The following is a 55,426-nucleotide window of genomic DNA, read 5'->3' on the forward strand; positions in this document are numbered from 1 at the left end:
TTCGCCCAGACGTTCTGCACGTCGTCGCTGTCCTCGAGCGCGTCGATGAGCTTGAAGACCTTGCGGGCGCCCTCCTCGTCGAGGGGGACGTTGAGCGTGGGGACGAAGCTCATCTCGGCCGACTCGTAGTCGATGCCCGCGTCCTGCAGCGCCTTGCGCACGGGGATCAGGTCGGAGGCCTCGCAGACCACCTCGAAGTTCTCGCCGAGGTCGTTGACCTCCTCGGCCCCCGCGTCGAGGACGGCCATGAGCACGTCGTCCTCGGTCAGCGACCCCTTGGGGACGATCACGACGCCCTTGCGGTTGAACATGTACGACACCGAGCCGGGGTCGGCGAGCGAACCGCCGTTGCGGGTCAGCGCCACGCGCACCTCGGACGCCGCGCGGTTGCGGTTGTCGGTGAGGCACTCGATGAGGACCGCGACGCCGCCCGGGGCGTAGCCCTCGTACATGATCGTCTGCCAGTCGGCGCCGCCGGCCTCGAGGCCGCCGCCGCGCTTGCGGGCCCGCTCGATGTTGTCGATCGGGACCGAGTTCTTCCTGGCCTTGGTGATGGCGTCGAACAGCGTGGGGTTGCCGTCCGGGTCGGGCCCGCCGGTCCTGGCCGCGACCTCGATGTTCTTGATGAGCTTGGCGAAAAGCTTGCCGCGCTTGGAGTCCAGCGCCGCCTTCTTGTGCTTCGTCGTCGCCCATTTGGAGTGGCCGGACATCGCCTAGAGCTCCCTCACCATTTCGACAAAATACGAGTGCACCCGCGCGTCGCCGGTCAGCTCCGGGTGGAAGGACGTCGCGAGCAACGGTCCCTGTCGGACCGCGACGATCCTATCCCCAGCTTCGGTGCGGCCCAGCACCTCCACGTCGGGCCCCACGGACTCGACCCAGGGGGCGCGGATGAAGACGGCCCTGATCGTTCCGCGCCCGGCGAAGTCGAGATCTCCCTCGAACGAGTCGACCTGGCGGCCGAAGGCGTTGCGCCGGACCACCATGTCGATGCCGCCCAGCGTCTCCTGGCCCTCGATGCCGCCCTCGATACGGTCGGCCAGCATGATCATCCCGGCGCACGAGCCGTAGGCGGGCATGCCCTCCTTGATCCGCAGCCGCAGCGGTTCGAGCAGCTCGAAGGTGGTGGCGAGCTTCCACATCGTGGTCGACTCCCCGCCCGGGACGACCAGCGCGTCCACCGCGGCGAGCTCCTCCTGCCTGCGCACCGGCGTGGCGGTCGCGCCCGACTCCTCCAGGGCGCGGATGTGCTCGCGCACGTCGCCCTGCAGGGCGAGCACGCCGATCTTGGGTGCGGACGTCACGGTTTCCCTTCCTGTGGTGACCCTGTTCAGGGTATGGCCGCGGTCTTGCGCGCCCAAAACGATAAATCAGGAGCGACCCGGGAGTGTCTGACAAAGGCTGCCCGTCGCGAGCGTGGATCCAGGTGGATGCGTCGCAAGGCGGAGGAGGAGGCCATAGCGGAGCTATGGGCGTCTTCCCCGGGCCCCGCGGAAATCCCGAGCCTGCGAGGGATTTTCACGGGTGGGGCGACAACGCAGCGAGGCGCCGCCTGGGCCATGCGCAGCAGGGCCATGATTTGTCAGACACGACCCAGCTTGGCCAGGGCGGGGAGGGCACGGGCGATGGCCGAGCGTTCCTCGGCGGTCAGCTCGTCCAGCCGGCCGGACAGGTAGGCGATCCTGGCCTGCCGTACGGCCCCGAGACGGTCGCGACCCTCGCCGGTCAGCTCGACGGTGCGCACCCGCGCGTCGGAGGCGTCGGTGCCCCGCGCGACGAGACCGGCCTCCTCCAGGCGGTTGACCTGCACGCTCATCGTCGGGAGCTGCACGCCGTGCTCCTCGGCCAGCTCGGTCATCCGGCGCGCGCCGTCCTCCAGGGAGCCGAGCACGGAGTACTGCTGGGCGGTGACCGGCTGCCCCGCCGTCGTACGGCGCAGCAGCATCACGATGTGGCGCAGTTCGCGCGACAGATTCTCGGCGAGCCGCCCGGTGTCGTCGGTCGTCATAGCAGGTCACCCTAGCGGTGGCCGGTCCGCAGCAGTCGAAGCGGGCGGCGCCCCGGAAAGGGGACGCCGCCCGCCGAGGCGCGCCGTCAGGGGCGCTCGGTCTCCTGGCGCACGGTCGCCTCCGCCATGTCCTCGGCCGTCATCTCACGCCGCGCCGCGATCGAGGGGTCGAGCGGGCGCAGGTATGTCTGCTGCACGCCGGGCACCCTGTCCTCGATCACGAACGTCGCCCTGGTGTGCACCTCGGAGCCGGGGGCCGAGACGACGGGCACCACCCTGAAGTCGGCGGTCATCACGTCTCTGTCAATCTTGGTCAGCACGTAGCCGCGCTGGTTGTTGTAGAACTTCAGGTGCGGGTTGATCTGCAGGAACGGGTGCGCCGCCGGGTCGGAGTCGGCCCCGTCGCCGGTGGTGCTGATGGAGCTCGTCACCAGTTCGGATCCGACCGTGGGGCCGGTCGGGTCGTCGTAGTCCAGCTTCAGGTCGCTCGCCCAGTGCGCGTGCACGTCTCCCGTCAGCACGACGGGGTTGCGCACGCCGGCGTCGATCCAGCCCTGGGTGACCCGCTGCCGCGACGCGACGTAGCCGTCCCAGGCGTCCTGGCTGGTGATCTTCGCCGGCCCGGCGTTGTTGTCGCGCTGGGCGAAGAAGACCTGCTGGCCGATGACGTCCCAGCGCGCCCGCGACCGCCGGAACCCGTCGAGCAGCCACGCCTCCTGCTCGAAGCCCATGATCGAGCGGGCCGGGTCGACCGCCGCGGGGCAGTCCTTGTAGCCGTCGCCGCAGCCCTGGTCGTCGCGGAACTGCCGGGTGTCGAGCATGTGGAAGTTCGCCATCGCCCCCCACCTGACCCGCCGGTAGAGCTGCATGTCGATGCCGCGCGGCACCGAGGTGCGGCGCAGCGGCATGTTCTCGTAGTAGGCGCGGAAGGCGGCGGCCCGGCGTTCGAGGAAGGCAGCCTGCTCCTCCGGGTGCTCCGGCATCTCGTCGGCCCAGTTGTTGTCCAGCTCGTGGTCGTCGAAGACGACCAGCCACGGCGCGCCGGCGTGCGCGGCCTGCAGGTCCGGGTCGGTCTTGTACTGCGCGTGCCGCTGGCGGTAGTTCGCGAGCGTCACCGTCTCCGGCCCCTCGTGGTCGCGCACGTTGCCACCGGGGGCGACGTAGGTGTTCTTGGTGTACTCGTACTGGTAGTCGCCCAGGTGGAGGACCAGGTCCGGGTGGTCCTCGGCCAGGCGCCGATAGGAGGTGAAGTAGCCGTGCTCGTACTGCGCGCAGGACACGAAGGCCATCGTCAGCGGGCCGCCGAACGACAGCGGGTGCGGCGCGGTCAGGGCCCTGCCCACCGGTGAGACGTACGGCCCGACGCGAAAGCGGTACCAGTACTCACTGCCGGGCTCGAGGTGGTCCACCTCGACGTGGACGCTGTGCCCCCATTCCGGGCTCGCCTCGGTCACGCCCGCCCGCACCACGCGGCGGCAGCGCTCGTCGGCGTAGACCTGCCACTGCACGGCGAACGTCCGCTGCGGCATGCCGCCGAGCCCGTCCTCGGCCAGCGGCTGCGGGGCGAGGCGGGTCCAGATCACGAAGCCGGCGTGGTCGGGGTCGCCCGAGGCCACGCCGAGCGTGAACGGGTCGGAACGCAGGCCGCGGGAGGCCGGTCCGCCCGCCGCCTCGGGCGAGGGCGTGGGTGCCGCCGAGGCGGCGGCGGGGATCGCGGCGACGGCGCCCGCGGCGATTCCGGTGACGAGGAAGGAACGACGATCGAGGCCGGGCAATTGGGCTCCCTGTGACGATCAGAGGCGGGACGCCCGCAGCCTGACGATCGATCGTGACAGAAGAGTAAAGATCGGCGGAACGATACCGGTCCCCCGAAAGGCGACATCCGCGCTCTGTCATCTCAGTTCCGGCCCTATGCCGAAAATGAGATCCCCAGGATGCCGTCGTGCACGCGAAGACGCTCGGCTGGATTTCCCAGCCGAGCGTATCGACTCACTTCCGGCCCCCGCGACCGACACGCCGTCGTCGGCGGCCTTCGTGGATGCTCCCGGAGACGCGCCTACCAGCCGCGCTCGGCGAGGCGGTGCGGCACGGGGATGTCGTCGACGTTGATGCCGACCATCGCCTCGCCCAGGCCGCGCGAGACCTTGGCGATCACGTCGGGGTCGTCGTAGAACGTGGTGGCCTTGACGATGGCGGCGGCGCGCTTGGCCGGGTCGCCGGACTTGAAGATGCCCGAGCCGACGAACACGCCCTCGGCGCCGAGCTGCATCATCATCGCGGCGTCGGCCGGCGTGGCGATGCCGCCCGCGGTGAACAGCACCACCGGCAGCTTGCCGAGCTTGGCGACCTCGGCCACCAGCTCGTACGGCGCCTGCAGTTCCTTGGCGGCGACGTACAGCTCGTCCTCGGGCAGCGAGGTGAGGCGCTTGATCTCGCCCCGGATCTTGCGCATGTGGGTGGTGGCGTTGGAGACGTCGCCGGTCCCGGCTTCGCCCTTGGAGCGGATCATCGCCGCGCCCTCGGTGATGCGGCGCAGCGCCTCGCCGAGGTTGGTGGCCCCGCACACGAAGGGGACGGTGAACTGCCACTTGTCGATGTGGTTGGCGAAGTCGGCCGGGGTGAGGACCTCGGACTCGTCGATGTAGTCGACACCGAGCGCCTGGAGCACCTGGGCCTCGACGAAGTGGCCGATCCTGGCCTTGGCCATCACCGGGATGGAGACGGCGTTGATGATGCCCTCGATCATGTCGGGGTCGCTCATCCGGGAAACCCCGCCCTGGGCGCGGATGTCGGCGGGGACGCGCTCCAGCGCCATGACGGCGACGGCTCCGGCGTCCTCGGCGATCTTGGCCTGCTCCGGGGTGACGACGTCCATGATGACACCGCCCTTGAGCATCTCGGCCATGCCGCGCTTCACGCGGGCGGTGCCGACGGCGGTGGTCTCGTTGACTTCGGGGGTGCTGCTGGACACGGTGCTACCTCACGACGGCGGGCCTACGGAATCCCCTCCATGGTAGGCGCTGGCCGATCCCGCCCCCGACGCGCCCATATGTCAGAGTCGATCAAACCTTTTGTCCATCACGGCGCGACGGGCTTGCGCGAGGCGAGCACGACCCAGACCTGGCCGCGAGCGAACGGCATGGGCGTGCCGTCGGCCATGGTGTAGGTGGTGCCCTCCTTCTCCGAGGCGCGCGACCACTTCACCCGGTAGGCCTGGCCGTCCCTGAGCACGACGCCGGTGCCCTTGCCCACGGTGTGCACGAGCGGGGTGTAGCTGCCGGTGAAGTCGTGGAACTCCGAGCGGTCGGTCTTCACCCACTGGATGACGATCGTCGGGGCCCCCTGCTGGCCGCCCTCGGCCGCCATGTCCTTCTCGCCGTCCTGCGTCACCAGCCAGCGCTTCTGCGCGGCCGACCAGGCGAACGTGAAGCGGGCCGCCGGGTAGCGGACGGAGACGCTCTTCTGCGGCGTGCCCCCGGCCGGCGGTTCGTCGGAGAAGACGAAGCCGATGTCGTCGGCCTTGCTCGCCTGCGGCGCCTTGGCGAGCAGCTTCCTGGGGCTGCCGATCAGGTTGTACGGCGCGACCCGGCCCTGCGCACGGGTGTACGCGCCGGGCACCCGGCTGTCGGACACGTCGAACAGCGAGGCCTTCTGGACGTAGGGGATCATCTTCGTCTGCACCCCGGAGTAGGCCAGGGCGGGCTTGCCGAACATCGGGAGGATGTGCAGGTCGGAGATGCGGGCACTGCGGACCGGCCCCACCTGCGCGGGCAGCTTCGAGGAGAAGATCGCCATGAGCCGGGTGAGCCCGCCCTCGACCTGCTCGACGAAGACGATGTCGGCGCTGCGCAGGCCCATCTGCGGCTTGCCGGCGTGGGTGTTCTCGATCTTCACCGCGAGGACCGGCTTGCGGGCGGCGACGGGGCGGCCGGTGAACGGGTGCTCGGGAGGCGGCGTCGGCGACGGGGACGCCAACGGGCTCGCCTCCTGGGACTGGGCGGCGGGCTTGTCGTCGCCGGAACACGCGGTTCCGGTCAGGATGACCGCCATGGCCAGCGTGAAGCCGATCCCTGCCCGCACCGTACCCGCTCCTCCCGGTGGAGAGCCCCGCCACCAGGCACGACGGACCTGGCCCACGCGGACCCGTTGACCAGCATGGCAATGAAACGGCATGAGCTTACCGGGATTGACCCGAAATGCCCGACAAAAAGTGACTATCCAGTAGCGAGGGCTTCGGGCGGTTCGTCGTCGATGTCGAAGAAGCGGGGCGGATCGGTGTGCCCGGCCAGGCGCAGCGTGCGTGCCAGCCAGCGCCGCTGCGCCGTACGGGTGACGCCGGCGGCGTTGTTGTAGAACCGGCGCGAGTAGACGACCTTGGCGACCGCCGTGTCCAGTTCCTCCAGCAGCGCCGCCCCCGCGGGGTGCTCGGCCAGCTTCTCGCGGAACCGCTCCTGGTCGACCACCGCCCGCAGGGTCCTCGACAGGTCGCTCTCGGCGTGCTCGCGCTCGTCCGGCCCCGCCGTACGGGCCTCGTGGGCGGCCGCGGCGAGCACCAGGGAGGTGGCGGGGTCGAGGATGCGCGAGCCGGCGAGTTCCAGGCAGACCGCGGCGCGGCGCAGCAGCGCGGCGTCGAGCGCGGCCTGCGCGGTCTCCAGGCGGATGTGGAGACGGTCGAGCCGCCCGGCCCGCCACGAGACGTAGACGGCGAACAGCACGACGACCACGGCCGCCACGAGGATCAGGGTCGTGGTCACGGCAGCGCGTCCTCCACCACACCCGTGCTGGAGTTGGTCACCGTCTCGTAGACGCGCACGACCTCTCGCGCGACCGTCGACCAGTCGTACTTCCACACGGCCTGGCGGGCCTCGTCGGACAGTTTGGCGCGGCGTTCCGGGTCGTCGAGCAGCCGGGCGGCCTCCCTGGCCAGGGCGGCGGGGTCCCCGGTGGCGAACAGCGCCCCCGCCTGCCCCTCGCCGAGCACGCGCCGGAAGGCGGGAATGTCGCTGGCGAGGATCGGCGCCCCGGCCGACATGGCCTCGGTGAGCACGATCCCGAAGCTCTCCCCGCCGAGGTTGGGCGCGCAGAAGACGTCCACGGAGTGGTAGGCGCGCACCTTGTCGGCCTCGCTCACCATGCCGAGCAGTCCGACCCTGTCCCGGTACTGCTTGGGCACCCGCCCGAGCACGTCGTCGGGGTCGCCCGGACCGGCGATGAGCAGCCGCAGCGCGGGCCGCTCGGGGGCCAGCAGGGCGAACGCCTCCAGCAGCACGGCCAGGCCCTTGCGCGGCTCGTCCATCCGCCCGAGGAAGCCGATCACGTTGCCGTCGGGGCCCCAGCCCGGCAGCGGCTCGCCCTCGGCGTACCTGCGCACCGTGACGCCGTTCGGGATCAGCACCGCGTCGCCGCCGAGGTGCTCCACCAGCGTCTTGCGGGCGGCGTCGGAGACCGCGATCCTGCCCGTGATCTTCTCCAGCGCGCTCTGCAGCATCGGCGCGGCCACCGACATCGCCCGCGACCGCTCGTAGGAAGCGTGGAAAGTCGCCACGATGGGCCCGCGTGCGACCCAGCAGGCGAGCACGCCGAGAGACGGCACGGCGGGCTCGTGCACGTGCAGCACGTCGAACCCACCCTCCCTGATCCACTTGCGCACGCGGTTGGCGGACAGGAACCCGAACGCCAGGCGGGCGACCGACCCGTTGTACGGCACGGGCACGGCGCGGCCCGCCGGGGTCACGTACGCCTCCAGTTCGGCGTCGTCGGCCGCGGGGGCGATGACGGACACCTTGTGTCCATCCTCGATGAGCGCCTCGGCGAGGTCCCTGATGTGCGCCTGCACGCCCCCGGGGACCTCCCAGGTGTACGGGCAGACGATGCCGACGTTCACGACCCGGCCCCGGGGCGGGGCTCCAGGTCGTCGAGCCACAGGCGCTGGAGCATGTGCCAGTCCTCCGGATGCTCGGCGATGCCCTTCTCGAACACCGCCGCCACGGCCTGGGTCATCACCCCGACCTTCTCCTCCCGCGTCCCCTCGGTCGGAACGGGAATCTCCTCGTAGATCCGGATGCCCCAGCCGTCCCCGTCGAACCACAGCACGGCGGGCAGCAGCGCGGCGCCCGTCTGGATCGCCAGCACGGCCGGGCCGGCGACCATGCGCGTCCTGGCGCCGAAGAACTCGACCTCGACGCCGGAGGCGGTCAGGTCGCGCTCGGCGGGCAGGCAGACCGGCCTGCCCTCGCGCAGCCGCTTGGCGAGCGTGCCGAACGCCATCGCGCTGCCGCCGCCTTTGGCGGTCAGCGGCAGCACCTCCATGCCGAGCTGCTCGCGGTAGGCCACGAAGCGCTCGAACAGCGACTCCGGCTTCAGCCGCTCGGCGACGGTGGTGAAGCGGTGGCCCATGTGGACCAGCCAGGCCCCGGCGAGGTCGTAGTTGCCCATGTGGGGCAGCGCGACCACCACTCCCCTGCCCCGGGCGAGGTTGTCGAAGATGTGCTCGCCCCCGGTGGCCCGGGTGCCGTCGAGGATGCGCTCGCGGGTGTAGGCCGTGAAGCGGAACGACTCCATCCAGTAGCGGAAGTAGGAGCGCATGCCGGCCCGGCTCAGGTCGCGTACGGCGTGGTCGCCGGGGTCGCCGCCGACGACGCGGGCCAGGTTGGACTCCAGGCGGAGCACGGACTTGCCCCGCCTGCGCCACAGCCAGTCGGCGAGGACCCGGAAGAACCAGGCGGCCAGCCGTTCCGGCACGTAGCGGACCACGGCCCAGCCGACGATGTACGCCGCCGCGACCAGCCGGTCGGCGAGCGGCGCCGCGCCGGGTCTCGGGGGCCGCCCGGAGGGTGGGCCGGCCGTGCCCTTCATCTGACCACCGCCTGTCTGTAGACGTGCACCATCCGCTGGACCACCGTGACGGCGCTGGCGGCGGCGAGCAGCCAGAGCCCGGCCGCCAGGACGTACGGCACGCCGAGTCCGGACAGTCCGGCCGCGACGAGCACGACCACGAGACGCTCCCCCCGTTCGGCGATGCCGACGTTCGCGGTCATGCCGAGACCCTCGGCCCTGGCCTTGGCGTAGGAGACCAATGCTCCCGCGACGAGACAGAAGAGCGCGACTGTCGCGAGGACGATCTCGGGCTCGTCCTTGAGGACGAAGTAGAGGATCAGCCCCGAGAAGATCGAGGCGTCGCCGAGACGGTCGAGCGTGGAGTCCAGGAATGCGCCCCACGTGCTCCCCTTGCCCGTCATCCGGGCCAGCACGCCGTCCAGGAGGTCGGCGAGCACGAAGAACGTGATGACGAGCGTTCCCGCGAACAGATGCCCGAGCGGGTAGAAGGCGAGGGCAGAGGCCACCACTCCGAGCGTGCCGATCGTGGTGATCACGTCGGGCGAGATCCCCCAGCGGGCGAGGGCTCGTCCCAGCGGGGTCATGACTCGGGTGACGGCGGGGCGCAGGATGTTCAACATCGCCGTCCGATCGTAGGCCATCCAGCGCCGCCGCATCTCGCAAGCACATTCCGCCGAAAAGTCTTGTGATATGCGCCACATGGGTAAAGGGTGAAGAGCACGCGCCCGCAGGGCCGCGCGGAGATGACACGGAGGTGAACCCGCCGTGCCGGCCGCCGCACGGTCCTGAGAGGGCGAGGCCCCCGGGCGCGGAACAGCGACGGCATGAGCGGCCGGCGCGGGGTGCGTGCCACGTGCCCATCCCGACCGCTCGGAGATTCGGGAGGCGACGTGGCCGAAAGATCAACCGGCGCGACAACAGGGGCCGCGGGCAGGGCACCCGCGGCCGATCGGCCGGACATGGTGCGCAATGTCGTGCTGGTCGGCCATTCCGGGGCCGGGAAGACCACGCTGGTCGAGGCGCTCCTCGCGGAGACGGGCACCATCCAGCGTCCCGGCCGGGTCGAGGACGGCACCACAGTCAGCGACTTCGACGAGGTGGAGGTGCGCCAGCAGCGTTCCGTCAACCTGTCGGTCGCCCCCGTCGTCCACAACGGCATCAAGATCAATTTTCTGGACACCCCGGGATACGCGGACTTCGTCGGCGACCTGCGGGCCGGGCTGCGCGCGGCCGACGCGGCGCTGTTCGTCGTCTCGGCGGCCGAGGGCGTGGACGGGCTCACCCGCATGCTCTGGGAGGAGTGCGCGGTCGTCGGGATGCCCCGCGCCGTGGTCATCACCAAGATCGACCATCAACGCGCCAACTTCGACGAGGTCCTCGCCACCTGCCAGGACGCGTTCGGCGACGGCGTGGCGCCGCTCTACCTGCCGGTGGACGGCACCGGGCTGCTCGGACTGCTGTCGCAGCGGCTGTTCGACTACGGCGGCGGGCGCCGGACCGAGCGGGAGCCGGACGCCGACCAGCTGACGCTCATCGAACAGTACCGCGGCGACCTCATCGAGGGGATCATCCAGGAGAGCGAGGACGAGTCCCTGATGGACCGCTACCTCTCCGGTGAGACGATCGACACCAAGGTGCTCATCGACGACCTGGAGAAGGCGGTCGCGCGGGCCGGCTTCTACCCGGTCCTCGCCACGGCGCCCGGCGTCGGCATGCTGGAGCTGCTGGAGATCGTCACGCAGGGCTTCCCTTCGCCTTTGGAGCACCCGCTGCCGAAGATCACCTCGATCGACGGCAAGCCGTGCAGGGAGATCACCGCCGACCCGGACGGCCCGCTCGTGGCCGAGGTCGTGAAGACCACGAGCGACCCGTACGTCGGGCGGATCAGCCTGGTCCGGGTCTTCTCGGGCACGCTGCGGCCGGACATGACGGTGCACGTCTCCGGCCACGGCCTGGCGGAACGGGGGCACGAGGACCACGACGTCGACGAGCGGGTGGGCGCGCTGTCGTCACCGCTCGGCAAGTCGCAGCGGACCGTGGGCAAGTGCGTCGCCGGGGACATCTGCGCGGTCGCGAAGCTGTCGCGGACCGAGACGGGCGACACGCTGTCGGACAAGGACGACCCGCTGCTGGTCGAGGCGTGGACCATGCCGGAACCGCTGCTGCCGGTCGCAATCAGGGCGAGGTCGAAGGCCGACGAGGACAAGCTCAGCCAGGCTCTGGCCCGCCTGGTCGCGGAGGACCCGACCCTGCGGCTGGAGAACAACGCCGAGACCCGCCAGCTCGTGCTGTGGTGCATGGGCGAGGCGCACTCCGACGTCCTGCTCGACCGCCTGGCCAAGCGGCACGGGGTCGAGGTCGAGAAGATCGACCTGCGCGTGCCGCTGCGGGAGACCTTCGCCGGCAAGGCGCAGGGCATGGGGCGCAACGTCAAGCAGACCGGCGGCCACGGGCAGTACGCGATCTGCCACATCGAGGTCGAGCCGCTGCCCTCGGGCGGCGGGTTCGAGTTCGTCGACAAGATCGTGGGCGGCGTGGTGCCGAGGCAGTTCATTCCGTCCGTGGAGAAGGGCGTGCGGGCGCAGATGGAACGCGGGGTCGTCGCCGGCTATCCGATGGTCGACGTGCGCGTCACGCTCTACGACGGCAAGGCCCACTCGGTCGACTCCTCCGACATGGCCTTCCAGATCGCCGGTCAGCTGGCGCTGAAGGACGCCGCGTCCAAGGTGGCGACGCACCTGCTCGAACCGGTGGACGAGGTGTCGGTGCTCGTGTCGGACGAGTACGTCGGAGCCGTGATGTCCGACCTGTCCTCTCGCCGTGGCAGGGTGCTCGGCACCGAGCCGGTCGGCACCGGCCGCACGCTGGTGCGCGCCGAGGTGCCGCAACTGGAGGTCACGCGGTACGCGATCGACCTGCGCTCGCTGTCCCACGGGGCGGGCACGTTCAGCCGTTCCTTCCTGCGGTACGAGCCCCTGCCCGCGCACCTGGCCGACAAGGTGGCCGCGGCGGGCGAGCAGTAGCCCGATCGGAGACCCCGGCGGCCCGCCTCCCGGCCGCCGGGGGTTTTCGCAGCTCACCCGCGCCGTCGCCAGGAGCCGGGTTTCATTTGCGTGAGGCAAGGGCAGCCCCAGGAGGTGCCCCGCGTCACATCCGCATCACAAGTTCATTTCGTTTTTCTGGCTAAACCGCTCTTTTGCCGATGTAAGACTTATGGCCGGACTTACTGGCAAATCGGAGGGGTAGCCACGTGACCGAGCGGGGACAGGTCATCCGCCCGTTGATCGCGACCACCGTGATCGCCGCCGTCGCCGTCGGAGCCGCCTACACGCTCGGCCCCGACGCCCAGGCCGAAAAGGTCGGCGCCGAGAAGGACGGGCGTACGGCGGCGGCGAAGGCGACGCGGCAGCAGGTCGAGGCGGAGACGCTCACGGCGGCGGACACCTGCGCCACCAGCGTGAAATACCCCAAGCGCCAGCTTCGCGGCGTCTGGATCGCCACCGTGCACAATCTCGACTGGCCGTCGAAGTCGGGGCTGTCACCCGACCGACAGAAGGCCGAATATGTGAAAATCCTCGACAACGCGGTCAAGCGTCACCTGAATGCGGTGTTCTTCCAGGTGCGGCCCGCCTCGGACGCGATCTACCGCTCGTCGCTGGAGCCGTGGTCCCAGTGGCTCACCGGCACGGCGGGCGAGGACCCGGGCTGGGACCCGCTGCCGTTCCTGGTGGACGAGGCCCACAAGCGCGGCCTGCAGTTCCACGCGTGGTTCAACCCCTACCGGGCGGCCGACTCGGCCTCCTCCACGCTGCCCGCCGGGCACCCGGCGCGCCTGCATCCCGACTGGGCCGTCAAGCACGAGGGCAAGCTCTACTACAACCCCGGCCTGCCGCAGGTGCGCGACTGGGTGACCAAGGTGGTGACGGACGTCGTCAAGCGCTACGACGTCGACGGCGTCCACTTCGACGACTACTTCTACCCCTACCCCAGCCAGGGCACGCGGTTCGCCGACCAGGCCGCGTACAAGAAGTACGGCAAGGGCCTGACGCTGGCCGACTGGCGGCGGCGCAACGTGAACCAGCTGGTCGCCCAGGTCTCGCGGGCGGTGCACACGGCCAGGCCGTACGCCGTCTTCGGGATCAGCCCGTTCGGCATCTGGCGCAACACGAGCGACGACCCGGCGGGCTCGGCCACCAAGGGCATGTCGGCCTACGACTCGATCTACGCGGACGCCAGGGCGTGGATCAAGGCGGGCTCGGTCGACTACGTGATGCCCCAGCTCTACTGGCCCCGGGGCTTCGCCGCGGCCGACTACTCCGTGCTCGCCAAGTGGTGGGCCGACGCGGTGAAGGGCACCGACGTCGACCTCTACATCGGGCAGGCGCTCTACCGGGTGGGCGCTGCCGACACCCCGGCCTGGACGAAGGCGGGCGAGCTGCCGGCCCACCTCACGCTGAACCGCAAATATCCGGAGATCTCGGGCGACGTCTACTTCAGCGCCGCGCAACTGGTGAAGAACCCGCTGGGCGTGCTCGACCGGATCGTGAAGAGCCACTACGCCCGCCCGGCGCTGCCGCCGGTGCTCAGACAGGGTTCCGCCCCCGCCGCCCCGCGCGGGGTGAAGGCCGCCGGCGGGACGCTGACGTGGCAGGCCCAGCCGGGCGCCCAGGCGTACGGGATCTACCGGGTGACGGGCAAGGACGCCTCCTGCGCCACGGCGGACGCGCGCAACCTGGTGGCCGTCGTGCCGGCTTCGCAGGCTCCGTCGTACGCCGCCGGCGCCCCCGGCGCCTACTACGTCACCGCCGTCGACCGCGTCGGCAACGAGAGCCCCGCGACCCGGGCGGCCTGACCCCGCCCCGAGGCGCCATCCCCGCCCGCGACTCCCCGCCGATCTGCTGCGCGGGCGTCGACAGGTCCGGTAGCGTGGTCGCGAGTTTTTTCAAGATCAAGTACGGGGGCTGGGGGTCGCCGGTGAGTGGCACGTGGGTGAAGCGCGCGGTCGTCGCCATCGTGTTCGGCGTGTCGGCCGCGGCCTCCGCTCCCGCGGCGGCCGCGTCCGCCGCCTTCGCGGCCGGGCCGGCGCCGGCGGCCGGTGAACGGGTCGTCCTCGTCGGAATCCCCGGCCTGATGTGGAGCGACGTCACCCCGGCCGACACCCCGAACCTCTGGCGGCTCGCCGGCGAGTCCGCCCTCGGCTCCCTGTCGGTGCGGGCCGTACGCAAGGACACCTGCCCGTACGACGCCTGGCTCACGGTCTCGGCCGGGGTGCGGTCGGCGGTGGGGGGAGCGTGCGGCATGGCCCCCACGCCCGAGGCCGCCGGCGAGGGGGCGGTGGTCCCCGACTTCTCCTGGCTGTGGGAGGTGCGGGAGCAGCGCGACGCGGGTGCGCTGGGGCAGGCCCTGCACGCGGCCGGGCGGACGACGATGGCCGTCGGCCCGGGAGCGGCGCTCGCGCTGGCCGACCGCGAGGGCCGGGTGGACGTCTACGCCCCCTCCCCCGCCGAGGTCACGCAGTGGTCGCGCGGCGACGTGGTCGCCGTGGAGATCCCCGACCTCGTCGCGCCCTACGTCTCCGGCGACCGTCTGAGCGACGTGCCCGAGCGCCTGTCCGCCGACGCGCGGCGGGCCGCGGCGCGCGCGGCCGACACGAAGCTGGGCTCGTTCCTGCCGCGGCTCGGATCGGCGACGGTGCTGGTCGCCGGGCTCTCCGACCACGGCTCGGTCCCTCATCTCAGGGCCGCCATGCTGCACAGCCCTGACAGCGGACCCGGCAGCGGAACGGGAGGCGGACCGGCGCGGACGCTCGGCGCCCGGTCCACGCACCGGGACGACATGATCATCGTTCCGGATCTCACCGCCACGATCCTGGCCAGGACCGGGGTGGCCGCTCCCCCGGCCGTCGTCGGCGTGCCGGTCGAGACCCATGCGACGGGCGGAAGCCTGGACGAGCGCGTGGCGGCCCTGCGCACCGCCGACGTCGCCGGGCAGACGATCCGTGACATGACCGGCGTCTTCTTCACCACGCTCGCCGTGCTCCAGGTGGTCTTCTACGTCACCGCGTTCCTGCTGCTGCGCCGCCGCGGCGGCGGGCTGCCCGCCGTACGGGCCGCCGCCGTGGCGCTCGCCTCGATCCCCGTCTCGACCTACCTCGTCAACCTCACCCCGTGGGCCCGTACGGCGCAGCCCGCGGTCACGCTCTTCGCCACGATCGCGGCGATCGCCGCGGCGCTGACCGTGGCGGCCCTCGCGGGCCCGTGGCGGCGCGGTGTGCTCGGGCCGCTGACCGTGATCGCGGCGGCGACCGCGGCCGTGCTGCTCGGCGACCTGCTGACCGGCACGCCCCTGCAGCTCAACAGCCTGATGGGCTACACGGGGGTGGTCGGCGCCCGCTACTACGGCCTGGGGAACATCCCGTTCGCGTTGCTCGCCACCGCCGTGCTGCTCGTCACCACGGCCGCCGCCGACCGGCTGGTCAGAGCGGGCCGCAAGGCCGTCGCGGTGGCCCTGGTCGCCGCGCTCGGGGCCTTCGCCATGCTGCTCGACGGCTGGCCGGGCGTGGGCAGCGACTTCGGCGGCGTCATCGCCTTCGTGCCGGGCATCGCCGTCACCGCGCTGATCGTGGCGGGCAGGCGGGTGTCGATCGTCAAGCTGGGCGCCTTCTGCGCCGCGGGCGGCGTGCTGGTGATGGCGATCGCCTACCTCGATTACCTGCGTCCCCCGGCCAGCCAGACGCACCTCGGCCGCTTCGTGGGGCAGGTGGCCGACGGCACGTTCCTGCCGGTGATCTCCCGCAAGCTCGGGGCGATGCTCTCCACGCTGCTCAGCCCCAACCTGATGCCCGTGGTGCTCGCCGCGTTCGCGTTCCTCGTCTTCGCGCTGCTGCGGCCGGGGGCGGCGAGCGCCGGCGTCCTGCCGATCGCGTTCGAACGGGCGCCCATGCTCAGGGCGGGCCTGCTCGGCGCGCTCGTGAGCGGCCTGGTCGGCATGCTCGTCAACGACTCGGGGGCCGCGGTGCTGTCCATGGCCCTGGCTCTGGCCGTGCCGCTCGTCCTCAGCGCGGGCATCCGCGCCCTGCAGCATGGCGAGCCGGTCCCGGCCGCCGGGTCGCCGGGCCCGCCTGCGAGCCCCGCCGCAGCCTGACACCGTTTCCGGCTCCTGGCCGAGGAACGGTCAGGAGGCGGCGGGCCAGGCGTCGGCGAGCAGGTCGCGGGTGTCGCGCAGCAGCTGCGGCAGCACCTTGGTGCGCCCGACCACCGGCATGAAGTTGGTGTCGCCGCCCCACCTGGGCACGACGTGCTGGTGGAGGTGGGCGGCGATGCCCGCGCCCGCCACGCCGCCCAGGTTCATGCCGACGTTGAAGCCCTGCGCCCCGCTCGCCTTGCGCAGCGCCTGCGTCGCGCGCTTGGTGAACTCGGCCAGCTCCGCGGTCTCGGGCCCGTCGAGGTCGGCGTAGTCGGACACGTGCCGGTAGGGGCAGACCATCAGGTGCCCGGAGTTGTACGGGTAGAGGTTGAGCACGGCGAACACGGCCGATCCCCGGGCCACGATCAGCCCGTCCTCGTCGGAGAGCTTGGGAATCTCACAGAACGGGCAGCCGTCATCCGCGCCGGACCCGCTGGGCTTGTTCTCGCCCTTGATGTAGGCCATCCGGTGAGGGGTCCACAGGCGCTGGAAGCTGTCGGGAATCCCGGCGCCTTCCTGCTCGATCGGCTCTGAATCCACGTCCGCGATCTCCTCCGCTCCCGTTGTCCCTGTGCACTGTTGCCTTTGGTACTGGGCACTGGCAGCAGCATATGACCTCGCGGATCTCCTCTCACCGGCCGGGTTGCGCCAGTCACCGGCAGGGTGGTCACGACCGGCGGTCCACCGATATCCGCGGACACCGGACGGCCTGCTTGATCATCGGGCACAATGCACCTGCCGGACGCCCCCACCCCCGAGGAGCCGTCACATGAGCGAGGTCGCCGCCGTCGAGGAGCGCGTGGAAGAGCAGACCGACGCGTACGCCGAGAGGAGCCTCGACGACCCTGCGGGCGCGGAGCCGCCCGAGCCGGCGGAGACCCCCAGGCCCGAGGCGCCGACCGCGAACGTCCTCAAAGGCCGGATCAAGGTCGCCGACGAGGTGGTGGAGAAGGTGGCCGCGCTGGCCGCCCTGGAGATCCCCGGCGTCGCCGACCTGGGCGGCGACCTCGAGCGCGCCTTCGAATCCGTACGCGACCGCATCGGTGTGGGGAGCAAGCGGGCGACCCAGGGCGTGCAGGCCAGGATCCAGGACCAGCAGGTCTCGGTCGACGTGACCATCGTCATCGTGTACGGCCACGTGGTGATGGACGTCGCCACCGAGGTCAAGGTCAACGTCGCCCGGTCGGTGAGCCGGATGCTCGGCATGCGCGTGGTCGAGGTCAACGTGACCGTCGACGACGTCCGCCTCCCCGGTCAGGACTCCCCCGCCGAGGCCACCCCGGCCGCCTGAGCCGGGCCGGTCCGCCCCGGGAGCTCCTTGGCCGTACCACTCTGCCGGGAGAAGCGAGAACGCGGGAGCGCCGGGTGGGGCGCCCGCGTTCGGCGTGGTGGACCGTCAGACCTGGATGCGGCGGCGGACGGCGTCGACGATCTCGTTGATCGCCTCCTCGATCGGGACGCCGTTCTTCTGTTCGCCGTTGCGGTAGCGGAAGGAGACCGCGTCCGCCGCGATGTCGTCGTCGCCCGCGAGGAGCATGTACGGCACCTTGGCCTTCTGGGCGTTGCGGATCTTCTTCTGCATGCGGTCGTCGCTCTCGTCGACCTCCACCCGGATGCCGTGCTCACGCAGCCGCTTGGCGACGTCCTGCAGGTAGGGCACGTGGGCGTCGGCGATCGGGATGCCGACGACCTGCACCGGCGCGAGCCACGCCGGGAAGGCGCCCGCGTAGTGCTCGACCAGCACGCCGAAGAACCGCTCGATCGACCCGAACAGCGCCCGGTGGATCATGACCGGCCGCTGCCGGGTGCCGTCGGGAGCCTGATACTCCAGCCCGAAGCGCTCGGGCAGGTTGAAGTCGAGCTGGATCGTCGACATCTGCCAGGACCGGCCGATGGCGTCCCGGGCCTGCACCGAGATCTTGGGGCCGTAGAAGGCGGCGCCGCCCGGGTCGAGGACCAGCTCCAGCTTCTCGGACTCGGCCACCTCGCGCAGGGTCTGGGTGGCCTCCTCCCAGGTCTCGTCGGAGCCGACGTACTTCTCCGGGTCCTTGGTGGACAGCTCCAGGTAGAAGTCCTCCAGGCCGTAGTCGCGCAGCAGGTCGAGCACGAACCGCAGCAGCGAGGTGAGCTCGTCGCGCATCTGCTCACGGGTGCAGTAGATGTGCGCGTCGTCCTGGGTCAGGCCGCGTACCCGGGTGAGTCCGTGCACCACGCCCGACTTCTCGTAGCGGTAGACCGTGCCGAACTCGAACAGCCGCAGCGGCAGCTCGCGGTAGGACCGCCCGCGCGCCCCGAAGATCAGGTTGTGCATGGGGCAGTTCATCGGCTTGAGGTAGTAGCGCGCGCCCTCCAGCTCCATCGGAGGGAACATGCCGTCGGCGTACCAGTCGAGGTGGCCGGAGATCTTGTACAGATTCTCCTTGGTGATGTGCGGGGTGTTGACGAAGGAGTAGCCCGCCTCCTCGTGCCGGCGGCGCGAGTAGTCCTCCATGACCCGGCGGATGATGCCGCCCTTCGGGTGGAACACCGGCAGACCCGAGCCGAGCTCGTCGGGGAAGGAGAACAGGTCGAGCTCGGCGCCGAGCTTGCGGTGATCGCGCTTCTCGGCCTCCTCCAGGAACTTGAGGTACTCGTCCTGCTTCTCGCGCGACTCCCAGGCGGTGCCGTAGATGCGCTGGAGCTGCGGGTTCTTCTCGCTGCCCCGCCAGTAGGCGCCGCCGGATCGCATGAGCTTGAAGGCCGGGATGACCCGGGTGCTCGGCAGGTGCGGCCCCCGGCACAGGTCCTTCCAGCACAGCTCGCCCGTCTTCGGGTCGAGGTTGTCGTAGATGGTGAGCTGGCCGCCGCCGACCTCGACGCTCGCGCCCTCGGTGGACTCGGCGGCGCCGCCCTTGAGCCCGATGAGCTCCAGCTTGTACGGCTCGGCGGCGAGCTCCTCGCGGGCCTCGTCGTCGCCGACCGGACGGCGCCGGAAGGTCTGCCCCTGCTTGACGATCTCGCGCATGCGCTTCTCGATGCGCTTGAGGTCGTCGGGGGTGAACGGCTCACGGACGTCGAAGTCGTAGTAGAAGCCGTTCTCGACCGGCGGGCCGATGCCGAGCCTGGCCTCGGGGAAGATCTCCTGGACGGCCTGGGCCATGACGTGCGCGGTGGAGTGGCGCAGGATGGCCCGGCCGTCGGGGCTGTCGATCGCGACCGGCTCGACCACGTCGTCCTCGGCGACCTCGGCGGCCAGGTCACGCAGCTCGCCGTTGATCCGGGCGGCGATCACCGACCTGCCGTCGGCGCCGAGCGCCTCTCCGGCCGTCGTACCCGCCGCCACCACGCGCTCGGCTCCGGCGAGGGTGATGCGTATCTCAAGGGCGGCGGACACGGTGGCTCCTTAGGACAGGTTCGATGCGTGGATCTCGGTGGCCGCGCGCACGCGAGGCGGCGGCTCCGGTCGCATCCGATGCTACCGGTGCCGCCGCCCCCGAATGGCGGTGATCCGCCGCGCCCGCCGCCGGACTCGCCCCGGAATCGGCAGGGCCCGGGATCCGGCAGGGCCGGGGATTCAGTAGGGCCACGTCCAGTCGCGGATCTCGGCCGGGTCCTCGCCGAACTCGCGGGTGTGGGCGCGGGCGCGCAGCCGGGCGTCGGCCATGCGCTGGCGCAGGTGTGCCGCCCTGCTGCCCAGCCCCGGCACCCGGTCGATGACGTCCATCACCAGGTGGAAGCGGTCGATGTCGTTGAGCATCGCCATGTCGAACGGCGTGGTGGTGGTGCCCTCCTCCTTGTAGCCGCGCACGTGCAGGTTGTCGTGGCCGGTACGCCGGTAGGTCAGGCGGTGGATCAGCCAGGGGTAGCCGTGGAAGTTGAAGATGATCGGCCGGTCGGTGGTGAACAGCGCGTCGAACTCGGCGTCGCGCAGGCCGTGAGGGTGCTCGGAGGCCGGCTGGAGCCGCATGAGGTCGACGACGTTGATCACCCGGATCCGCAGCTCGGGCAGGTGCTCGCGGAGCAGCGCGGCGGCGGCCAGGGTCTCCATTGTGGGCACGTCACCGGCGCAGGCGAGCACGACGTCGGGGTCGGTGCCCTGGTCGGTGGAGGCCCAGTCGAGGATGCCCAGCCCGCGGGTGCAGTGGACGATCGCCTCGTCCATGCTCATCAGGTCGAGCACGGGCTGCTTGCCCGCCACGACGACGTTGACGTAGTCGCGCGAGCGCAGGCAGTGGTCGGCGACCGACAGCAGGGTGTTGGCGTCCGGCGGCAGGTAGACGCGGACGACCTCGGCCTTCTTGTTGACGACGACGTCGAGGAAGCCTGGGTCCTGGTGGCTGAAGCCGTTGTGGTCCTGACGCCACACGTGCGAGGACAGCAGGTAGTTCAGCGAGGCGACCGGCCGCCGCCAGGGGATCTTGCGGGAGGACTCCAGCCACTTGGCGTGCTGGTTGAACATCGCGTCCACGATGTGGATGAACGCCTCGTAGCAGTTGAACAGCCCGTGGCGGCCGGTCAGCAGGTAGCCCTCCAGCCAGCCCTGGCACTGGTGCTCGCTGAGCACCTCCATGACCCTGCCCCGGGGACCGATGTTCTCGTCGGTCGGCAGCAGGGCGGCCTCCCACTCCTTGTCCGTCGCCTCGAAGACGGCCGACAGGCGGTTGGAGGCGGTCTCGTCCGGGCCGAGCAGCCGGAAGTTCGCCGGGTTCGCCGCGATCACGTCGCGCAGGAACGCCCCGAGGACCCGGGTCGGCTCGCTGGAGGCCGCCGCCGGGGCCTTGACCTCGACCGCGTAGTCGCGGAAGTCGGGCAGCACGAGCGGGCGCAGCAACTCCCCGCCGTTGGCGTGCGGGCTGGCGCTCATCCGCAGCGGCCCGTCCGGGACCGTCCGCGTGATCGTCTCGACCGGCCGCCCGTCGGCGTCGAACAGCTCTTCCGGCCGGTAGGAGCGCATCCACTCCTCCAGGGCCTCCAGCCGGTCGGGCCGGTTCCGTACGTCGGTCAGCGGCACCTGGTGCGCGCGCCAGGTGCCCTCGACCGGGAGCCCGTCGACCTCGCGCGGCCCGGTCCAGCCCTTCGGCGTACGCATGATGATCATCGGCAGCGGGCCGCCGTCGGCCATCTGGTCGAAGACGGTGTCGAGGGTCGCGGCCATGAGCTCGTGCATCTCCACCGGCTCCTGGCCGGAGACCATGTGCGGGCGGTAGCCGTACCCCTCGAAGAGCTTGATCAGCTCGCCCTCCGGGATCCTGGCCAGCACGGTGGGGTTGGCGATCTTGTAGCCGTTCAGGTGCAGGATCGGCAGGACCACCCCGTCGGTGTCCCGGTTGAGGAACTTGTTGGAATGCCAGCCGGTGGCGAGCGGGCCGGTCTCGGCCTCGCCGTCGCCGACGACGCAGGCCACCACCAGGCCGGGGTTGTCGAAGGCCGCGCCGTACGCGTGGGACAGGGCGTAGCCGAGCTCGCCGCCCTCGTGGATGGAGCCCGGGGTCTCGGGGGCGACGTGACTGGGGATGCCTCCGGGGAAGGAGAACTGGCGGAAGAGCCTGCGCATGCCCTCGGCGTCCTGCGTGACGTGGGGGTAGCGCTCGGTGTAGGTGCCTTCGAGCCACGCGTGGGCGACCGCCGCCGGGCCGCCGTGACCGGGGCCGGCGATGTAGATCATGTCCTGGCCGCGCTCCCGGATGATCCGGTTGAGGTGGGCGAAGCAGAAGTTGAGCCCGGGCGTCGTGCCCCAGTGGCCGAGCAACCGCGGCTTGATGTGCTCGGGGCTGAGCGGCTCGGTCAGCAGCGGGTTGTCCATCAGGTAGATCTGGCCGACGGACAGATAGTTCGCGGCCCGCCAGTAGGCGTCGATGTTCCCGTATGCGTCCATGCCCCTGACACTTTCCCTGTAGTGCCGGCCGAACCAGGGTCTTTCGCCCACAAATCAGCGTGCCCATCGACCGGTAGTCTTGGCGCCATGTCCGGCACGCGATGGCTCGACCAGGAGGAGCAGCGCACCTGGCGCGCCTACCTGCGGACGAGCCAGCTCCTACAGGAGGCTCTCGAACGGCAGTTGCAGCGCGACTCGGGCATGCCGCACGCCTACTACATGATCCTGGTGGTCCTCTCCGAGTCGCCCGGGCGGACCATGACGATGACGGAGCTGTCCGCCATCCTGCAGTACTCGGTCAGCCGCCTGTCCCACGCCGTCTCCCGGCTGGAGGAGAAGGGCTGGGTGCGACGGCTCAAGCGGCCGGATGACCGGCGCACGACCGTCGCCGAACTCACCGACGAGGGCTTCGCCGCCCTCGTGGAGGCGGCGCCGGGCCACGTCGAGGAGGTCCGCCGGGTGCTGTTCGACCCCCTCACCCCCGGCCAGGTGCGGCAGTTCGGCGAGATCCTCGACACGATCCTGTCGGCCTTCGAGTACCAGAGGGCCGCGGAGGCCGAGCGTTCCCGCGAACTCGACGCCGCCGCCCAGTGAACGGCCGCTGCCGAGGGCTGCCGCTGATTCCTGTACGGATCCCCTCGGAGGCCTACGAGGAACCGCGGACGCGCGACGGCACGCCGACGGGCGGCTTCGGCGCGCTGTCCGTCGCCTGACGGCCTACGCCTGCTCGGGCGACAGGGCGAAGTGGACACGGATGCTCGTCCCCCGCGGGTGCCGGTGGATGCGGACCAGGTCCGCGAACTCGTGGGCGACGAGCAGGCCGCGTCCGTGGGTGGCGTGGTCGGGGGGCGGCACCCGCCCCGCGAGCGGGTCGGCGATCCGGCCGCCGTCGTCGATCTGGCACACCAGCGTCCCGTGCTCGGTCCAGACCGTCACCGTGCCGGTCCCTTCGGTGTACTCCCCGGTGTTGGTCGCCAGCTCGTTCACGGCGATGAGCATCTCGGTCAGGCGCCGCCCCCCGAGCCCGGCCGCGAGGGCCTCGCGGGACAGGAACGCGCGCAGCGCCGGCAGAGCGCGCAGGCCCTCGAAGCGGTAGGCCGCCGCGGACGGCGGAGTGGCGGGCAGCGGGACGTCGAACGCGGCGGCGGTCTCGATCGGGTCGGTGTAGGCCGGGCTGTCCCAGACGCCGGTCGTGTCCTGCATGACGGGATGGGTCCGGTGCGCGTCGGCGACCGCCTCCGGGGTCAGCCGCGCCACGTCGTACGGGCACAGGATCGCGGCCTCCTCCGCGGCGAAGACCGCGTTGATGAGGGCCTCGTGCTGGGCGCAGGCGGGATACTCGATCTCGCTGCGCCCATCCCAGATGGGCTCGCCGATGATCCAGACGCGCCGGCCCGCGTGCTCGCGCAGGAAGGCGAGCAGGACCGACGGGATGATCCGCCCCGGATTCCGGCCCGCGACGCTCATGTCCCGGAAGACGACCCGATGGGCGTCGCTCCCGAGGCGGGCCCGGATCAGCTCGCCGTTGCCGCCCGGCACGGCGACCATCGCGGGCTCCTCGGCGGCCAGAGCCTGCCGGAGGAAGGCGGCGCATCCCGCGGCGTACTCGTCCTCGTCCCGGTACAGCAGCCCGATGTGGTCGAACCCAGTCATGCCGTCACCTCCGCGCGGTCGACGGCTCCAAGGATCTCCTCGCCGCCCGACACCCGTAACAGCCGGGCGACCTGAGGTGGGCACCCGACCACTCTGATCCCTCCGGGAAGGGCACGGTGGCCCTCGATCAGCAGCCGTGCGACCGCCGCGTCGGCGAAGCGCAGCTCCGACAGGTCGACGGTCAGCGGTCCGCGCGCGTCCGGCAGGTCCTCCCGCAGTCCGGCGAGCGTCGCGGCGAGCGCCTCCCGGTTGGACGCGTCGACCTCGCCGGCGAGCGCGAGGCCGGGTGGAACGGCCGTCCGCCACATGCGCAACAGCGGAACCCAGCTCTCGTCCGGCCCGGGGCCGAGCCGGGAGGGGTGGGCGGCGGAGATCCGGTCGAGCGCCTCCGGCGGCATCGTCCGCCGGTCGTACAGGCACAGCGCGAGGGCCTGGCCGCCGGAGAAGACCCGGTTGGCCTCGGCCTCGTACCAGTGGAGGCGCTCGACGCCGGGGATCTCCGAGGCCGCCCAGGCCATGTCGCCCAGCGCCCACAGGCCGGTGTAGCCCGCGTCGAGAGCCTCGGCGAGCGCCCGCCGCCAGCCGTCGACCGCCGCCTCCGGATCGAAGGAGCCCGACGCCAGGTACGTGTTCCCCGCGGCGTACACCTGCAGTGCGCCGGTTTCGCACAGCGCCCGGGCGTCCACACCCTGGGTCACGAGCTCGTCCACGACCTGCTCCGGGGAGCCGACCGAGAAGTGGACGACCCTGTTGCCGCCGCCGACGCCGGCGCGGACGAAACGGGCGATGGTGGTGAGCCGCTGCTCCTCGTCGTCGTAGACGTTGCACACGTGATCGCCGGCGACCAGCCGGTCGAACAGGGACGGGACCATGGCGTCCACCTCTTAACACGCCGCCTGGGGAATGCGGGCACCCCAAGGCTATAGGCGTCCCCGCACCGGCCGCCGATCCCCCGGGCCCTCCTGGTGGACGTGGCCCCGCGCGGGCCCCGTGACGAGGCCGGCGGGCTCAGGTGCCGGGCGGGTCGGGGTGGAGCATGAGCAGCACGGCCCGGTTGCGCTCGTCGTGGCCTCGGTAGACGTGGGGCCGGGAGGCCTCGAACCGCAGCGAGTCGCCCTCCGACAGGTCCACCGGCGCGTCTGCGGGCCCGGCCGTGATCCGCCCGCCCGTGAGGACCAGGCACTCCTCGACTCCGGGCAGGTGGGCCTGCGACTCCTGCCCGTTCGCGGCCACCTCGATCGCGTAGACCTCCACGGTGCCGCGCAGCCGGATGCGGTGCAGCAGGCGGGCGCCCACGGCGTCACCGGTCGCGGCGGGCCGCTCGTCGCCCGCGCGCACGACCTCCACGACGGGAGCCGGCGCTTCGATCAGCTCCCCCAGTGAGACCTTGAGCGCGGTGGCGAGGGCCCACAGCGTGCCGAGGGTGGGGTTGCCCGCGCCCTGCTCGATGCCGTGCAGGGTGGTCTTGCTGATCCCGCCGGCCGCCGCGAGGTCCGCCAGGGAGATGCCGGCCGCGTTCCGCAGCCGGTGGACGTTGTCGCCGACCACTTGCGCCATGTTCACGTGTATCAGCATAGTGGTACAGAGATACCAATTGAGCGAACGGAGTTGCCATGACCGTGTCCCGGCTCCGCGACATCCCCGGCATCGGGGTCGACGTCGTCGGCGACGCCGCCGACGCGGCGGACGATCCGGAGTTGCTGCGGCTGGAGAACCTGGACACCGATCTCCGGCCGCCCGCCGTCGCGATCGAGGCGACCCGGGCCGCCCTCGACGACGACGCGGCCAACAGCTATCTGCCGTTCCAGGGCCGCCGCTCCCTGCGTACGGCCGCCGCCGCCCACGTGGGCCGGATGGCCGGGCGTTCGTACGATCCCGGCACCGAGTGCGTGAGCGTCGCGGGCGGGCTCAACGGCGTGCTGAACACGCTGCTCGCCACCGTCGAGCCGGGCCAGGAGGTCGTGCTGTGCGACCCCGTGTACGCGGGGCTGGTCAACCGGGTGCGGCTGGCGGGCGGCGTCCCCCGCTTCGTGCCCGCCAGGGCCACGGCCGAGGGGTGGACGCTCGACCCGGAGGAGCTGGCCGCGGCGGTCACCGGGCGGACCGCCGCGGTGCTGATGATGAGCCCGCTCATGCCGACCGGGCTCGTGCTCGACGACCGGCACTGGGCGGCGCTCGCCGCCGCCTGCGAGCGGCACGACGCCTGGTTGATCTACGACGCCGCGATGGAGCGCATCCGCTTCGACGGCCGGGCTCCGAGCCATCCCGCCGCCCGCGACGACCTGGCGGGCCGCACGATCACCGTCGGCTCGGCGTCGAAGGAGCTGCGGCTCATCGGCTGGCGGGTCGGCTGGGTGGTGGGCCCGGCCGCCATCCTCGCCGACATCCGCCTGGTCGGCCTCACCAACGTCGTCTGCCAGGTGGGGATCGGCCAGGAGGCGGTGGCGGCCGCCCTGGACGCGCCGGACGCCGAGGCGGACGTGGCGGCGGCCACCGCGGTGTGGGCGCGCCGCCGCGACGCCGTCCTCCGCGAACTGGCCGGCTATCCGGTCGTCCCGCCGCACGGCGGCTGGTCCGCCCTGGTCGACACCCGCCCGCTCGGGCTGACGCCCGCCGAGCTGTCCCGGCTGCTGTTCGACCGGGGGAAGGTCGCCGCCACGCCCATGGACGGCTGGGGCCCTTCGGGGGCCCACTACCTGCGGCTCGTGTTCGCCAACGAACCGGTCGAACGGCTGGCGGGGCTCGGCGAGCGCTTCCGCCGCGCGATCGGCTGACCTCAGGCCTTCGGGTTGTGCTGCGCTTTCGGGTTGTGCAGCGCTTTCGGGTTGTGCAGCGCTTTCGGGTTGTGCAGCGCTTTCGGGTTGTGCCGCGCGATGGCGGCGTTGAGGGCGGTGGCGAAGACCGTCCATCCGGCGTACGGCAGCAGCAGGAGTCCGGCCGTGCGGTCCCGGCGGAGGAGGCGGCGGGTCAGCAGCGCGTTCGACACGTTGAGCGCGAGGATCTCCGCGAGCGCGAGGCGGGGATTGCGGGCCTTGAAGAACAGCGGCGGGCCAGGCCGCGTTGAGCGCCAGGTTCGCGGCGAGCGCCCGCCGCAGGGCCGGCCGGGAGCGGTCGTCCCCATGCGACAGCGCCCGGGCGGAGGCGTAGGCGATCGTCGCGTAGAGCGGCGTCCAGACCAGGCCGAACGCCTGCGGCGGCGGCCGCCAGGAGGGCTTGCGCAGCCGGGCGTACCAGCCGGAACGGGCGTCGGTGGACAGGCCGCCGACCGCGGCGGTGGCCGTCACGGCGAGGGCCGCGCGCAGCAGCGTCTTCTTCGATGTGCGTCTCATGCGTCTTCTTCCTTCCCGCCGGCCCGCGCTCATGCGGGGATGTGGTTGCGCAGGCGCAGCGCGTCGGGATACGGGGACAGGTAGGTCTGGTCGCGGACGTACCGCGCCTGGACGTCCTGGGCGTGGACGTCCTGGGCGTGGACGTCCTGGGCCCCCGCGCCCCTCGCGTGGTGCCGGAGCAGGGCGAGCGGCACCGCGAGGGCGACCTCGCGGGCCCGGTACGACGCGATCACCTCGGCCAGGTCGGCCCGGCGGACCGGGTCGAGCTCCCGGCCGATCATGCCGAGGCAGTGCTGCAGGACGTTGACGTGGCGCCCGACCGTGGCCCTGGTGGCGAGGGCCGCCAGGAACGCCCGGCGGTACTCCCGGGCCAGTGCCTCCCGTGGACGCTCGCCCGCCGCGGCCACGAGCCGCCCGATCTCCCGGTACGCCGCCGGCGCGTGGGCGAGGATCTGCATCTTGTGCCGGGCGTGGAAGGCGACCAGATCGCGTGGGCGCCAGTCGCCGGCCAGCAGGGCACGCAGGCGGGCCGAGGCGAAGATCCGCTCGACGAACGCCTCCCGGAGCACGGCGTCGTGCAGCCGGCCCTCGTCCTCGACGGCCAGTTCGGGGCGGGCGGCGGTGACCGCGCCGGCGAAGACTCCCCTGCCTCGCCGGTCGGCCGCGGCGCCGGACTCGGCGTACACGGGGATTCCGTGCAGCCCGCAGCTCGGGCTTCTCGACTTGAACACGTATCCGTCGACGTCCGCCAGACCGGCGGCACGGTCGGCCGCGAGCGCGGTCATCGGGGCGGTCAGGTCCTCGCGCGTCCGGCGCGTGACGAGCCGGGGCCCGTCCGGGGAGCGCTGCAGGCGGAGCGTCTCGCGCGGGGCGCCGAGGCCGATCTCGATCTCGGGGCAGACCGGCACCCAGTCCACGTGCTCCGCGAGCTCCGCGGCCAGGAACCGGTCACGGCTGTGGCCACCGTTGAACCGTACGGGAGCGCCGAGCAGGCAGCTCGACACGGCGACCCTGGGCCTCGTCCCTTCCGCAGGCTCCATGATCAGGCCGCCGGCCGCAGCAGCGTGGACAGGCGGTGCAGGCCGCGTGCCGTACGCGCCTTGACCGTGCCGAGCGGGACCCGCAGGTGCTCGGCGATCTCCCGCTGGGTCAGGTCCCCGTAGTAGGCCAGCTCGATCGCCTGGCGCTGCACCTGCGGCAGCGAGGCCAGCGCGCGCCTGATCCGGTCGCGGTCGGCGAACTCCTCGCCGTCCAGCCGGCCGTCGTGCCCCGCCGGGTCGGGGACCGCCTCCAGCGGGACCGTCGCCGGCGTACGCGCCCGCAGGTGGTCCACCGCACGGTTGCGGGCGATGCCGAACAGCCAGGCCGACAGGCTGCGGCCCGGGTCGAAGCGGCGCCGGAAGCGCCACACCTCGGTGAAGACGACCTGCAGGACGTCCTCCACGTCCTGGGGCGGCACGAGTTTGCGCAGGTAGGAGCGTACGGCCGGCGAGTGAACCCGGTAGCACTCCCCCAGCGCTCCCGTGTCCCCTGCGGCGAGGCGGAACTCCAGGGTCTCCTCCATCGGCCCCCCTAAGGAAGAAGACTGGGCAGAGAACTTATTCAAAACCTATTCATAGCTGCCCGCGTTCGAGGCGGGCAACCATGGGGGCCGAACACTGGATCAAAAATCCGTCAAAGAGACCGAATCACCGCAGAGTGGTCATTACCGCCGAGACGGCGTCACGAAACGTGTTCACCCGGACGACGTGCGTAGGCAGGTCGTCCCACCAGCCGGGGCCGCCGACCACGACGCGGCAGGCGGGGCGGAGCCTCGGCAGACCGGCCAGCGGGGCGGGGTCACCCGTCTCCCTGATCTGCGACCACACGAACACGGCCGCGGGGCCGAGGCGGCGCATGGCGTCCGCCAGCGCGGCGTACGGCGTGCGGGCGCCGAGCACGCGGGCCTCCACTCCGAGCATGCCGAGCGCGGCGGCCAGCGCGTGGATCGGCAGCGCGTGCTGCTCCTCCTCCGCACCGGCCAGCAGGACAGGACGGGGATGCACGGGCGAGGGCGCACGCGCGGAGAACCGTGTCAGCGCGGACTGGAGCCGGTCGGAGAACAGGTGCTCGACGTCGATCCCGGCGCCGGTGTCCTGCTGCCTGCGGGTGACGGCCGCGAACACCGGCAGCACGAGCCGCTCCCACGTCCACACCACGCCGTGCGCGGCCAGCGCCGCGTCCAGTCCCGCGCTCACGGTCGCGGCGTCCAGCGCCGCCGCCGCGCGAGCCAGCATGGCCGCCGACAGCAGTCCGAGGTCCGCGGCCGGCCGTACGGCGGGGGCGGGCGGCACCGCGGATTCCAGCGGCCTGGGGTACTCCGACGGCCTGGGGTACTCCGGCGGCCGGGGAGACTCGAACGCCCTGGGGAACTCGAACGACGCGGCGGACTCCGGTCGCCCGGGCGGCTCCGGCGGCGTGGCGGCGCCCTCCCCGGCCGGGGACGCCGCCCGCTCCCCGGCCGCGGGCCGCGCCCGCAGCGCCTGCCTGGCGGCGTCGGCCGGCGGCATCCCGGCCCGGATCAGCCGGTTCATCTCCTCCAGGCGGCGCAGGTCCGCGTCGTCGTAACGGCGGTGCCCGCCGGGGCTGCGCCTGCTCGGGCCGATGCCGTACCTGAGGTTCCACGTGCGCAGCGTGGACGCGGGCACGCCGAGCCGCCGGGAGACGGCCCCGATGCCGTAGCCCGGCTCCTCCTCGGCGGCCGCGTTCTCGCCGGCCCCCGACCCGCCCTCGCGCGTCACGTGCTCACCCCGTGCCTGTCCGTCCGGTCGTCGCGGCCGCTCGCCGTCCTCCGGCCACCCGTATGCCTCCGTGTGGCGCCTCCGTGTGGCCGGCCCGCGCGCCGCACGGCGGGCCTGCCGAACAGCGCGCACGGCACTCCTGGCCGCCCTGACCTTGTTTCGGCTCGGGGGCCCGGCACGGATGCAACCGCCGGAGCGGGCGGGCGCGAAAACTCTACTGACGGCGCCGCCGATCACCGTAACGATCGAAGGAGCAGTGCGCATGCTGACGTTGACCCGCGAGACCGGCAGCGTTCGGGACGAGACGCGGGAGCCGTTCGATCGCCACCTTTCCGACCTGTTCGACCGCACCCTGGAGGAGCTGCTCCGGCGCGAGATGAGCCGGTTGTCCTTCCTCGGCGCCGACGACCGGGAGGTGCTGCGGCGTCACCTCGCCGACTTTGTCGCGCGCGGCGGCAGGCGGCTGCGGCCGGCGTTCGTGTACTGGGGCCACCGGGCCTCCGGCGGCTCGCCCGACGACCTCGGGGCGGTGCTGGCGGCGGGCTGCTCGATCGAACTCCTCCACGCGTGCGCGCTGATCCTCGACGACGTGATGGACGAATCGCCCCTCCGGCGCGGCCGGACGACCGCCCACCTGGCGCTCGCCGAGCGCCATCGGGAGCTCGGCTGGACCGGGTCGTCGCGGCGGTTCGGGGAGTCGGCCGCCATCCTGCTCGGCGTGCTCGCATTCAGCTGGGCCGACGCGGCGCTGCTGGCCGACCGCCGCAGGCTGGCCGACGCCCTGGAGGTCTTCACCCAGCTGCGCGTCGAACTGGTCGCCGGGCAGTACCTCGACCTGACCTGCGCCGCCCGGGGCGGCGGCGGCCGCCGGGAGGCCCTGCTGATCTCGACGTACAAGTCGGGCAAATACACGGTGGAGCGGCCCCTGCACCTCGGCCACGCCATCGCCGGAGGCGAGCCCGGGCTGCGCCGGGTCCTCAGCGCGTACGCGCTCCCGCTGGGCGAGGCGTTCCAGCTCCGCGACGACGTCCTCGGCGTCTTCGGCGACCCGGCGCGGACCGGCAAACCCGCCGGGGCCGACCTTCTGCAGGGCAAGCGGACCTACCTGCTGACGCTGGCGCGCGAACGCGCGGACGGCCCGGGAGCGGGACTGCTGGACGCGTTGCCGGGGACGGGCGAGGCGCGGCCGGACCGCCTGGCGGCGGCCCGGGAGGTGATCGTCGCGACCGGCGCGCTGGAGGCGGTCGAGCGGCGCATCCGCGGCCTCACCGAGTCCGCGGGCGAGGCGCTGTCCGGGGCGGACATCCCCGCCGACGCCCGGGCGGCCCTGCTCGGCCTCGCCCGCCGCCTCGGCCAGCCCGGCCCCGCCCCCCAGCCCTGTCCCGCCCCCCAGCCCGTTCCCGATTCTCTGCTCGGCGCCGCCGGGCATGCTGCCGGCGGGGCGGGCTGATGACCGCGGGCGGGCCCGTGGTGGTGATCGGCGCCGGGCTCGGCGGCCTGTCGGCCGCGATGCGCCTGGCCGGGGCGGGCCGTGAGGTGACGGTCGTGGAGGCCGCCGACGTGCCGGGCGGCTGCTGCGGCACGGCGACCCTGGGATCCCACCGCTTCGACACCGGTCCCTCGGTGCTGACCATGCCGGGAGTGCTGGCCGACACCTTCGCCGCCGCCGGGCAGGATCTGGAGCGCCGGCTGCCGCTGCGGCGGCTCGATCCGTACTACCGGCTGACCTTCCACGACGGGTCGCGGCTCGACGTGGTGGCGGGAGCCGACGCGATGGCCGAGCAGGTGCGGGCGCTGTGCGGGCCCGCGGAAGCCGGGCGCTACCGGCGGTTCCGGCGGTTGCTGGGAGAGATGTTCGAGGCCGAGTGGAACACGTTCATCGACCGGGACGTGACCCGGCTGCGCGCGCTGGCGCGGCCGTACGCGCTGGCGCGGCTGGCCGCGCTCGGCGGCTTCCGCCGGCTGGACGGGCTCGTGCGGCGCCACCTCACCGACGAACGGCTGATCAGGGCGCACACCTTCCAGGCGCTGTACGTCGGCATGTCGCCGCGCCGCGCCCTCGGCGTGTACGCGGTGATCGCCCACATGGACACGGTCGGCGGGGTCTACTTCCCGCGGGAGGGCGGCATGCACGCCGTCCCCCGGGCGATGGCCGCCGCCGCGGAGAAGGCCGGGGCGGTCTTCCGGTACGGCGTGCGGGCCACGCGGATCGAGACCGACGGGGCGGGGGTCGTCGCCGTCCGCCTCGACACCGGCGAACGGCTCGCCGCCCGGCACGCCGTGGTGGCCTGCGACCTGATCCGGGCGCACGGCCGGCGGGGCGGCGACGGCCTGCTGCCGGAGGAGGCGGCCGACTGGCGGCTGCGGCGGCCCCGTTTCTCCCCCTCCTGCCTGGTGGCGCACTTCGCGCTCGACCGGCGCCCGGAAGGGCAGGCGCATCACACTCTGCACTTCGGGCGGGAGTGGGAGGCGACGTTCGCGGCGCTGGAGGCGGGCAGGCCGCAGCCGGACCCGAGCCTGCTGGTGACCTGTCCGCATGACCACGGGCCGGCCGGCGGCGGACCTGCCGTACTCAGCGTGCTGGAGCCCACCGCGAACATGCGGAGCGGCGCCGACTGGACCACCCTCACCCCCCGCCTCGTGGACCGCATGGTGGGGCGGCTCGCCGGCCTCGGGTACGGCGATCTGTCCGGCACGCCCCGGCTGGTGCTCGATCCCCCCGCCTGGCGGCGGCGCGGCCACTCGGCCGGCACGCCCTTCGCGCTCGACGCCCGATTCACCCAGACCGCCTGGTTCCGCCCGTCCGGCGCGGCCCGGCGGGTCCCCGGCCTCCACTTCGCGGGCATGTACACGGCTCCCGGGGTCGGGGTGCCGCCCGTACTGATCTCCGGCCGTCTGGCCGCGGAACGCATCCTGGAGAGCGCCCTATGAGCACGCCGAGCACGCCGAGCACGCCGTCCCGGGCGCCGGCCGCGACGCTGACGGCCGGCTACGAGCGGTGCCGCAGGCTGCACGCGAGCTACGGCCGCTCGTACTACCTGGCCACCCGCCTGCTGCCCGCCTGGAAACGGCCGCACGTCCACGCGTTGTACGGTTTCGCCCGCTACGCCGACGAGATCGTCGACTCGCTCGCCCTGACCGGCGACCGGGCCGCGGCGCTGGAGCGCCTGTCCTCCCGGCTCGCCGCCGCGCTCGACGGCGACCGCGTCCGCGATCCGGTGCTCCCCGCGTTCACGCACACGGTGCGGGCCTTCGGAATCGACCACGCCGACGTGCGGGCGTTCCTCGCGTCCATGCGCGCCGACCTCACCGTGGACCGGTACGCGACCTACGACGATCTGCTGGGCTACATGGAGGGCTCGGCGGCGGTCATCGGGACGATGATGCTGCCGGTGCTGGAGGCCCTGCCGGGCGAGGAGGGGCGGGCCCGCGAGCCCGCCCGCCAGCTCGGGCTGGCCTTCCAGCTCACGAACTTCATCCGCGACGTGCGCGAGGACCTGGCGCGGGGCCGCGTCTACCTGCCGCTGTCCGACCTCGACAAGTTCGGCGTGACCGAGGCCGACCTGGCCGCGCCGTACGCCACGCCGGCCGTGCGGGAGCTGGTGGCCTACGAGTGCGACCGCGCCCGCGACCACTACCGGCGCGCCCACGGCGGGATCGCGCTGCTCGCGCCGTCGTCCCGGCCGTGCATCAGGGCCGCGTACGAGCTGTACGGCGGCATTCTGGACGAGGTCGAGGCGGCCGGGCACGACGTGCTGGCACGGCGGGCCAGGGTCCCCCGGCGGCGCAGGCTCGCGATCTTCGCCAGGCACCTGCTCGCCGCGCGTGCCGCCGCGCAGGCCGAGCGCCGTGTGGAGGTGGCCTGACGTGGATCCCGGACAGGACCCCGCGCCGGGTGCCGGTCCGGTCCCCGGGCCGAGGATTCCCGCCCGCGAGCGGGGCGTGACGGCCCGGCCTGTCGTGGTGGACGCCATGGGCGGGGACCACGGGCCCGTGGAGATCGTGCGGGGCGCGGTCGAGGCGTGGCGGGAGCACGGCGTGCCGATCGTTCTCGTCGGCCAGGCCGGGGTCGTCCGCGGGGAACTGGCCCGGCTCGGGGCGGCGGGCGAGATCGGCGTCGCGCACGCCGCCGACGTCGTGCCGATGACCGAGCGGGGCGCGGGTGCGGTCCGCATGGTCTACTCCAGCCTGGCCGTCGGCTTCGATCTCGTGCGGGACGGAGCGGGCGCGGGCTTCGTGTCGGCGGGGTCCACCGGGGCCGTGGTCGCCTGCGCGGTCGACCGGCTGGGCACCGCGCCCGCCGTGCTGCGCCCCGCGCTGGCCGTGGCGCTGCCGACGACGGCGGGAGGGGCCACCGTGCTGATCGACGCCGGCGCGACCGTGGACCCGACGCCCGAGATGCTCGCCCAGTTCGCGCTGCTCGGAGCGTCGTACGCGCAGCTCGTGCTGGGCGTGGCCGACCCCCGCGTCGGACTGCTGTCGATCGGCGCGGAGCCCGGCAAGGGGAACCGGCTGACCCGCAGGGCCGAGACCCTGCTGCGCGGCATGCCGCTGCGTTTCCACGGCAACATCGAGGGCGGCGACGTGCTCACCGGGGCCGTCGACGTGATCGTCACCGACGGCTTCACCGGCAACGTCGTGCTGAAGAACGTGGAGGGGACCGTGCGCGCCACGCTCGCCCTCGCGGCGCGGGAGGGCGTGGCCGGGTCCGCCGGCCTCGGCCGGGTGGCGCGACGCTACGACCCCGAGACGCACGGCGGCGCGGCCCTGCTCGGGCTCACCCGCACCGTCGTCGTGGCGCACGGCTCCTCCCGTGCCGGGACCATCGCCAGGGCCTGCGTGGTGGCGTGCGACCTGGCCGAGGGCGAGGTCGCGGCCCGTCTCGGCGACCGCCTCGCCATCCGTCCCGGGCGGTGATCTCCCACGCGGCCGGGCCCGGTTCCGGCTCACGAGGCTCACGAGGCTCACGGGACGGCTCGGGGACCGGCGAGGGGGTCGGTGCCGTCCCAGGTGCCCGCGCTCGCGTACGGGATGAACCGGGCGAACAGCTCTTCCGAGTACCAGTCGTGAGCACGGACCCGCTCGACGACCTCGCGGTGCGCCCGCCCGGCGTAGGCGAACGCGCGTACGGCGGCGGCGTCGCGCCACAGGGAGAAGGTGGCCTGTCTGGCCAGCGGCCACTCCCCCAGCCCGACGGAGGCGAGGCAGCCCTCCTGGGCGCGCAGCGACCGCTCGACGGCGGGCACGGACCGGTAGAACGCCGGCAGCCGCGACGGCCTGATCGACGCCCGGGTCAGCACCGCCACCGGACCGCTGTGCGGTTCGCCATCAGGGCCGCCCGTCACGGAGGCGAACGGCTCGACGCCGTTCCAGCGTCCGCGCGAGGCGGTCGGTGTGAGCCGTACGTGCCAGGTCTCGGTCGCCTCGCGCCGCCACCTGGCGGGGATCGGCGAGCGCGCCAGGAACTCCTCCAGCGCCCGCTCGTCCCGCCAGACGGCGAGCAGCGCCCAGCGGCGCAGGTCGGCGCCGAGGGTCGTCGACGGCCCCCGGCCCGTGCCGAGCAGCCGCCAGAACAGCAGCCCGCCGGTGCGGCGCAGCACCGGGCGGTCGAAGGCCATATGACGCATCGCCCCCCGGCCGGCGTATCTCTGGAGGTGGAAGGTGACGACGCTCCCGCCGCTCGTCCCCCTGCTGGTGGCGCTCATCGGCGGCTACCTTCTCGGCTCGATCCCGGTGGCGGTGCTGGTCGCGGGGCGGCGGGGAGTCGATCCCCGGGCGGTGGGCGACCGCAACCCCGGCTTCTGGAACGTGCGCGAACGGCTCGGCCGCCGGGCGGCCGCGCCGGTGTTCGCCGGGGACATGGCCAAGGGCGTGCTCGCCGGGCTGCTCGGGTCGCTGGCCGGGGGCGCGTACACGACCGGACTGGGAGTGGTCACCGGCCCGAGCGCCCCGGCGGCGTACCTGGCGGTGGGGGCCGCGATGATCGGGCACGCCTGGCCGGTCTTCGCCGGGTTCCGCGGCGGGCGGTCGGTGCTGACCTTCGCCGGGGGCATGGCGGTGCTCTGCCCGCCCGCGTTCGTGCTCGCGCTCGCGCTTGTGGCGGTGACGTTCCTGCTCACGCGGTCGTTCGCGATCGGGGCCAGGGCCGGGGTCTTCGCGATCCCGCTGCTGCAACTGCCGTTCGCGCCGATCGGCCACGTCGCCGCGACCGGCGCGCTGATGTGCCTCATCGGGCTGCGTTTCGGGCAGGCGGCGCTGGCCGGGCGTCGCACGTGACGGCGTCGGCGCAGGCCGCGGGGACGGCGCGGCAGGCTCGGCCAGTACGGTAGGCACGGCTCCGCCAGGTCGTGACGGGCCGCAGCGTCGCCTGCGTCAGCCGTACGGCCGTGGCGGGGTCGAGCAGGAACGACAGTGTCACACCCGCGCCCGGACGGGTGTAGCTGCGCCGCAGCGCGGCGGTGAGCAGCACCCGTACGGCGAGCAGCGCGAGGTCGAGCCGGGTCGGCCGCCCGGCGGCCAGGCGGAGCGCCGGCAACGCGGCGGCGAGCCAGACGACGGCGAGATCGGCCGCCTGCCAGGCGGGGCGGGTGACGTCGCGCAGCGGCAGCGAACGCCCCCACTCCCGCCACACCTCGGCCGCCGACTCGTGCATGTCGACCTCCAGCAGGCCTCCCGCGTCGAGGAAGCCGACCCTCCAGCCGTCGGCGGCCAAGGCCCTGGCGAGGGCGACGTCGTCGGTCATGTGGCCGCGCACCCGGGCGAAGCCGTCCGCCCGCCGCATCGCCTCCCGCCGGAAGGCCAGGCACTGGCCGTTGGCCACCACCCGGTGGGGCGGCGGCGGGGCCGGGGGCCCGATGGGGCCGAACCGGTAGACCAGCGTGGCGAGGAACGACGCGTGCAGCGCCTGCTCGGCGAGGCCGTCGCAGACGAACCGCGGGCCCGCGCTGACCAGGTCGTGGTCCTCGAGGGCGGCGACGAGCGCGCCGGACAGGCCGGGACGCGGCCGGGTGTCGGCGTCCAGGGTGACCACGATCTCGCCGCGCGCCTCCCGCAGCCCCTGGTGCAGCGCCCACTGCTTGCCCACCCAGCCGTCCGGCAGCGGGCGTCCGCGCACCACCGTCGCCCCGTACGCGGCGGCGAGCTTCGCGGTGCCGTCCGAGGACTCGTCGTCCACCACGATCACCTCGGCTATGGCGGGGTCGGCCAGCACCGCCCGCAGGCAGGGGCCGAGCCGCCGCTCCTCGTCCCTGGCCGGGATGACCACCGAGATTTCCTGACTTCCACCCCTAGGGGTTCCGCCGCGGCCGATCCACGCCGCCGAGCCGCTTCCGTGAGACGTGTCCGGCACCGGCGCGGCGAGCGGGGGGAGGCGCCGGCGGCCGCGGGCGAGCCGCACGAGCACGACGACGGCGGCGACGGCCTGGGCGGCGGCGAGCACTCGTGCGGCGGCCCCGGCCCGCGGGCGCCCGGCCGCCCTCGTCCTGGCCGTCACCGTCCCGCCTCCCCCGGCCGCCGCGCGGAAGGGGGGAAGTCCCGGCGCACCAGCGCGGCCACGATCCGCCCGCCCATCGCCACCAGTGGCAGCCCGCCTCCCGGATGTGCGGACCCGCCGACGAGGTAGAGGCCGCGCCGGGGCCCCCGGTTGCCGGGACGGCGGAAGGGGGCGAACGGGCCGCCGTACGCGCCGCCGTAGATCGCCCCGCCCCACGCGCCGTACCGGTCGCGCAGGTCGGCCGGGGTCAGCAGGTCGAGGAAGCGCAGCCGTCCGGACAGGTCGTACCCCCGGCTCGCCAGCCGGTCGAGGACGAGCTCCCCGTACGCCTCGGGCGGCGCCGGCCAGCGCGCGGGGTCGCCGGCGGGGACGTTCACCAGCATGCTCCAGCTCTCCGCGCCCGCAGGAGCCTGCGTGGCGTCGGCCACCGCCGGGCAGCCGATGTAGACCGTGGGGTCCTCCGGCGGGCGCCGCCGGTCGAAGATGTCGCCGAACTCGCGCCGGTAGTCGGCGGAGAACACGACCGTGTGGTGCGGCAGGCCCTCGGTCCGCCCCTCCACGGCGGCGAGCATCAGGAAGGCGGACGACGACAGGCCGAGCCTGGCGATCCGGCGCAGCCGAGCCCGATCCGGCAGGAGCCGCCCGTAGAGGGAGGCCGCATCGGCGTTGACGATCACGATGTCGGCCCTGACCGTCTCGCCGAGGGCCGTGCGGACGCCGCCGACCCGCTCCGCGTCGGCGACGACCTCGGTGATCTCGGTCTCCAGACGGATCTCGACGCCCGCCTTGTCGAGCGACGCGGCCAGCGCGTCGGCGAGGCGGGGCAGCCCGCCCCGCACGTACCACCCGCCGTCACCGTGCTCGATGGCCGGGACGCAGCCCAGGGCGGCGGGCGCCCGGTAGGGGTTCGACCCGGCGTAGGTGGCGTAGCGGTCGACGTACTGGCGCAGGCGGGCGTCCCGGAAGAAGCGGCCCGCCAGACCATGCAGGGTGCGGCCCGGCGCGACCGCGAGCAGGTCACCCAGCCGGGGGCTCGGGAGAGGCCCGCTCGGCTGCCCGCCCGCCGGTCCGCCCGGCCGATCACCGGGCCGATCACCGGGCCGATCTCCGGGCCGATCACCGGGCCGCCGGCCCGCCGGCAGGAACGGCGGCTCGACGATGGGCCCGGACGGCGGGCCCGCGAAGAACGTGCGCGCGGAGGCGGCCAGGCAGCGCTCGGCCCAGCGATGGAAGGCCCGCCAGTTGCGGCCCTCGCCCGGCGCGAGCCGGTCCACCGCCTCTGCCGTACGCTCCGGGTCGCGGTAGGTGGACAGCGTCGAGCCGTCCGCGAAGCGATGGCGGCACAGCTCGTCGAGTTCGAGCAGGTCGAGCGGCACGCCGAGGTCCAGGAAGAGGCCGGGCAGCGTGAGCAGCGAGGGGCCGATGGAGAAGGTGAATCCGTCCCGCCTGTGCTCGGCCAGCTTGCCGCCGAGCCGGGGCAGCCGCTCGTAGATCCGCACGTCGTGCCCGTCCCGTGCGAGCAGCAGGGCGGCCACCATGCCGCCGACGCCGCCCCCGGCCACGATCACCTCCGCCATGCGCGCCCCCAGGCGAGCAGGACGAAGGCGCCCATCGCGAGCCCTCCGGCGGCGGCCACGAACGGATCGGGCGGCCGGAAGACCACGGCGAAGCCGACGGTCTCCATCACCGCCATGACCGTGTAGAGGACGACGAGGCCGGTCGTCCCCGCCACTCGTCCGCCCCGGCCGCCCGGCGCCGGCCGGTCAGCGGCGGCACGGCCGGTGAGGCGGTCGAGAACCGCCATGACCAGGACAGAGACCAGCAGCCAGCCGGCGAAGTTGGTGAGTGGCACACCGCGGTAGGGCCCCGGCTCCGCCCAGACCCACAGTCCGAGCCTGAGCATCTGCGGGTCGAGGAACAGGTCCCACGCGGCGAGCGCCAGGGCTCCGGCGAGGATCGGCGCCGGCCGGCCGCGCGGCGCCACCCGGCGGGCGACGGCGTGGGCGGCCAGGCCCATGCCGCCCCAGGCGAGGGCGACGATCAGCGGGACGCCGCCGGGCTGCGGCCACAGCGCGTCGGTGTAGCGATAGTCGCCGAAGGGCAGGCCCGTCCTCGTGCCGATCCACTCGGCGGCGTAACCGGCCGCCACCGCCGCCGCGAACGCGCCCGCCGCCCGGCGCGGGGTGTAGGCCGCCGCCGCGAAGGCGAGTGCGCTCACCGCGAGCAGGACCACGACCGCGGTGGTGAGACGCAGGTCCTGGGGCCGCAGTCCCGTCGCGATCTGGGCGGCCACCATCGCGGCCAGCGCGACCGCACCGGCCGCGTTCAGCCGCGAGCCGCCCGGCAGGTCACGCGGCCACCCTCCAGGCAGCCGATCCCCGAGCAGCCGATCCCCGAGCAGCCACGCCCTGCTCAGGCCCGACCGGCCGGGGCGCGGCCCGTCCGGGCGTGATCCGCGCCGCCCGTGACGCGCGCCGTCAGCCTCGGCCGCCCTCCTCTGTGTGGTCTCCCACGTCTCCACGTAGGGTCATTCGAGCGGATCCCCCTGATCGGATGCGCTCCACCCCACGCGGGCGCGGCCGGTGGAGATCGTCTACGTCCGTGTCGCCGGGGGTGCCGGCCGGGGCGTCACCAGCGGTGGTGGACCTGCGGGCGGATCAGGTCGTCGTAGACCTCGCGGACCGTGTCGTGGGTCTCGGCCGGCAGAGGCGGGAACTGCGCCGCCGCCGCGTTGGCCTCGGCCTGCACGGGGTTGCGCGCGCCGGGGATCACGACGCTGACCCCGGGCTGGTCGATGATCCAGCGCAGCGCGAACTGCGCCATCGTCATGCCCTCCGGCACGAGGCCGCGCAGCCGCTCGACCGCCTGGAGGCCCACGCCGTACTCGACGCCGGAGAAGGTCTCGCCGACGTCGAACGCCTCACCCTGGCGGTTGAAGTTGCGGTGGTCGTCCTCGGCGAAGACCGTCTGCGGGCCGTACTTGCCCGACAGCAGGCCGCTCGCCAGCGGGACCCGGGCGATGATGCCGACCCCGGCCTTCTCCGCGGCGGGCAGGACCTCGTCCAGCGGCTTCAGCCGGAAGGCGTTGAGGATGATCTGCACGGTGGCCACGCCGGGGCGCGCGATCGCGGTCAGCGCCTCGGCCACCGTCTCCACGCTCACGCCGTACGCGGCGATGCCGCCCTCGGCGACCAGCGTGTCGAGCGCGTCGAAGACCTCGTCGGTCTCGAAGACGGCGCTCGGCGGGCAGTGGAGCTGCACCAGGTCGAGCGTGTCGACGCCCAGGTTGGCGCGGGAGCGGTCGGTCCAGGCGCGGAAGTTGTCCAGCGTGTAGACGTCGGGCGTCTGCTGCACCCTGCGGCCCATCTTCGTGGCCACGGTCAGACCGGGCCGCTCCTTGAGCAGCTTCCCGATGATCTTCTCGCTGCGGCCGTCGCCGTACACGTCGGCCGTGTCGATGAAGGTGGTGCCGGCGTCGACCGCGGCGTTGAGCGTGGCCAACGCGTCGGCCTCGCTCACCTCGCCCCAGTCGGCCCCGAGCTGCCACGCCCCCAGCCCGACGACGCCGACCTGCCTGCCCGTCCTGCCCAACACGCGCTGTTCCATGAGGTCAGATCGTAGCGGGGCAGCTCACGCGGGGGCCGCTCCACCCGCCAGGTGGTGCAGGAACCAGTCGCGGGCGAGCCGCGCGACCGTCTCCAGCGCGCCCGGCTCCTCGAACAGATGCGTGGCGCGGGGCACGATCTCCAGCCGTACGGGCGCGGAGATCGCGCGCATCGCCTCCCGGTTGAGGTCGAGGACGACGGAGTCGCGCTCCCCCACGATCAGCAGCGTCGGCTGGCGCACCGAGCGGAGCGCGCCCGCGGCGAGGTCGGGCCTGCCACCTCTGGACACCACCGCCCCCACACCGCCGGGCCGCGCCGCCGCGGCGACGAGCGCGGCGGCGGCGCCCGTGCTCGCGCCGAACAGGCCGACGGACAGACCGCCGACCACTTCGTCCTCAGGCAGCCGGTCGGCCAGCGCGCCCACCCGGTCGGCGAGCAGGCCGATGTCGAAGCGCAGGTGGCCGGTGACGGCGTCGACGCGCTCCTCCTCCGCCGTGAGCAGATCGGCCAGCACCGTGGCCAGTCCGGCCCGCTGCAGTTCCCTGGCGACGTACCGGTTGCGCGGGCTGTGCCGGCCGCTGCCGCTGCCGTGGGCGAACAGCACCGCTCCCCGAGCCTCCCGGGGAACCGCCACGTCGGCGTCGAGCACGACCTCGCCGATCGGGATCCGCACGCTGAGTTCGACATCGCTCATGACGCCCGCCCTCCCCGGCCGCGCCCGGCTGAAGTCCGCTAACCGCGTACCCCGGGCCGGTCGAGGCAAACCGGGGACGGCCCGGCCTCCGCGTGGGGAAGGGGCGGCGTCAGGGGCGGCGTGAGAACGGCGATGTCAGGAGCGACGTGAGCGCATCGCCTTGAGCACCCGAATGCCGCCGTCCTCGCCGGCCTGCGCGCCGTGGGACGCGCCCTCCACCAGGCGCCGGTATTCCTCCGACTCCATGGGGCACAGCGCGATCCGGCCGTCCCGGTCGAACAGCAGCCCCCAGCCGTACCTCTTCGCCAGTGGGGACGACCTCAGGCACGCCTGGGGACGGGAGAAGAACTCCTTCCTGAGCTCCGCTCGCCGTTCGCCGGGCAGGTCCGCCGGCAGGTCCTGGCGGCGCAGCCAGGTCTCGAACAGCACGTCCTCCTGTGTCAGGCCGTACGGCGCGCCGGAGATCAGCTCGTACTGGAGGACGGCGACGGTGGGCTTGCCGCCCCGGGCCCTGGGCACCTCCGCGGCGGCCACCGGGCAGTCGTCGGCGACCGCGATGAGCGTCGAGTAGTAGTTCAGGTCCTCGGCCATGGCTCCACTATGCCCGACTCGATCCGCCCTCGCCCCGCTCCGGCCGCCACCCCCGTGGAAGGCCCAGGTTGCTCAGGGGGAACAGGGCCGGACGCCGGCGCTCGCCGGGGGGCGAGCCTCCGCGATGAGGCGCACCTCCTCGGGCAGGCCGCTCACGTACACATCCCCGCTGTCCTCCCGAGCCTCCAGATCGACCCGGGCACCCGCGAGCGGAAATCCGGAGATGCGCAGCTCCCCGAACCCCTTGGGCAGCACCGGCGCGATCCACACCTTGCCGTACGGCACCCACGGATCGACGCGCAGCAGGAGCCGCAGGAGCTGGATCGGGGTCGCCGAGGCCCACGCCTGTGGCGAGCACGAGGTCGGGTAGGGCACCGGCACGTCGAACTCCGTCCTGTCGAACCCGCAGAAGAGCTCGGGGAGCCGGTCGCCGAAGGCCTGGGCGGCGTCGAGCAGGCCGGTGGCGACGCGCTGGGCCTCCTCCACGAATCCGTAGCGCATGAGCCCGGACGCCACGAGCGCGCTGTCGTGCGGCCAGACCGACCCGTTGTGATAGCTCATCGGGTTGTAGGCCCCCATGTCGGAGGCGAGGGTGCGGATGCCGAAGCCGGTGAACATCCGGGGCGACATCAGGTGCTCGGCCACGGCCGCGGCCTTGTCGCGGTCGACGATCCCCGACCACAGGCAGTGGCCCATGTTGGAGGCGAGCGCGTCGATCGGGCGGCCCTCGTGGTCGAGCCCGACCGCGAAGTAGCCGCGGTGGGGCAGCCAGAACCGTTCGTTGAACCGGGCGCGCAGCTCGGCGGCCCGTTCCCGGTAGCGCCGCTCGGTCTCGGTGTCGCCCGCCTCCTGCGCGAAGTAGTGGCGGGCGATGCAGGCCGCGTAGACGTACCCCTGCACCTCGGCCAGGGCGATGGGCGGCCGCGCGATCGTGCCGTCGGCGAAGTTGATGCCGTCGAAGGAGTCCTTCCAGCCCTGGTTGAACAGGCCCTGGTCGGTCTTCCGCTGATACCACAGGAACCCGTCACGCATGCCGTACCGCTCCATCCACTCCAGTGCGGCGTCCGCGTGCGGGAGCAGCCGCTTCACCGCCGCCCGGTGCAGGCCCCAGCGGCGCAGCTCGCCGAGGAGGATGACGAACAGCGGGCTGGAGTCGACCGAGCCGTAGTAGGCGTGCCCGCCGGCCGACGTGTCGTCCTGCCGGGCGCCGTAGCGCAGCTCGTGCATGATCTTCCCGGGCTCCTCCTCGGTCAACGGATCGATCTTGGTGCCCTGCAGGGCGGCCAGCCGGCCGAGCGTGCCGTGCGCCAGTTCGGGGTCGAGCGGCAGGGCCATCCACGAGGTGAGCAGCGAGTCGCGGCCGAACAGCGTCATGAACCAGGGGGCCCCGGCCGCGACGGTGGGCGGCAGCTCGGGATGCTCGGGATCGAACAACCGCAGCGCGCCGAGGTCGTTGTGGGACTGGCGCAGGATTCCCGCCAGAGCGATGTTGGTCGTCATCACCTTGGGCAGGCGTTTGTCCCACTCGAACAGCTGTCCCGCCCGCCGGGCCAGCGCGGGCGACAGCCGCTTCTCGGAATACCACGGCGCGGTCTCGACCCCGTCGATGATCGGGTTGGCCTGCAGGCAGGCCGTCCACTCGCCGCGCGGCGGCACCACCACGCGGAAGACGAGCAGGCGCGGGTTGACCACCGGTAGCACCGGGGTGCCGTCGGCCTTGGCGGCCACCCGCACCCCCCTGCCCTTGCTGACCGAGAACATCCGCAGCGATCGCTCCTCCGCCGCGGTCGTCACGTCGGCCACCCAGTGCACCCGGTGGGTCTTCACCTCGAACAGGTCGCACACGTCGGAGCCGATGTGCAGGGTCACCATGCAGCCGGCCGGCTCGTGGGACATGTTGCGGATGGTGAGGTCCTCCGACAGCCCGCCGCCGACGTACCGGTCGCGCACGACCAGCAGCGTGCTCTCCGCCTGCCCCGGCCGCGGCGCGGCCCGGCCGACGAAGGTCGCGTGGTACGGCTCGCCGGCCACGACCTGGAGCTCCTCGATCGGGCCGTCGTCGACGCGCAGTTCCCAGTGGGACAGCAACCGGGTGTCGGCGTAGTAGATCCCATGCGCCGACCCGGGCAGGATGTCGCCGTTGCGGGCCGACACGCAGAACGATCCCCCGGCCACGAGCGTCATGGCGCCTCCGCCGATGGCGCTGGGCTGCCCCTCGAACGTCCACCCGCTCGTCATGCCGATCACCCCGGCCCCGGTCCCTCGGTCCCGACGGTTGCCCTCATACCCGGAGATAGAGCCGGTTTTCGCCAAATTTGCAGTCTTATGTCCGTGTTGACCGGTCCCCAGGCTCGCCTCTCATCCCGTTTACCCGCCCATGACCTGGCGTTTCCTACTCTTCCCGCATGCACAGGTGGGTGAGCTCCGAGGGGCACGAGGTGGACCCGGTCGTCATCGAGGGCCGCCTGCTGCTGCGCGTACGGCACCTCGGCTACCACGTCGGCTACTGCGCCTCCGTCGCGGAGGTGGCGGCCCACGTCGATCTCGCCGACCTGGTGGAGGTCGTCGACCTGGGCTGCGCCGCCAGGGCCCGCGGACAAGGATGAGGGGTGAGCCGGCCAGGCTCACCCCTCCGTCGTGTGCCACCGCGTCACCTCACCGCGGCGCGTGCGCTCAGTCCCAGCCCGGCATGTTCCAGAAGTCGCCGGCGGCGGCCGCCTTGGGCTGCGCCTTGGCCTTGGCCTTGGCCTTGGGCTTGGCCTTGACGGCGGGCTTCGCCTTGCCGGCCTTCGGCATCCCCCACCCCTGGAGCGGCCGCGCCCAGGCGCCGGCGTCCTCGTCGTCGGCCTGCTTGCTCGGCGGCTTGCCCGCGAAGTCGTTGCCGGACAGCTTGGTGTACGTCGGCTGGTTGGACGTCGGGTTGAGGAAGATGTCCTGCGGCGAGCGCTGGCTGTTGTTCTTGCCGGTGGCGGGCATCGTGAACATGGAGCCCGGCTGCGAGCCGTCCGCCTGGTTCCCGTTCATCGGGCCACCGGCGGGCCTGCCGCCCACGACCGGGACGCCGGCCAGCGGGCTGCCCCCGGCGGGACCTCCGGCCGACTGCGTGCCGGCCGGCCGGCTGTTGGCCGTGCCGCCGCCGGGCGCCTGCCTGCCGGTCGTCGGACCCTGGGCGCTCTGGCCGTTCGCCATCGGACCGTTCGCCCGGTTGTCGGACTCGTCCGCCGGGAACGGGCCGACCTTCGCGCCCTTGTCCAGGATGTCCAGGGCCTTGGACGCGACGAAGTCGGGCTCCTCCGGGTGGTTCATCGCCATCGCGGCGATCTGCTTGCCGGGCGACATCGGCTCCTTGGCGGACAGCGGAGCCGGGTCCGCCGGTGCGGGGCCCGACAGGAGAGCCGCGGCGAGTACGGCAGTACATAGAGGCATGAGAATTTCCCCCGAAATCTGATGGACGCTACGAGAACGAAGGTAAGCGCACGTTGCCGGGCCATCACGGACCCGACGCTCAGTGTCCGGTCAAATAAGAGGATCAGCCGCTTCAGGACATAGGCCCCAGGCCACGCCTGCGCGCCGAGTGCGGAAACACCATCGTGCGGACTCAAGGGCGAATGCCTATAAAAGCCCGATATAGGCCGAGAGAGGGCGTACATGCTTCTCGCTGAAGCGCCGGAACCGGGCGACGGGCGCATCCTCGCGGCGAACAGAACGGGGGTGAGCCGCGAGCGGCTCACCCCCGTGAAGGCTGTCTCAGGACGACGGCCGGTTACCTCGGCATGAGGACCTTGTCGACCTGGTAGACAGTGGCGTTGCTCGTCGCGATGTTCCCGCAGGTCACAGTGGCGTCGTTGACCTTGAGGCTGGAGTCTGACCCCGAGACGGTGAGTTTGCGGCCCTCGAGGGAGGTCAGCTCGCCGTGCATGTCCGCCGGCGCCTTGCGTCCCTTGACCACGTGGTAGGCCAGCAGTCCCCTGAGCGACTTGCGGTTCGACATCAGCTGGTCGAGCTGGCTCTTCGGAATCTTGTTGAACGCGTCGTTCGTGGGCGCGAACACCGTGATGTCCTGCGCGGAGTTGAGCGTCTCGGCCAGCCCGGCCTTCTTCACCACGCGCGCCAGCGTGGACAGGGACGGGATGTCGGACAGCGCGGTGCCGACCGGCACCTTGGCCAGCTCGGCGGGGCTGCCCTTGCCCGAGGCCGGGAGCGTGGAGCAACCCGCCCCGACGGGCGAACCGGAGACCGACGGTGACGGGGTCGCGGAGGGGCTCTCGCTCGCCTCGGCGCTGGGGGTCTCGCTGGTCATGTCCGTGGCGGTCTCGTTGGCCGCGACCGGAGCCGCGGGGTTGCCGCCGCCCTGGCTACCGCAGGCCGCGGACATCGAGAGCGCCGCGGTCAGGGCGGCAAGGGCGAGCAGACGGGTATTCATGATCGTGCTTCCTTAGTCGTGGAAAGGTCGTTGCTGGGTGGCGGGTCAGGTGCGTGATGAGACACGGAACGGACGCACCGATCGGTCCTGGGACCGGACGCGGTGCCGGGCGTGCCACCCGCACGACCACCCGCGCCTTTTCGACCCCTGAGGACGGCGACACCGGAAGAGCCCGCCACACCGGCTCAGGACCGGTGTGGCGGGCCGTTCAGACGGGCCGGTCACACGGGCCTCTTCCATCAGGCCGTCTGGGGCGGGCTCATCAGTCGCGCGGCCGCTGATGCTGGCGGGGCCGGGCGATCGTCTTCTGGCGGGTCGTCTTCTGCGGCGCCGTCTTCTGCTCCCCCCTTGACTGCGGGTAGGACCTGGTTGACTGGACCCCCTGCACCGGGCGGAAGGTGAACGGCTGCGGCGCCTGCCCGGATTCGCCGGAAGCGGAGACGGGCTGGAAGAAGACGTCGCGTGTCTTGGGATCGATCACCGGAACGAACCTGGTCTCGGTCTCCGCCCCGGCCGGCCTGTCGCCCGCTCTGTCGCTCGCCGTCGCGGCGGGCCGTCCGGTGTCCGTGCCCGGCCTGGTGGACGCGCCGGAGGCTCCCGGCCCGCTCGCCCCGGCCGGCGATTCGGGAGCGGCGGCGCTGTCGTCGCGCCTGCCGTCCGTCCCGCTGGGAGCCATCCATGGCGGCGCCTGGGGGAAGGCGAACGGAAACTCCCCGGCCTGCGGCGCCATCCCGGGCAGCGACGCGAGTTGCGGCCGGCCCGTGGACGACGGCGCGGCATTGTTGCTGTTCGTGGCGGCCCTCGTCCCGGGCGGGGCCGGGTCCGGCGGCACGGCGGCCGGCCCGGAGAGCAGGGCGGCGGCCAGTACGGCTGTACAGAGAGGCATGAGACTCCCCCGAGGTCATGGATGGTACGAGCACGACGGTAAGCGCCGCGCCGGGGAGTGATCACGCATCCGACGACCAATGTCCGGTCAAGCATGATGATCGGGAGCTTCACCCGCAAAGATCCCATCGCGCGCCCGCAAGCGGCCTCCGTGCGCCGCCGGAGGACGCCCTCGCGCTCGCTCTTGTCCGTCGACGACGCCGTGCCGTACCGGCTGGGGGCCACCGCCGAGGAGCGGGACGGGCTCAGTCCGGCAGCCTGACCTCGATCGGCACCACGATCGGCGGGTGCGCGGGCGGGTGCGGCACGGGCCGACGCTCGAAGTAGTGCTCCAGGGCACTCCGCAGCCGGTCGAGCGCCTCGTCGACCGAGTGCCCCTCGCAGGCCACCTCGACCTGGACGCACCGTGCGCAGTACAGGCCACCGTCCTCGGGAGTGACGGTCGCGGTCAGCCGCACGGTCCGTCCCATGCTCTCACCGTGCGCGGCAGCGGACCGGGGTAATCCCGGCGCGCGGGCAACAGTGCGGAGATTCCCCACTCGGCCGCCTCCGTCTCGCACGCGCTTCGTGCCGGAATTTTGCCTGAAGGGAGGCATGCCCGCGTCCCGCGGGGAGGACGGCGCGTTTCCCCGGGTAGGGCCGTGCGCATGGGAGAGAAAGACAAGAAGGAAGAGCCGTCGGTGGGCGACGAGGTCACCTGGAAGAGCCACGGCGGCGAGGCGGTCGGCAAGGTCGAAAAGAAGATCACCGAGCGCACGGAGGAGGCGGGCCGCACCGTGGCCGCCTCACCCGAGGACCCGCAGTTCCTCGTGCGCAGCGAGAAGAGCGGCGGGACGGCGGTGCACAAGCCGTCGGCCCTGCACCCGAAGGAGTGACGCGACCGCCGGCACCGCCCAGGGGCGACTCCGGATCGCCGGAGCCGCCCCGGGCGAGGCGTATTTCGCACGGATGCTTCAGAGGATCGCGCGCCGCGGCTACATCCCTGCTAATCCCCGGGCATCACGGTGAAGGTGAACCCGGCGCTCGTCGGACGGCGTAGCGGAATGTCGCACTTGATCCGGCGCAGCACCTCGTTCCTGCTGAGGCCGAGCCCCTGCGCGATGAGCCGCTCCGGGCGCACCGGCACCGGATCCTCGAAGACGACCTCCATCTGGACCGGCCACGCCTCGTCGAGCCATGCCGACGGGGTGTCCAGCCGCCAGGCCCCCGTCCAGTCCAGAGTGAAGCGGTTGCGCCGGGCGAGCAGCGGATCCAACAGCCTGGACGCCACCAGCTCCGGATCGTTGGCGTGGTAGCCGTCGAGCTCGGCCAGATCGAAGGATCCGGCCGGCGCTCGCTCGTGCACGGTGAGCTTGCTCGTCCGGCCGCAGGACACGCAGCGGACCAGCAGCCACACGTCCAGCAGCTTGCCGTTGGCGTTGACGCGGAACCTGCCCTCGCCGGTGGTGGCCGACTCCGACCGACAGTCCACGCAGCGCAGCGACAGCAGAGGCAGCCTGGTCCGGCGGACGACCCAGGGCAGCACAGTATGAGGTTGTGAAGACATGATCTCTCTAGGCCTGACACGAGGCCGATCGCGCGCGGCCTCAAACGCTGTATGACCGGGCGCACACGGGCAGCCCGGCAGAGCCGACGGCAGGGTCGGCTTGAAGGTGAGCGGAAGAAGGTGTCAGGTCTAAAGAGCAGGCGGGGTCACGCGCTTTTGTCCTCTGTCCTCACTGCGACGGGGCCGCAGGCACCATACGGGAACCGGGAGGAAGGCTCAAACGGTTTTCCACCGGCGCGCCACCGGTTATCGGACGACCGGCCAAGCCTCCCTCGACCTCAGCGCCGGATAATTCCGCGCCGGAGTTCTGCCGTATTCCGGCCACCCCCAACTGGGGAGCCACGACCCGCTGGAGTAGGGCCCTCCGCGCAGGGGCGGCAGCGCGGGCGCGCGCCGGGGGTCGCGCCCGCCGTGCCTGGCGCTAGTTCAGCGTCTTCCTCCAGTGGAAGCCGCCGGGCAGGTTCACGGTGAGGGTGCGCCGGCCGTCCGCCGTCTTGGTGACGCGGAAGGCGCGTCCGCCGAAGCTGTGCCCGACGCCGCCGCGCGAGAGGTTGAGCCTGAACGGTCCCATCTTGATCGATTTTCGGTAGCTCCAGCCCATGGTCCCTCCATGATTTTCCGTGCCCCTGCGACTACCCAGGAAGACGATCAGCACACCGGCCGGCCGGATCATCGCTGTTTACGACCGTGCCGCTGGGTATGGCCCGAGAGGCGATGGGCTTTTCGGCTGTCAGGAAAGCGATCCGATCGCCCTCCGGGCGCCGGGGCTCACGGACCCGACCACATCGGCGGAGTCTCCGCCTCCTCACGGAGACGTCCGCACGAGACCGGAAGGAGCGATGCCATGGGACACGCCGGAGTGATGCTGGAGACCTATCCCGCCGACCTCGGCGGCGTGGACAGGCAGGTGCTCGCCAACTGCATCGAGGCCTGCTTCGACTGCGCGCAGACCTGTACGGCCTGCGCGGACGCCTGCCTGAGCGAGCACGCGGTGGCGGAACTCGTCCGCTGCATCCGCACCAACCTCGACTGCGCCGACGTCTGCGCGACAACGGGCCGGGTGCTGTCGCGGCACACGGGCTACGATGCCAACCTGACACGGGCCCAGCTTGAGGCGTGCGCGCAGGCGTGCCGCAGTTGCGGTGACGAGTGCGGCCTGCACGCCCACGTGCACGAGCACTGCCGGGTCTGCGCCGAGGCGTGCCGGCGCTGCGCCCAGGCCTGCAACGAGTTGCTGGCCGCGCTCGGCTGAGCGTGGCCGCCCCCGCGGCGCGGCCTCGCCCGCATCGGCAGTACGCATGATTGCCGGTGCGATGACATGGCCGCGAGAGGGACCGTGTAAAAACGGTGCCTATGGCAAAGGAAGCGGACGAGGAGCCGACCGGCGACGACCTGGAGGCCGTCACCACCGCCGTGCTCACCGCCTCGCGCGTGCTCGTCTCGATATCGGCGCGGTCCCTCGCCGCCGCGGAGGACAGGGTGACCCTGCCGCAGTTCCGCATGTTGCTGGTGGTCGGACAGGGCGAGACCAAGCTGGTGACGCTGGCGGACAAGCTCGGCGTGAATCCGTCGACCGCCATGCGCATGGCCGGCCGCCTCGCCGTCGCCGGACTGGTGAAGCGTGAGGTGAATCCCCAGAACCGGCGGGAGACGCTGCTGCGACTGACCGACAACGGACGGCGGATCGTGGACGAGGTCACCGCCCGGCGCAAGGAGGAGATCGCCGCGATCCTCACGCGCATGCCGGCGTCGCAGCGGCAGGCCCTCATCATCGCCATGCGGGAGTTCAACGACGCGGCGGGCGAACCGCCCGCCCGCATCGCCTTTCCGCTCGGCTGGCCCGGCCCGTCCTCCTGATCCCTGCGTCACCCGGCTTCTCACCGCGCACACAGCGGCCGAGGCGACGGCGCTGTCGGGCCGCCACGTCGACGGCCTGCCCCGGGAGATGGGCGGGCCTCGCCTCGCGTCCGCGTGCGGGGCCCGCGCGCCCTCGTGGGACCACCGCGGGCCGGCGGGCGGTGAGGATTCGGCAGCGGATTCAGCAGCCGGAGGCGGCGCAGGCCCCGGGGATGAGCCCGGGGGCTCCGTCGGCGCCCGACGGCACCTCGCCCTGGTCCTGGCCGCCACCGCCCTTCGAGGCGCCGCCCGTCTTGCCCGACGAGCCGGTTCCGGCCCGGTCCACGCCGGCGTTCTTTCCACCGGAGGAGGAGCCGCCGCCCGAGGAGCCGGAGGCGGTGTCCGCGCCGCCCCCGCCGGGGGCCTGTGCTCCGCCGGAGCCGTCCCCGCCGGACCCGATCGCGCCCCGATCCCCTGAGCCCTGATCCGCCGCGCCCTCCGCGTCCTGTCCGCCCTCCGCGGCGGAACCGGCGGCGTCGTCCTGGGCGGGGGCCGCCGACTGCCGCGCGCCGCCCGCGGCGGGCGGGTCCGCGGGGCCCGAGCCGCCGCGGAGCGCGAAGCCCGCTCCCCCGGCGGCCAGCACGGCCACCAGGGCCGCGGCGGCGATGACGACCGGCTTCCTGTTCTTCGTCGTGCGGGGCGGCTCCTCCTGGCTGGAGAGGATCTCCTGCGGGAACCGATCATCCTGGCTCGTCTGTGACGGGACGCGCCCTTGCATGTGAGACAACTCCCAGCGGTCGTTTCGGGGGAAACCTCCACGGCTTCCGCGGGTGGCTAGCCACCCTAACCCCACTAGTGACCAAATTTCACATTGACGGCTAAACAATCATGAATCTCCACAGCGCCCCGACCTGCAGTCCCGCGACAAGTCCCCCGAGCGTGCTCATTCTTGAGCAAACAAGGAGTAAAGACCCTCGGTAGCATCCCACTGCCACTCCGGCTTCCCGCCCAGATCAGCGCGTGGGAGACCGAGACCCCGTCCGGCCGGTCACCCGTCAAGCTGAGCGCCGTACAGCGAAGGAAGAACCGATGACGGACGCCCGCCTTGCCTTTCCCGTGACGGAACGGGCCTGCCCGTTCGATCCGCCGCGGGAGTACGCCAGGCTCCGGCTCGAACGGCCGGTCAGCCGGGTCGACCTGCCCAGCGGCCAGTGGGCGTGGCTGCTCACCCGGCACCAGGACGTGCGGGCAGTGCTCGACGATCCCCGCTTCAGCTCGGACATGAGCCGGCCCGGGTTTCCCAACCTCTACGCCAAGCCCGTGGAGCCCGTGCTCAAGGGCACGTTCATCCGCATGGACGGCGAGGAGCACGCCCACTACCGGCGCATGCTGACCGGGGAGTTCTCGGTGAAGCGGGTGGAGGCCATGCGCCCGGCCGTCGAGGCGGTCGTGGACGGCTGTCTCGACCGCATCGAGGCGGCCGGCTCCCCGGCCGAGCTGGTGCGCGATCTGGCGCTGCCGGTGCCCTCCCGGGTCATCTGCGGGATGCTCGGCGTCCCTCACGACGACCACGCCACCTTCGGCGGATACCTGCAGACGCTGTTCGACGCCAAGAGCGACCGCGAGCAGATCGGCGCCGCGAAGACCGGCCTCGCGGCCTACCTCGACCGGCTCGTGGCCGACAAGGAGCGCGAGCCCGGCGACGACCTGATCAGCCGCCTCGTGACCGAGCAGGTCCTCCCCGGACGGCTGAGCAGGCAGGAGCTGATCACGATCTCCTGGATGCTGCTCGCCGCGGGCCACGAGACGACCGCCCACATGATCGGCCTGGGGGTGCTGACCCTCCTGGAGCATCCGGAGCAGCTCGCGGCGGCCACGGCCGACCCGAAGCTGATGGCGGGCGCCGTGGAGGAGCTGCTGCGGCACCAGACCGTCATGCAGCTCGGCATGACCCGGGTGGCCGTGGCCGACGCCGAGGTCGGCGGGCAGCTCATCCGGGCCGGCGAGGGCGTCATCGCCCTCCTCGCGATGGCCAACCGCGACGGCGAGGTCTTCCCCGACCCCGACAGGTTCGACATCCGCCGCGGCGCACGCAACCACGTCGCCTTCGGGTACGGCCCGCACCAGTGCCTCGGGCACACGCTCGCCCGGCTGGAGCTGCAGGTCGCGTTCACCCGGCTGTTCGAGCGCTTCCCGGGCCTGCGCCTGGCCACCCCGGTCGAGCGGATCCCCTTCCGCTACGACGCGATCGTGTACGGCGTGCAGGAGCTCCCCGTCACCTGGTGACAGGGGGCCGCGCGCCCGCAGGATGAGATCGGACGAGCCGGTCCCGATACGACGGGACGGCCGAGGAGGAAGCATGCGTGTCAGCGTCGACACCGGCCGATGTTGCGGGGCGGGGACGTGCGTCCTCGTCGCGCCCGGCGTCTTCGACCAGACCGACGACGAGGGCACGGTCGTCCTGGTGGACCCGTGCCCTCCGCGGGAGTTGTGGAACGACGTGCGGGAGGCGGCGGTCGCGTGTCCCCGCAGCGCCATCGACGTCGACGACGAGGAATGAGGGGCAGGGCCTTCCCTGCCCCTCATCGCGTCTGGGACGCGCCGGCTCGGCGCCTGCGACCACCTCTGAACTCCGACCAGCCCATATATGCAGGGACATTACAGGCGATAAGCGTACTTTTCACATTAAGCATGCTTCGCTTAAAATCTAGGCGGATCATGAGGCGTTCACGTCATTGGGGGGTGTATGCGTCGGGCATCCGGCTCTTTACAGGTTGGCGAGCGGCTTCGCGCCCTCTGTTATACCGCTTCCGATCACACATCTGTCGTCAGGCTCAACCGCAACGAGCACTTATACATCTGCGGTGAGCAGGCGAGTCATCTGTACATCATCATCAGCGGCCGGCTGAAGACCGTCAGCGTCTCGCGCTCCGGCAAGGAGTGCCTGCTGGGCATCCACACCCACGGCGACCTGCTGGGCGAGTCGTGCCTGCTGGGCGGCAGGCGGGGCGAGACGGTGACCGCGATGACCCCGGCCACCCTGCGCAAGATCCCCCGGGCGAACTTCCTGTCCGCGCTGGCGGACGACGGCCTGCTCGAGGACTTCCTGTGCTACCTGGCCCATCGCCTGACCGAGCAGCAGCAGGTGATCACCAGCCTGGTCACGGCGGACAGCGAGGAGCGCCTGGCGCACACGCTGCTGCGCCTGGCCCGCAAACTGGGCACCCCCAAGGCCGGGAAGCTCTGCATCAACGACAAGATCACCCAGGAGGAGCTGTCGGGCATGGTGGGCACCACCCGCTCCCGGGTGGGCTACTTCCTCAAGCGCTTCCGCGACAGCGGGCTGATCGAGACCCGGCCGGACGCCTTCCTGGCGGTGGACGAGGAACGGCTGGGCGACTACATGGAAGCGATTTCCTGAAATTTAAACGAACGTCGTTCGGGAAAACAGGACGGCCGGGGCGGTTTTCCGCGCCCGGCCGTCGGCCTTTTTCTCGGGTGAACGATTTCGAATGTTGAGGAATACGGCTTCTCATCGGGGGTAGAACCGTGTCCTTTTGACCGGCAGGCCCCGCCCACGATCATGCGGGCGCGCGGAACACCACGCTTCCGTTGAATCCGCCGAAGCCGAAGCCGTTCGAGAGGGCGACCTCGATGTCGGCGCGGACCCCGACGGTGGCCGGCGCGAACCGGAGACCGGGGTCGGCGGGGTGCTCGAGGCCCGGGTTGGGGTGGACGAACCCGCCCCGCATCTGCACGACGGTCGCCACCGCCTCGACCACCCCCGCCGCCGCCAGGCAGTGGCCGGTGAGGGCCTTGGTGGAGTTCACCCAGGCCCCGCCCGCCGCCTCGCCGAGCACCCGCCGCAGCGCCTCCGCCTCCGCCGCGTCTCCCAGTGGGGCTCCGGTGCCGTGCGCGTTCACGTACGACACGTCGCCCGGGGAGACGCCGGCCCGCCTCATCGCCCGGGTCATCGTGGCCGCCTCGGCCTTGCCGTCGGGCTCGGTAAGGCTGCTCGCGGCCAGCCGCAGGTCCCATCCGGCCAGCTCGGCGAGCACCTCGGCGCCCCGCGCCCGCGCGGACCGCCGCGACTCCAGCACCACGCACGCGGCTCCCTGGCCGTACGCGAAGCCGCCGTGCGTCTCGTCGAAGGGCGGTCCCGCAGGCTCTGGGGCCATCGCGCCGACGTTGAGCAGGGCCCGCTCCTCGACGGCGGACAGGTCGGTGAGGGCGCCGACGACGAGGCACACGTCGGCCTCTCCGGTGGCGACGAGGCGGGCGCCGTGCACGAGGCCGGCGTTGCCGCTCGCCGAGGCCGCGCCCACGGTGCAGCCCTCCCCCGTGATCCCGAGCAGCTGACTGATCGTGCCGACGTGGTCGGTGTCGAGCAGCCGCAGCGCCGCACGCGGGGGAAGGTGGGCGGGCCGGTTCGCGTACCGGTCGTGCAGGTCCGTCAGGTGCCGCCCGGTCAGGTTGCTCCCGGCGACCACGAGCCCCACCCGGTCGCCCGGCACGGCGCCGATGTGCAGGCCCGCCCCGATCCACGCCTCGGCCGCCACGCCGACGGCGGCGCGCAGCGGCAGCGGGGCCCGCCGGGTGAGCCGCTCGGCGGAGCGCCGCAGGCCGTCGGGCGCGCCCTCGGGCAGGACGGGCAGCGCCTCGCGCACCTCCTCGTCCAGCAGGGCGGCCGGAGGGCCGCCGTCCGGGC

54 protein-coding genes and 1 pseudogene (2 of these 55 only partly in view) are annotated in these 55,426 nt (G+C 72.6%); 18 read left to right on the forward strand and 37 right to left on the reverse strand.

Going from position 1 to position 55,426, the window contains the following annotated elements:
• The 10 genes from IL992_RS32515 to pgsA form a co-directional block, all read right to left on the reverse strand.
• Positions 1-710, reverse strand: the 5' portion of a protein-coding gene (locus tag IL992_RS32515; RefSeq protein WP_079316516.1) for a YebC/PmpR family DNA-binding transcriptional regulator. It extends 43 nt beyond the left edge of the window; 710 of the gene's 753 nt are visible here — the first part of the coding sequence; the start codon lies at positions 708-710; the stop codon falls past the left edge of the window.
• Between the two features lie 3 nt (positions 711-713).
• On the reverse strand, positions 714-1,304 hold the full coding sequence (pdxT, locus tag IL992_RS32520) for a pyridoxal 5'-phosphate synthase glutaminase subunit PdxT (protein WP_193207150.1): 591 nt from the start codon (positions 1,302-1,304) through the stop codon (positions 714-716).
• Positions 1,305-1,582: 278 nt separating this feature from the next.
• Positions 1,583-2,008, reverse strand: coding sequence for a MarR family winged helix-turn-helix transcriptional regulator (locus tag IL992_RS32525; protein ID WP_193207151.1), 426 nt, complete (start codon positions 2,006-2,008; stop codon positions 1,583-1,585).
• An 86-nt stretch (positions 2,009-2,094) separates the two neighbouring features.
• The gene (locus IL992_RS32530; protein ID WP_193207152.1) at positions 2,095-3,783 is read right to left on the reverse strand and encodes an alkaline phosphatase D family protein; all 1,689 of its coding nucleotides are present in this window, start codon (positions 3,781-3,783) and stop codon (positions 2,095-2,097) included.
• Between the two features lie 281 nt (positions 3,784-4,064).
• Complete coding sequence (gene pdxS / locus IL992_RS32535; protein ID WP_193207153.1) at positions 4,065-4,979, reverse strand: pyridoxal 5'-phosphate synthase lyase subunit PdxS; 915 nt, start codon at positions 4,977-4,979, stop codon at positions 4,065-4,067.
• Positions 4,980-5,086: 107 nt separating this feature from the next.
• Positions 5,087-6,088: a DUF3048 domain-containing protein gene (locus IL992_RS32540; RefSeq protein WP_079316512.1), complete on the reverse strand. Its 1,002-nt coding sequence runs from the start codon at positions 6,086-6,088 to the stop codon at positions 5,087-5,089.
• A 134-nt stretch (positions 6,089-6,222) separates the two neighbouring features.
• Positions 6,223-6,762 carry a hypothetical protein gene (locus IL992_RS32545; RefSeq protein ID WP_193207155.1) on the reverse strand — a complete coding sequence of 180 codons (540 nt, stop codon included), beginning with the start codon at positions 6,760-6,762 and terminating at the stop codon, positions 6,223-6,225.
• Positions 6,759-7,892 carry a glycosyltransferase family 4 protein gene (locus tag IL992_RS32550; RefSeq protein ID WP_193207156.1) on the reverse strand — a complete coding sequence of 378 codons (1,134 nt, stop codon included), beginning with the start codon at positions 7,890-7,892 and terminating at the stop codon, positions 6,759-6,761. The genes IL992_RS32545 and IL992_RS32550 overlap by 4 nt, the downstream gene beginning before the upstream one ends.
• Complete coding sequence (locus IL992_RS32555; RefSeq protein ID WP_193207157.1) at positions 7,889-8,863, reverse strand: phosphatidylinositol mannoside acyltransferase; 975 nt, start codon at positions 8,861-8,863, stop codon at positions 7,889-7,891. Before IL992_RS32555 ends, IL992_RS32550 begins: the two co-directional genes overlap by 4 nt.
• Positions 8,860-9,465, reverse strand: coding sequence for a phosphatidylinositol phosphate synthase (gene pgsA, locus IL992_RS32560; protein WP_193207158.1), 606 nt, complete (start codon positions 9,463-9,465; stop codon positions 8,860-8,862). Before pgsA ends, IL992_RS32555 begins: the two co-directional genes overlap by 4 nt.
• Positions 9,466-9,735: 270 nt before the next feature.
• Between pgsA and IL992_RS32565 the strand changes: the two genes are divergently transcribed.
• From IL992_RS32565 to IL992_RS32575, 3 genes are all read left to right on the forward strand, one after another.
• The gene (locus tag IL992_RS32565; RefSeq protein ID WP_193207159.1) at positions 9,736-11,868 is read left to right on the forward strand and encodes an elongation factor G-like protein EF-G2; all 2,133 of its coding nucleotides are present in this window, start codon (positions 9,736-9,738) and stop codon (positions 11,866-11,868) included.
• A gap of 227 nt (positions 11,869-12,095) precedes the next feature.
• A complete protein-coding gene (locus tag IL992_RS32570; protein ID WP_193207160.1) occupies positions 12,096-13,697 on the forward strand; it encodes a glycoside hydrolase family 10 protein in 1,602 nt (533 codons plus the stop codon).
• 122 nt (positions 13,698-13,819) lie between these two features.
• Complete coding sequence (locus tag IL992_RS32575; RefSeq protein WP_193207161.1) at positions 13,820-15,988, forward strand: hypothetical protein; 2,169 nt, start codon at positions 13,820-13,822, stop codon at positions 15,986-15,988.
• Positions 15,989-16,018: 30 nt separating this feature from the next.
• Here IL992_RS32575 and IL992_RS32580 read toward each other — a convergent pair whose 3' ends face one another.
• The gene (locus IL992_RS32580; RefSeq protein WP_319018970.1) at positions 16,019-16,570 is read right to left on the reverse strand and encodes an HIT family protein; all 552 of its coding nucleotides are present in this window, start codon (positions 16,568-16,570) and stop codon (positions 16,019-16,021) included.
• Between the two features lie 229 nt (positions 16,571-16,799).
• Between IL992_RS32580 and IL992_RS32585 the strand changes: the two genes are divergently transcribed.
• Complete coding sequence (locus IL992_RS32585) at positions 16,800-17,321, forward strand: Asp23/Gls24 family envelope stress response protein (RefSeq protein WP_193207162.1); 522 nt, start codon at positions 16,800-16,802, stop codon at positions 17,319-17,321.
• 105 nt (positions 17,322-17,426) lie between these two features.
• Here IL992_RS32585 and thrS read toward each other — a convergent pair whose 3' ends face one another.
• Together thrS and IL992_RS32595 are read right to left on the reverse strand one after the other, a co-directional pair.
• Positions 17,427-19,403, reverse strand: a complete 1,977-nt coding sequence (gene thrS, locus IL992_RS32590; protein ID WP_193207163.1) for a threonine--tRNA ligase — start codon at positions 19,401-19,403, stop codon at positions 17,427-17,429.
• 180 nt (positions 19,404-19,583) lie between these two features.
• Positions 19,584-21,884 carry a phosphoketolase family protein gene (locus IL992_RS32595; RefSeq protein ID WP_193207164.1) on the reverse strand — a complete coding sequence of 767 codons (2,301 nt, stop codon included), beginning with the start codon at positions 21,882-21,884 and terminating at the stop codon, positions 19,584-19,586.
• 87 nt (positions 21,885-21,971) lie between these two features.
• Here IL992_RS32595 and IL992_RS32600 point away from each other — a divergent pair, with 87 nt between their 5' ends.
• The gene (locus IL992_RS32600; protein ID WP_193207165.1) at positions 21,972-22,478 is read left to right on the forward strand and encodes a MarR family winged helix-turn-helix transcriptional regulator; all 507 of its coding nucleotides are present in this window, start codon (positions 21,972-21,974) and stop codon (positions 22,476-22,478) included.
• Positions 22,479-22,601: 123 nt separating this feature from the next.
• Here the strand turns inward: IL992_RS32600 and IL992_RS32605 are convergent, their stop codons facing one another.
• The 3 genes from IL992_RS32605 to IL992_RS32615 all read right to left on the reverse strand — a co-directional run bounded on the left by IL992_RS32605 (position 22,602) and on the right by IL992_RS32615 (position 25,094).
• On the reverse strand, positions 22,602-23,537 hold the full coding sequence (locus IL992_RS32605) for a sensor histidine kinase (RefSeq protein ID WP_193207166.1): 936 nt from the start codon (positions 23,535-23,537) through the stop codon (positions 22,602-22,604).
• Complete coding sequence (locus IL992_RS32610; RefSeq protein ID WP_193207167.1) at positions 23,534-24,409, reverse strand: MEDS domain-containing protein; 876 nt, start codon at positions 24,407-24,409, stop codon at positions 23,534-23,536. Before IL992_RS32610 ends, IL992_RS32605 begins: the two co-directional genes overlap by 4 nt.
• Positions 24,410-24,545: 136 nt before the next feature.
• Positions 24,546-25,094, reverse strand: coding sequence for a helix-turn-helix domain-containing protein (locus IL992_RS32615; RefSeq protein WP_226874189.1), 549 nt, complete (start codon positions 25,092-25,094; stop codon positions 24,546-24,548).
• Positions 25,095-25,150: 56 nt separating this feature from the next.
• Here IL992_RS32615 and IL992_RS32620 point away from each other — a divergent pair, with 56 nt between their 5' ends.
• Positions 25,151-26,311, forward strand: coding sequence for a pyridoxal phosphate-dependent aminotransferase (locus IL992_RS32620; RefSeq protein WP_193207169.1), 1,161 nt, complete (start codon positions 25,151-25,153; stop codon positions 26,309-26,311).
• A gap of 2 nt (positions 26,312-26,313) precedes the next feature.
• Here the strand turns inward: IL992_RS32620 and IL992_RS47920 are convergent, their stop codons facing one another.
• From IL992_RS47920 to IL992_RS32640, 5 genes and pseudogenes are all read right to left on the reverse strand, one after another.
• The gene (locus IL992_RS47920; protein ID WP_264295140.1) at positions 26,314-26,658 is read right to left on the reverse strand and encodes a TspO/MBR family protein; all 345 of its coding nucleotides are present in this window, start codon (positions 26,656-26,658) and stop codon (positions 26,314-26,316) included.
• A pseudogene (locus tag IL992_RS49075) lies at positions 26,639-26,899 on the reverse strand (TspO/MBR family protein); the annotation flags it as partial. The pseudogene IL992_RS49075 and the gene IL992_RS47920, both read right to left, overlap by 20 nt.
• Positions 26,896-27,906, reverse strand: a complete 1,011-nt coding sequence (locus tag IL992_RS32630; protein WP_193207170.1) for a YbgA family protein — start codon at positions 27,904-27,906, stop codon at positions 26,896-26,898. The gene IL992_RS32630 and the pseudogene IL992_RS49075, both read right to left, overlap by 4 nt.
• 2 nt (positions 27,907-27,908) lie before the next feature.
• Positions 27,909-28,430: an RNA polymerase sigma factor gene (locus tag IL992_RS32635; protein WP_193207171.1), complete on the reverse strand. Its 522-nt coding sequence runs from the start codon at positions 28,428-28,430 to the stop codon at positions 27,909-27,911.
• A gap of 124 nt (positions 28,431-28,554) precedes the next feature.
• Entirely contained in the window at positions 28,555-29,646 is a 1,092-nt protein-coding gene (locus IL992_RS32640) for a MerR family transcriptional regulator (RefSeq protein ID WP_319018971.1), read from the reverse strand.
• Positions 29,647-29,908: 262 nt separating this feature from the next.
• Between IL992_RS32640 and IL992_RS32645 the strand changes: the two genes are divergently transcribed.
• Genes IL992_RS32645 through plsX form a run of 4 tightly spaced genes read left to right on the forward strand, consistent with a single transcriptional unit; the run spans position 29,909 to position 34,563 of the window.
• Positions 29,909-31,096, forward strand: coding sequence for a polyprenyl synthetase family protein (locus IL992_RS32645; RefSeq protein WP_193207173.1), 1,188 nt, complete (start codon positions 29,909-29,911; stop codon positions 31,094-31,096).
• Positions 31,096-32,577 (forward strand): phytoene desaturase family protein, encoded by a 1,482-nt coding sequence (locus IL992_RS32650; RefSeq protein ID WP_193207174.1) that lies wholly within the window; start codon positions 31,096-31,098, stop codon positions 32,575-32,577. Before IL992_RS32645 ends, IL992_RS32650 begins: the two co-directional genes overlap by 1 nt.
• A complete protein-coding gene (locus IL992_RS32655; protein WP_193207175.1) occupies positions 32,574-33,512 on the forward strand; it encodes a phytoene/squalene synthase family protein in 939 nt (312 codons plus the stop codon). Before IL992_RS32650 ends, IL992_RS32655 begins: the two co-directional genes overlap by 4 nt.
• Before the next feature lies 1 nt (position 33,513).
• On the forward strand, positions 33,514-34,563 hold the full coding sequence (gene plsX, locus IL992_RS32660) for a phosphate acyltransferase PlsX (RefSeq protein ID WP_319018972.1): 1,050 nt from the start codon (positions 33,514-33,516) through the stop codon (positions 34,561-34,563).
• A 47-nt stretch (positions 34,564-34,610) separates the two neighbouring features.
• Here the strand turns inward: plsX and IL992_RS32665 are convergent, their stop codons facing one another.
• Entirely contained in the window at positions 34,611-35,351 is a 741-nt protein-coding gene (locus IL992_RS32665; RefSeq protein WP_226874163.1) for a spheroidene monooxygenase, read from the reverse strand.
• Here IL992_RS32665 and IL992_RS32670 point away from each other — a divergent pair.
• Positions 35,308-35,922 carry a glycerol-3-phosphate acyltransferase gene (locus tag IL992_RS32670; protein ID WP_193207176.1) on the forward strand — a complete coding sequence of 205 codons (615 nt, stop codon included), beginning with the start codon at positions 35,308-35,310 and terminating at the stop codon, positions 35,920-35,922. The genes IL992_RS32665 and IL992_RS32670 overlap by 44 nt on opposite strands.
• Here the strand turns inward: IL992_RS32670 and IL992_RS32675 are convergent.
• The 7 genes from IL992_RS32675 to IL992_RS32705 form a co-directional block, all read right to left on the reverse strand.
• On the reverse strand, positions 35,873-37,138 hold the full coding sequence (locus IL992_RS32675) for a glycosyltransferase (RefSeq protein WP_193207177.1): 1,266 nt from the start codon (positions 37,136-37,138) through the stop codon (positions 35,873-35,875). The two genes, IL992_RS32670 and IL992_RS32675, sit on opposite strands and share 50 nt — an antisense overlap.
• Positions 37,135-38,715 carry a phytoene desaturase family protein gene (locus IL992_RS32680; RefSeq protein ID WP_193207178.1) on the reverse strand — a complete coding sequence of 527 codons (1,581 nt, stop codon included), beginning with the start codon at positions 38,713-38,715 and terminating at the stop codon, positions 37,135-37,137. Before IL992_RS32680 ends, IL992_RS32675 begins: the two co-directional genes overlap by 4 nt.
• Positions 38,703-39,659 (reverse strand): carotenoid biosynthesis protein, encoded by a 957-nt coding sequence (locus tag IL992_RS32685; RefSeq protein WP_319018973.1) that lies wholly within the window; start codon positions 39,657-39,659, stop codon positions 38,703-38,705. The genes IL992_RS32680 and IL992_RS32685 overlap by 13 nt, the downstream gene beginning before the upstream one ends.
• A 107-nt stretch (positions 39,660-39,766) precedes the next feature.
• Positions 39,767-40,744, reverse strand: a complete 978-nt coding sequence (locus IL992_RS32690; protein WP_193207179.1) for an aldo/keto reductase — start codon at positions 40,742-40,744, stop codon at positions 39,767-39,769.
• 24 nt (positions 40,745-40,768) lie between these two features.
• The gene (locus IL992_RS32695; protein ID WP_193207180.1) at positions 40,769-41,437 is read right to left on the reverse strand and encodes a dienelactone hydrolase family protein; all 669 of its coding nucleotides are present in this window, start codon (positions 41,435-41,437) and stop codon (positions 40,769-40,771) included.
• A gap of 135 nt (positions 41,438-41,572) precedes the next feature.
• Positions 41,573-42,028, reverse strand: a complete 456-nt coding sequence (locus IL992_RS32700) for a DUF6157 family protein (RefSeq protein WP_193207181.1) — start codon at positions 42,026-42,028, stop codon at positions 41,573-41,575.
• A 72-nt stretch (positions 42,029-42,100) separates the two neighbouring features.
• A complete protein-coding gene (locus IL992_RS32705; RefSeq protein ID WP_193207182.1) occupies positions 42,101-44,266 on the reverse strand; it encodes an amylo-alpha-1,6-glucosidase in 2,166 nt (721 codons plus the stop codon).
• Positions 44,267-44,433: 167 nt separating this feature from the next.
• Between IL992_RS32705 and IL992_RS32710 the strand changes: the two genes are divergently transcribed.
• Positions 44,434-44,634, forward strand: a complete 201-nt coding sequence (locus IL992_RS32710; RefSeq protein ID WP_193207183.1) for a transposase — start codon at positions 44,434-44,436, stop codon at positions 44,632-44,634.
• Between the two features lie 67 nt (positions 44,635-44,701).
• Here the strand turns inward: IL992_RS32710 and IL992_RS32715 are convergent, their stop codons facing one another.
• The 4 genes from IL992_RS32715 to IL992_RS32730 all read right to left on the reverse strand — a co-directional run bounded on the left by IL992_RS32715 (position 44,702) and on the right by IL992_RS32730 (position 47,806).
• Complete coding sequence (locus IL992_RS32715) at positions 44,702-45,454, reverse strand: hypothetical protein (RefSeq protein ID WP_193207184.1); 753 nt, start codon at positions 45,452-45,454, stop codon at positions 44,702-44,704.
• A gap of 337 nt (positions 45,455-45,791) precedes the next feature.
• On the reverse strand, positions 45,792-46,451 hold the full coding sequence (locus IL992_RS32720) for a fasciclin domain-containing protein (RefSeq protein WP_193207185.1): 660 nt from the start codon (positions 46,449-46,451) through the stop codon (positions 45,792-45,794).
• A 262-nt stretch (positions 46,452-46,713) separates the two neighbouring features.
• Entirely contained in the window at positions 46,714-47,337 is a 624-nt protein-coding gene (locus IL992_RS32725; protein ID WP_193207186.1) for a chromosomal replication initiator protein DnaA, read from the reverse strand.
• Between the two features lie 244 nt (positions 47,338-47,581).
• A complete protein-coding gene (locus IL992_RS32730) occupies positions 47,582-47,806 on the reverse strand; it encodes a type II toxin-antitoxin system HicB family antitoxin (RefSeq protein WP_193207187.1) in 225 nt (74 codons plus the stop codon).
• Between the two features lie 177 nt (positions 47,807-47,983).
• Between IL992_RS32730 and IL992_RS32735 the strand changes: the two genes are divergently transcribed.
• Positions 47,984-48,211: a hypervirulence associated TUDOR domain-containing protein gene (locus IL992_RS32735; protein WP_142562483.1), complete on the forward strand. Its 228-nt coding sequence runs from the start codon at positions 47,984-47,986 to the stop codon at positions 48,209-48,211.
• 110 nt (positions 48,212-48,321) lie between these two features.
• Here IL992_RS32735 and IL992_RS32740 read toward each other — a convergent pair whose 3' ends face one another.
• Together IL992_RS32740 and IL992_RS32745 are read right to left on the reverse strand one after the other, a co-directional pair.
• Positions 48,322-48,861, reverse strand: coding sequence for a DUF1062 domain-containing protein (locus IL992_RS32740; RefSeq protein ID WP_319018974.1), 540 nt, complete (start codon positions 48,859-48,861; stop codon positions 48,322-48,324).
• A 442-nt stretch (positions 48,862-49,303) separates the two neighbouring features.
• Entirely contained in the window at positions 49,304-49,483 is a 180-nt protein-coding gene (locus IL992_RS32745; RefSeq protein WP_193207189.1) for a DUF4236 domain-containing protein, read from the reverse strand.
• Positions 49,484-49,726: 243 nt separating this feature from the next.
• Here IL992_RS32745 and IL992_RS32750 point away from each other — a divergent pair, with 243 nt between their 5' ends.
• Positions 49,727-50,134 carry a four-helix bundle copper-binding protein gene (locus tag IL992_RS32750; RefSeq protein ID WP_193207190.1) on the forward strand — a complete coding sequence of 136 codons (408 nt, stop codon included), beginning with the start codon at positions 49,727-49,729 and terminating at the stop codon, positions 50,132-50,134.
• A gap of 101 nt (positions 50,135-50,235) precedes the next feature.
• Positions 50,236-50,739 carry a MarR family winged helix-turn-helix transcriptional regulator gene (locus IL992_RS32755; RefSeq protein WP_193207191.1) on the forward strand — a complete coding sequence of 168 codons (504 nt, stop codon included), beginning with the start codon at positions 50,236-50,238 and terminating at the stop codon, positions 50,737-50,739.
• 181 nt (positions 50,740-50,920) lie between these two features.
• Here the strand turns inward: IL992_RS32755 and IL992_RS32760 are convergent, their stop codons facing one another.
• Positions 50,921-51,496 carry a hypothetical protein gene (locus IL992_RS32760; RefSeq protein ID WP_193207192.1) on the reverse strand — a complete coding sequence of 192 codons (576 nt, stop codon included), beginning with the start codon at positions 51,494-51,496 and terminating at the stop codon, positions 50,921-50,923.
• Positions 51,497-51,807: 311 nt separating this feature from the next.
• Here IL992_RS32760 and IL992_RS32765 point away from each other — a divergent pair, with 311 nt between their 5' ends.
• From IL992_RS32765 to IL992_RS32775, 3 genes are all read left to right on the forward strand, one after another.
• Positions 51,808-53,004 (forward strand): cytochrome P450, encoded by a 1,197-nt coding sequence (locus tag IL992_RS32765; protein ID WP_193207193.1) that lies wholly within the window; start codon positions 51,808-51,810, stop codon positions 53,002-53,004.
• A 73-nt stretch (positions 53,005-53,077) separates the two neighbouring features.
• Positions 53,078-53,278: a ferredoxin gene (locus tag IL992_RS32770; RefSeq protein ID WP_193207194.1), complete on the forward strand. Its 201-nt coding sequence runs from the start codon at positions 53,078-53,080 to the stop codon at positions 53,276-53,278.
• A gap of 186 nt (positions 53,279-53,464) precedes the next feature.
• Complete coding sequence (locus tag IL992_RS32775) at positions 53,465-54,139, forward strand: Crp/Fnr family transcriptional regulator (protein ID WP_193207195.1); 675 nt, start codon at positions 53,465-53,467, stop codon at positions 54,137-54,139.
• A 160-nt stretch (positions 54,140-54,299) separates the two neighbouring features.
• Here IL992_RS32775 and IL992_RS32780 read toward each other — a convergent pair whose 3' ends face one another.
• Positions 54,300-55,426 carry the 3' portion of a beta-ketoacyl synthase N-terminal-like domain-containing protein gene (locus IL992_RS32780; protein WP_193207196.1) on the reverse strand. It continues 106 nt past the right edge of the window, so 1,127 of the gene's 1,233 nt are visible here — the last part of the coding sequence; its start codon lies off the right edge, out of view; it ends in the stop codon at positions 54,300-54,302.

Source organism: Microbispora sitophila, from assembly GCF_014892245.1.
GTDB classification, from domain to species: domain Bacteria; phylum Actinomycetota; class Actinomycetes; order Streptosporangiales; family Streptosporangiaceae; genus Microbispora; species Microbispora siamensis.

Excerpts from the sequence above, each read along its gene's own strand:
- IL992_RS32720 (WP_193207185.1), bottom strand. The coding sequence starts at position 46,451 with ATGAATACCCGTCTGCTCGCCCTTGCCGCCCTGACCGCGGCGCTCTCG.
- pgsA (WP_193207158.1), bottom strand. The coding sequence starts at position 9,465 with ATGTTGAACATCCTGCGCCCCGCCGTCACCCGAGTCATGACCCCGCTG.
- IL992_RS32555 (WP_193207157.1), bottom strand. The coding sequence starts at position 8,863 with ATGAAGGGCACGGCCGGCCCACCCTCCGGGCGGCCCCCGAGACCCGGC.
- IL992_RS32700 (WP_193207181.1), bottom strand. The coding sequence starts at position 42,028 with ATGGCCGAGGACCTGAACTACTACTCGACGCTCATCGCGGTCGCCGAC.
- IL992_RS32665 (WP_226874163.1), bottom strand. The coding sequence starts at position 35,351 with ATGAGCGCCACCAGCAGGGGGACGAGCGGCGGGAGCGTCGTCACCTTC.
- IL992_RS32770 (WP_193207194.1), top strand. The coding sequence starts at position 53,078 with ATGCGTGTCAGCGTCGACACCGGCCGATGTTGCGGGGCGGGGACGTGC.
- IL992_RS32690 (WP_193207179.1), bottom strand. The coding sequence starts at position 40,744 with ATGGAACAGCGCGTGTTGGGCAGGACGGGCAGGCAGGTCGGCGTCGTC.
- IL992_RS32755 (WP_193207191.1), top strand. The coding sequence starts at position 50,236 with ATGGCAAAGGAAGCGGACGAGGAGCCGACCGGCGACGACCTGGAGGCC.
- IL992_RS32735 (WP_142562483.1), top strand. The coding sequence starts at position 47,984 with ATGGGAGAGAAAGACAAGAAGGAAGAGCCGTCGGTGGGCGACGAGGTC.
- IL992_RS32630 (WP_193207170.1), bottom strand. The coding sequence starts at position 27,906 with ATGGAGCCTGCGGAAGGGACGAGGCCCAGGGTCGCCGTGTCGAGCTGC.
- IL992_RS32710 (WP_193207183.1), top strand. The coding sequence starts at position 44,434 with ATGCACAGGTGGGTGAGCTCCGAGGGGCACGAGGTGGACCCGGTCGTC.
- IL992_RS32765 (WP_193207193.1), top strand. The coding sequence starts at position 51,808 with ATGACGGACGCCCGCCTTGCCTTTCCCGTGACGGAACGGGCCTGCCCG.
- IL992_RS32525 (WP_193207151.1), bottom strand. The coding sequence starts at position 2,008 with ATGACGACCGACGACACCGGGCGGCTCGCCGAGAATCTGTCGCGCGAA.
- IL992_RS32745 (WP_193207189.1), bottom strand. The coding sequence starts at position 49,483 with ATGGGCTGGAGCTACCGAAAATCGATCAAGATGGGACCGTTCAGGCTC.
- IL992_RS47920 (WP_264295140.1), bottom strand. The coding sequence starts at position 26,658 with ATGGGGACGACCGCTCCCGGCCGGCCCTGCGGCGGGCGCTCGCCGCGA.
- IL992_RS32600 (WP_193207165.1), top strand. The coding sequence starts at position 21,972 with ATGTCCGGCACGCGATGGCTCGACCAGGAGGAGCAGCGCACCTGGCGC.
- IL992_RS32655 (WP_193207175.1), top strand. The coding sequence starts at position 32,574 with ATGAGCACGCCGAGCACGCCGAGCACGCCGTCCCGGGCGCCGGCCGCG.
- IL992_RS32635 (WP_193207171.1), bottom strand. The coding sequence starts at position 28,430 with ATGGAGGAGACCCTGGAGTTCCGCCTCGCCGCAGGGGACACGGGAGCG.
- IL992_RS32775 (WP_193207195.1), top strand. The coding sequence starts at position 53,465 with ATGCGTCGGGCATCCGGCTCTTTACAGGTTGGCGAGCGGCTTCGCGCC.
- IL992_RS32645 (WP_193207173.1), top strand. The coding sequence starts at position 29,909 with ATGCTGACGTTGACCCGCGAGACCGGCAGCGTTCGGGACGAGACGCGG.
- IL992_RS32730 (WP_193207187.1), bottom strand. The coding sequence starts at position 47,806 with ATGGGACGGACCGTGCGGCTGACCGCGACCGTCACTCCCGAGGACGGT.
- IL992_RS32750 (WP_193207190.1), top strand. The coding sequence starts at position 49,727 with ATGGGACACGCCGGAGTGATGCTGGAGACCTATCCCGCCGACCTCGGC.
- IL992_RS32615 (WP_226874189.1), bottom strand. The coding sequence starts at position 25,094 with ATGGCGCAAGTGGTCGGCGACAACGTCCACCGGCTGCGGAACGCGGCC.
- IL992_RS32605 (WP_193207166.1), bottom strand. The coding sequence starts at position 23,537 with ATGACTGGGTTCGACCACATCGGGCTGCTGTACCGGGACGAGGACGAG.
- IL992_RS32680 (WP_193207178.1), bottom strand. The coding sequence starts at position 38,715 with ATGGCGGAGGTGATCGTGGCCGGGGGCGGCGTCGGCGGCATGGTGGCC.
- IL992_RS32595 (WP_193207164.1), bottom strand. The coding sequence starts at position 21,884 with ATGGACGCATACGGGAACATCGACGCCTACTGGCGGGCCGCGAACTAT.
- IL992_RS32760 (WP_193207192.1), bottom strand. The coding sequence starts at position 51,496 with ATGCAAGGGCGCGTCCCGTCACAGACGAGCCAGGATGATCGGTTCCCG.
- IL992_RS32585 (WP_193207162.1), top strand. The coding sequence starts at position 16,800 with ATGAGCGAGGTCGCCGCCGTCGAGGAGCGCGTGGAAGAGCAGACCGAC.
- IL992_RS32610 (WP_193207167.1), bottom strand. The coding sequence starts at position 24,409 with ATGGTCCCGTCCCTGTTCGACCGGCTGGTCGCCGGCGATCACGTGTGC.
- IL992_RS32715 (WP_193207184.1), bottom strand. The coding sequence starts at position 45,454 with ATGCCTCTATGTACTGCCGTACTCGCCGCGGCTCTCCTGTCGGGCCCC.
- IL992_RS32620 (WP_193207169.1), top strand. The coding sequence starts at position 25,151 with ATGACCGTGTCCCGGCTCCGCGACATCCCCGGCATCGGGGTCGACGTC.
- IL992_RS32725 (WP_193207186.1), bottom strand. The coding sequence starts at position 47,337 with ATGCCTCTCTGTACAGCCGTACTGGCCGCCGCCCTGCTCTCCGGGCCG.
- IL992_RS32695 (WP_193207180.1), bottom strand. The coding sequence starts at position 41,437 with ATGAGCGATGTCGAACTCAGCGTGCGGATCCCGATCGGCGAGGTCGTG.
- IL992_RS32650 (WP_193207174.1), top strand. The coding sequence starts at position 31,096 with ATGACCGCGGGCGGGCCCGTGGTGGTGATCGGCGCCGGGCTCGGCGGC.
- IL992_RS32705 (WP_193207182.1), bottom strand. The coding sequence starts at position 44,266 with ATGACGAGCGGGTGGACGTTCGAGGGGCAGCCCAGCGCCATCGGCGGA.